This window comes from Shewanella sp. K8, from assembly GCF_028823715.1.
In the GTDB taxonomy this organism is placed as follows: Bacteria; Pseudomonadota; Gammaproteobacteria; order Enterobacterales; family Shewanellaceae; genus Shewanella; species Shewanella algae.
In genome coordinates, this window is record NZ_JAPEHY010000002.1 from 173015 (window position 1) to 230685 (window position 57671).

The 57671-nt window shown below is 54.4% G+C and carries 47 protein-coding genes and 1 pseudogene (2 of these 48 running past the window's edge); 8 read left to right on the forward strand and 40 right to left on the reverse strand.

Annotation, left to right across the window (positions count from 1 at the left end; genetic code table 11):
* A protein-coding gene (locus ON072_RS02195; protein ID WP_342453527.1) for a heavy metal translocating P-type ATPase crosses the window boundary here: on the reverse strand, positions 1-1683 show its 5' portion. The gene continues 525 nt to the left of window position 1, outside the view; the window shows 1683 of its 2208 coding nt (coding positions 1-1683); the start codon lies at positions 1681-1683; the stop codon falls past the left edge of the window.
* Positions 1684-1872: 189 nt separating this feature from the next.
* Positions 1873-2514: pseudogene (locus ON072_RS21090) on the reverse strand (heavy-metal-associated domain-containing protein); the annotation flags it as partial.
* A gap of 197 nt (positions 2515-2711) precedes the next feature.
* Between ON072_RS21090 and ON072_RS02205 the strand changes: the two are divergent.
* A complete protein-coding gene (locus tag ON072_RS02205) occupies positions 2712-3110 on the forward strand; it encodes a MerR family transcriptional regulator (protein WP_025009794.1) in 399 nt (132 codons plus the stop codon).
* A gap of 5 nt (positions 3111-3115) precedes the next feature.
* Here the strand turns inward: ON072_RS02205 and ON072_RS02210 are convergent, their stop codons facing one another.
* From ON072_RS02210 to ON072_RS02265, 12 genes are all read right to left on the reverse strand, one after another.
* The gene (locus ON072_RS02210; protein ID WP_375336956.1) at positions 3116-5182 is read right to left on the reverse strand and encodes a S9 family peptidase; all 2067 of its coding nucleotides are present in this window, start codon (positions 5180-5182) and stop codon (positions 3116-3118) included.
* Positions 5183-5260: 78 nt separating this feature from the next.
* The gene (locus ON072_RS02215) at positions 5261-5485 is read right to left on the reverse strand and encodes a hypothetical protein (protein WP_025009792.1); all 225 of its coding nucleotides are present in this window, start codon (positions 5483-5485) and stop codon (positions 5261-5263) included.
* Between the two features lie 151 nt (positions 5486-5636).
* The gene (locus tag ON072_RS02220; RefSeq protein WP_144226674.1) at positions 5637-6620 is read right to left on the reverse strand and encodes a hypothetical protein; all 984 of its coding nucleotides are present in this window, start codon (positions 6618-6620) and stop codon (positions 5637-5639) included.
* 72 nt (positions 6621-6692) lie between these two features.
* Complete coding sequence (locus tag ON072_RS02225; protein WP_025886571.1) at positions 6693-7448, reverse strand: SDR family oxidoreductase; 756 nt, start codon at positions 7446-7448, stop codon at positions 6693-6695.
* A gap of 10 nt (positions 7449-7458) precedes the next feature.
* Entirely contained in the window at positions 7459-8358 is a 900-nt protein-coding gene (gene mmsB / locus ON072_RS02230; protein WP_261752755.1) for a 3-hydroxyisobutyrate dehydrogenase, read from the reverse strand.
* A gap of 41 nt (positions 8359-8399) precedes the next feature.
* A complete protein-coding gene (locus tag ON072_RS02235) occupies positions 8400-9512 on the reverse strand; it encodes an enoyl-CoA hydratase/isomerase family protein (RefSeq protein ID WP_261752756.1) in 1113 nt (370 codons plus the stop codon).
* Positions 9513-9525: 13 nt separating this feature from the next.
* On the reverse strand, positions 9526-10299 hold the full coding sequence (locus ON072_RS02240; protein ID WP_096141350.1) for an enoyl-CoA hydratase: 774 nt from the start codon (positions 10297-10299) through the stop codon (positions 9526-9528).
* Between the two features lie 37 nt (positions 10300-10336).
* A complete protein-coding gene (locus tag ON072_RS02245) occupies positions 10337-11494 on the reverse strand; it encodes an acyl-CoA dehydrogenase family protein (RefSeq protein WP_025009787.1) in 1158 nt (385 codons plus the stop codon).
* Positions 11495-11617: 123 nt separating this feature from the next.
* Positions 11618-13111: a CoA-acylating methylmalonate-semialdehyde dehydrogenase gene (locus ON072_RS02250; RefSeq protein ID WP_025009786.1), complete on the reverse strand. Its 1494-nt coding sequence runs from the start codon at positions 13109-13111 to the stop codon at positions 11618-11620.
* A gap of 125 nt (positions 13112-13236) precedes the next feature.
* Positions 13237-14418 carry a thiolase family protein gene (locus ON072_RS02255; RefSeq protein ID WP_144218880.1) on the reverse strand — a complete coding sequence of 394 codons (1182 nt, stop codon included), beginning with the start codon at positions 14416-14418 and terminating at the stop codon, positions 13237-13239.
* A 376-nt stretch (positions 14419-14794) separates the two neighbouring features.
* Positions 14795-15739, reverse strand: coding sequence for a homoserine O-acetyltransferase MetA (metA, locus tag ON072_RS02260; RefSeq protein WP_025009783.1), 945 nt, complete (start codon positions 15737-15739; stop codon positions 14795-14797).
* 53 nt (positions 15740-15792) lie between these two features.
* A complete protein-coding gene (locus tag ON072_RS02265; RefSeq protein ID WP_025886564.1) occupies positions 15793-16206 on the reverse strand; it encodes a YbaY family lipoprotein in 414 nt (137 codons plus the stop codon).
* A 117-nt stretch (positions 16207-16323) separates the two neighbouring features.
* Here ON072_RS02265 and ON072_RS02270 point away from each other — a divergent pair, with 117 nt between their 5' ends.
* A complete protein-coding gene (locus tag ON072_RS02270) occupies positions 16324-17076 on the forward strand; it encodes an SDR family NAD(P)-dependent oxidoreductase (RefSeq protein WP_044734178.1) in 753 nt (250 codons plus the stop codon).
* Positions 17077-17080: 4 nt separating this feature from the next.
* On the opposite strand, the gene yidZ is transcribed toward ON072_RS02270, so the two are convergent.
* From yidZ to purL, 8 genes are all read right to left on the reverse strand, one after another.
* Positions 17081-18046 (reverse strand): HTH-type transcriptional regulator YidZ, encoded by a 966-nt coding sequence (yidZ, locus tag ON072_RS02275; RefSeq protein WP_071238879.1) that lies wholly within the window; start codon positions 18044-18046, stop codon positions 17081-17083.
* On the reverse strand, positions 18015-19211 hold the full coding sequence (locus ON072_RS02280) for an MdtL family multidrug efflux MFS transporter (protein ID WP_144218879.1): 1197 nt from the start codon (positions 19209-19211) through the stop codon (positions 18015-18017). The genes yidZ and ON072_RS02280 overlap by 32 nt, the downstream gene beginning before the upstream one ends.
* A gap of 189 nt (positions 19212-19400) precedes the next feature.
* A complete protein-coding gene (gene ompW / locus ON072_RS02285; protein WP_025009781.1) occupies positions 19401-20048 on the reverse strand; it encodes an outer membrane protein OmpW in 648 nt (215 codons plus the stop codon).
* Between the two features lie 417 nt (positions 20049-20465).
* The gene (locus ON072_RS02290) at positions 20466-21050 is read right to left on the reverse strand and encodes a nucleotidyltransferase family protein (RefSeq protein WP_107004550.1); all 585 of its coding nucleotides are present in this window, start codon (positions 21048-21050) and stop codon (positions 20466-20468) included.
* A 60-nt stretch (positions 21051-21110) separates the two neighbouring features.
* Entirely contained in the window at positions 21111-21224 is a 114-nt protein-coding gene (gene cydX / locus ON072_RS02295; RefSeq protein ID WP_025009779.1) for a cytochrome bd-I oxidase subunit CydX, read from the reverse strand.
* A gap of 12 nt (positions 21225-21236) precedes the next feature.
* Positions 21237-22376 carry a cytochrome d ubiquinol oxidase subunit II gene (gene cydB / locus ON072_RS02300; protein ID WP_028779211.1) on the reverse strand — a complete coding sequence of 380 codons (1140 nt, stop codon included), beginning with the start codon at positions 22374-22376 and terminating at the stop codon, positions 21237-21239.
* A 16-nt stretch (positions 22377-22392) separates the two neighbouring features.
* Positions 22393-23967 (reverse strand): cytochrome ubiquinol oxidase subunit I, encoded by a 1575-nt coding sequence (locus ON072_RS02305; RefSeq protein ID WP_025886552.1) that lies wholly within the window; start codon positions 23965-23967, stop codon positions 22393-22395.
* A 1177-nt stretch (positions 23968-25144) separates the two neighbouring features.
* Entirely contained in the window at positions 25145-29026 is a 3882-nt protein-coding gene (gene purL / locus ON072_RS02310; protein ID WP_274625938.1) for a phosphoribosylformylglycinamidine synthase, read from the reverse strand.
* A gap of 291 nt (positions 29027-29317) precedes the next feature.
* On the opposite strand from purL, the gene mltF reads away from it, so the two are divergent.
* On the forward strand, positions 29318-30769 hold the full coding sequence (gene mltF / locus ON072_RS02315; RefSeq protein WP_261752758.1) for a membrane-bound lytic murein transglycosylase MltF: 1452 nt from the start codon (positions 29318-29320) through the stop codon (positions 30767-30769).
* Positions 30770-31001: 232 nt separating this feature from the next.
* Here mltF and tadA read toward each other — a convergent pair whose 3' ends face one another.
* Both tadA and soxR read right to left on the reverse strand, forming a co-directional pair.
* Positions 31002-31514 carry a tRNA adenosine(34) deaminase TadA gene (tadA, locus tag ON072_RS02320; protein ID WP_315903428.1) on the reverse strand — a complete coding sequence of 171 codons (513 nt, stop codon included), beginning with the start codon at positions 31512-31514 and terminating at the stop codon, positions 31002-31004.
* Between the two features lie 108 nt (positions 31515-31622).
* A complete protein-coding gene (gene soxR, locus ON072_RS02325; protein ID WP_101058682.1) occupies positions 31623-32108 on the reverse strand; it encodes a redox-sensitive transcriptional activator SoxR in 486 nt (161 codons plus the stop codon).
* A 119-nt stretch (positions 32109-32227) separates the two neighbouring features.
* Here soxR and ON072_RS02330 point away from each other — a divergent pair, with 119 nt between their 5' ends.
* Both ON072_RS02330 and ON072_RS02335 read left to right on the forward strand, forming a co-directional pair.
* The gene (locus ON072_RS02330) at positions 32228-33421 is read left to right on the forward strand and encodes an efflux RND transporter periplasmic adaptor subunit (protein WP_261752760.1); all 1194 of its coding nucleotides are present in this window, start codon (positions 32228-32230) and stop codon (positions 33419-33421) included.
* Positions 33418-36492 (forward strand): MexW/MexI family multidrug efflux RND transporter permease subunit, encoded by a 3075-nt coding sequence (locus ON072_RS02335; protein ID WP_261752761.1) that lies wholly within the window; start codon positions 33418-33420, stop codon positions 36490-36492. The genes ON072_RS02330 and ON072_RS02335 overlap by 4 nt, the downstream gene beginning before the upstream one ends.
* An 86-nt stretch (positions 36493-36578) precedes the next feature.
* On the opposite strand, the gene ON072_RS02340 is transcribed toward ON072_RS02335, so the two are convergent.
* Complete coding sequence (locus ON072_RS02340) at positions 36579-36776, reverse strand: hypothetical protein (RefSeq protein WP_144132208.1); 198 nt, start codon at positions 36774-36776, stop codon at positions 36579-36581.
* Between the two features lie 172 nt (positions 36777-36948).
* On the reverse strand, positions 36949-38205 hold the full coding sequence (locus ON072_RS02345) for an adenylosuccinate synthetase (RefSeq protein WP_025886539.1): 1257 nt from the start codon (positions 38203-38205) through the stop codon (positions 36949-36951).
* Between the two features lie 234 nt (positions 38206-38439).
* Here ON072_RS02345 and ON072_RS02350 point away from each other — a divergent pair, with 234 nt between their 5' ends.
* Positions 38440-39327: a LysR family transcriptional regulator gene (locus ON072_RS02350; protein WP_025009774.1), complete on the forward strand. Its 888-nt coding sequence runs from the start codon at positions 38440-38442 to the stop codon at positions 39325-39327.
* A 99-nt stretch (positions 39328-39426) separates the two neighbouring features.
* On the opposite strand, the gene ON072_RS02355 is transcribed toward ON072_RS02350, so the two are convergent.
* The 6 genes from ON072_RS02355 to guaB form a co-directional block, all read right to left on the reverse strand.
* Entirely contained in the window at positions 39427-39849 is a 423-nt protein-coding gene (locus ON072_RS02355) for a VOC family protein (protein ID WP_208135595.1), read from the reverse strand.
* 98 nt (positions 39850-39947) lie between these two features.
* Positions 39948-41036, reverse strand: a complete 1089-nt coding sequence (locus ON072_RS02360) for an alkene reductase (RefSeq protein ID WP_261752762.1) — start codon at positions 41034-41036, stop codon at positions 39948-39950.
* Between the two features lie 8 nt (positions 41037-41044).
* On the reverse strand, positions 41045-42142 hold the full coding sequence (locus tag ON072_RS02365) for an alkene reductase (RefSeq protein ID WP_261752763.1): 1098 nt from the start codon (positions 42140-42142) through the stop codon (positions 41045-41047).
* A 236-nt stretch (positions 42143-42378) separates the two neighbouring features.
* Positions 42379-43260 (reverse strand): LysR family transcriptional regulator, encoded by an 882-nt coding sequence (locus ON072_RS02370; RefSeq protein ID WP_190535384.1) that lies wholly within the window; start codon positions 43258-43260, stop codon positions 42379-42381.
* Positions 43261-43450: 190 nt separating this feature from the next.
* Positions 43451-45028, reverse strand: coding sequence for a glutamine-hydrolyzing GMP synthase (guaA, locus tag ON072_RS02375; protein ID WP_028779200.1), 1578 nt, complete (start codon positions 45026-45028; stop codon positions 43451-43453).
* Between the two features lie 103 nt (positions 45029-45131).
* Positions 45132-46598, reverse strand: a complete 1467-nt coding sequence (gene guaB, locus ON072_RS02380) for an IMP dehydrogenase (protein WP_107352718.1) — start codon at positions 46596-46598, stop codon at positions 45132-45134.
* A gap of 118 nt (positions 46599-46716) precedes the next feature.
* On the opposite strand from guaB, the gene xseA reads away from it, so the two are divergent.
* Complete coding sequence (gene xseA, locus ON072_RS02385) at positions 46717-48060, forward strand: exodeoxyribonuclease VII large subunit (protein ID WP_261753240.1); 1344 nt, start codon at positions 46717-46719, stop codon at positions 48058-48060.
* 186 nt (positions 48061-48246) lie between these two features.
* Here the strand turns inward: xseA and der are convergent, their stop codons facing one another.
* The 8 genes from der to ON072_RS02425 form a co-directional block, all read right to left on the reverse strand.
* Positions 48247-49713, reverse strand: a complete 1467-nt coding sequence (gene der, locus ON072_RS02390) for a ribosome biogenesis GTPase Der (RefSeq protein WP_025887505.1) — start codon at positions 49711-49713, stop codon at positions 48247-48249.
* A gap of 79 nt (positions 49714-49792) precedes the next feature.
* Complete coding sequence (bamB, locus tag ON072_RS02395; protein WP_028779197.1) at positions 49793-50980, reverse strand: outer membrane protein assembly factor BamB; 1188 nt, start codon at positions 50978-50980, stop codon at positions 49793-49795.
* A 9-nt stretch (positions 50981-50989) separates the two neighbouring features.
* Positions 50990-51610, reverse strand: a complete 621-nt coding sequence (locus ON072_RS02400) for a YfgM family protein (protein ID WP_044734164.1) — start codon at positions 51608-51610, stop codon at positions 50990-50992.
* 18 nt (positions 51611-51628) lie between these two features.
* A complete protein-coding gene (hisS, locus tag ON072_RS02405; RefSeq protein WP_071237781.1) occupies positions 51629-52906 on the reverse strand; it encodes a histidine--tRNA ligase in 1278 nt (425 codons plus the stop codon).
* Positions 52907-53024: 118 nt separating this feature from the next.
* Positions 53025-54137: a flavodoxin-dependent (E)-4-hydroxy-3-methylbut-2-enyl-diphosphate synthase gene (ispG, locus tag ON072_RS02410; RefSeq protein WP_025009764.1), complete on the reverse strand. Its 1113-nt coding sequence runs from the start codon at positions 54135-54137 to the stop codon at positions 53025-53027.
* Positions 54138-54200: 63 nt separating this feature from the next.
* The gene (locus tag ON072_RS02415) at positions 54201-55163 is read right to left on the reverse strand and encodes a RodZ domain-containing protein (protein WP_144158477.1); all 963 of its coding nucleotides are present in this window, start codon (positions 55161-55163) and stop codon (positions 54201-54203) included.
* A complete protein-coding gene (gene pilW / locus ON072_RS02420) occupies positions 55163-55948 on the reverse strand; it encodes a type IV pilus biogenesis/stability protein PilW (protein WP_028779192.1) in 786 nt (261 codons plus the stop codon). Before pilW ends, ON072_RS02415 begins: the two co-directional genes overlap by 1 nt.
* Before the next feature lie 32 nt (positions 55949-55980).
* Positions 55981-57102 (reverse strand): bifunctional tRNA (adenosine(37)-C2)-methyltransferase TrmG/ribosomal RNA large subunit methyltransferase RlmN, encoded by a 1122-nt coding sequence (locus ON072_RS02425; protein ID WP_025009762.1) that lies wholly within the window; start codon positions 57100-57102, stop codon positions 55981-55983.
* Positions 57103-57304: 202 nt separating this feature from the next.
* Here ON072_RS02425 and ON072_RS02430 point away from each other — a divergent pair, with 202 nt between their 5' ends.
* Positions 57305-57671, forward strand: partial view of a CNNM domain-containing protein gene (locus ON072_RS02430; RefSeq protein ID WP_025887502.1) — the 5' portion only. 710 nt of this gene lie beyond the right edge of the window; only the first 367 of its 1077 coding nucleotides appear in the window; its start codon is at positions 57305-57307; its stop codon lies off the right edge, out of view.

A 57671-nucleotide genomic window follows, 5' to 3' on the forward strand; every position in this document is an offset into this window, starting at 1 on the left:
CATGGCTTCTTTGGCATCGGCTTTGATTGGGTCACTTATCCCCACCAACGCCAGCAGCTGATTATCTCGGGCCACCAGCACCTGGGTGTGTCCAAGCGCCGCCCCCTGCTCCAGTCTTGCCTGATGCGCCTCGGTCAGCCTAATGCCCAGTGCGTCCATTAGCTTGCTGTTGCCGACCGCCCACTGCCGGCCTTCAAACTGCCCCAGCAGACCTTGCCCCTGGCGATAGTCAAACCCCTGCGGCTCACTCAGCACAACCTCTTTGACTTTGGCGGCATCCAGCAGCGCCGCCGCCAAAGGGTGGCCCGAGTGTTGTTCAAGGCTGGCCACGGCGCGCAGCAGCTCGCGCTCATCAAAGGCATCATCAAAAATATCCACCTGGGTGACGGCGGGCTTACCTTCTGTGATGGTGCCGGTCTTATCCAGCACCACACAGCTGACTTTGCTGGCGGTTTGCAGCGCCTCACCGTTTTTCACCAATACCCCCATGGAAGCGGCACGGCCGACAGATACCATGATGGACATGGGCGTCGCCAGCCCCAAGGCGCAGGGACAGGCGATAATCAGTACACTGGTCAGCACCACCAACGCATGGGACAGCGCAGGCTCAGGGCCGGCAAAATACCAGATGATGGCCGCCAGCAACGCAATCACCACCACCACAGGCACAAACACGGCGGCTATCTTGTCTGTCAGTCGCCCTATGGGCATCTTGGAGGTCTGGGCCTCCTGAACCAGGGCGATAATCTTCGCCAGGCGGGTATCGGCAGGCCCGGCAGTAACTTGGTAAATAAGGCTGCCGTTTCCATTGACTGTGCCGGCGCTCAGACTGTCGCCCACGGATTTAGCCAGGGGAATGGGTTCGCCTGTGAGCATGGACTCATCGAGCAGCGAACAGCCTGAAAGCACTTCACCGTCGAGCGCCACTCTGTCACCCGGGCGCAGTCTCAGCTTGTCGCCCACCACCAGCGCCGCTATGGCCACGGTTTCATCGCCGTTTTCGGTGATCTTGATGGCCGTATTGCTCTGCAGGCCAATAAGCTTCTGCACCGCTTCACTGGTCTTGCCGCGGGCTCTCAGCTCCAATGCATGCCCAAGGTTAATCAAGCCGAGGATCATCACACTGGCCTCAAAGTACACATGACGGGTGCCGTCGGGGAAAAAGCCGGGAATAAGCACCACCAGCATGGAGTAAAGCCAAGCTGTGCCCGTACCCAGGGCAATCAGCGTATCCATGTTGGCACTCTTGGCCTTGAGTGAGCGCCACATACCACTGAAGAAGTGCCCCCCGGTGGTAACCAGCAGCAACAAGGTCAGCAGCCCCATGGCGCCCCAGATAAATTGGCTTTGGCTATCGTGGATCATCATGTCACCACCGGCCAGGCCCCAGATCATCAAGGGGATCCCCAGCCCGAGACCGGCGATGGCCTGTCTGATCCGGGTGCGATATTCCCTGGCATCATGCTCGGCCTTGTCGGCCATGGCACTGGCGGCGTCGGTTATCGGCTCCGCGCGATACCCGGCCGAGAGCAGCAGCGTAACGGCTTCAGCCACTGGCAACCCTGCGGCCACGCTCACCTGCTTGTCGGCCAAGTTGACTCTGGCCTCGACCTCTTTGGCGGCAAAGGCTTTTTCTATCTTGGCCACGCAGCTGGCGCAGCTCATATCCGGCACAAACAGCAGTGTGGGGTTGGCAAGGTGAGCCGTGGCGGCCTTCTGCTTGACAGCTTTATCGGCATGCTTGCCAGTTTCAGCTTCAGTTGTAGTTGCGGCCACCGCCGGTTTCAAAGTGTCAGCCTGAGCTTCTGTCTCAGTCTCGGTATCAGCCTCGGCATGCTCATCGCGCCAAGGCTCGGCGGTAAACCCGGCGGCCTTTAACAGCTCGGTCAACTCGGCGGCGGTTTTATGGCTTTTCAGTGCAAGCCGTTTCTGTTTCAGATTGACTGTCACCTCGGCTTCATCGCTGAGCGCCTTACGAATACTGGCCTCACAATGACCACAGGTCATATCGCCAACATAAAAGTGGAAGTTTTCCGGCTCACTTGTATTACCTGGCGCAAGCGTTGGCGGGGTAAAGCCTGCGCCGGTTATCAATTCGGCCAGTTCGGCCGCGCTCTTGTGACTTTTCAGCCGCAGCTGTTTGCCTTTAAGGTCGACTTCTACCTCAAGCTCATCAGCCAGCGCCCTGCGAAGCTTACTCTCACAGTGGCCGCAGTTCATATCGGCAACATGAAAGTTAAAGCTGGCAGGGGCTTCAGGGCAGGGCTCTTGCGCGCTGTCACCGGCGCCGGGAGCCGCAATCTCGGCCTGCTCAGCGTCATAACCTGCGTCTTTCAGTCTCACCAGCGCCGTGGCGGGGGTGAGCTCAGCGCCCGGGGCGAATGTCAGCGTCAACGACTTATCGGCCACCTCGGTAGCAGCTTCTACGCCGGTATCGTCGGCAAACAGGGCCCTTATCTTGCTGGCGCAGCCGCCGCACTTCATATTCGTTATGGTGAATTGTATCTGGTCCATTGGAAACTCCCTTCTGTGCCCCTCGCAAGCGAGGCTGGCTCAACACTGGGATAAAGGTTAAAGTCTCCAGTAACGGGAGAGTCAAGCTCGAAAAATCATCCGTGAGATAAAAGGTGCACTGACTCTCAACAATGCGCTTGCGGCGCGACAAAATTGCCCACAATAGTCCAAATACGGCAGAAAGCGGGAGTTTGACGATGAAAATAGGCGAAGTGGCCAAGGCAACAGGCCTGAGTATCAAGAGTATCCGCTATTACCATGACATAGGCTTGGTTGAGGCCCATAGAGGCGACAACGGGTATCGTGAGTATCGGGCAGCCGACATCGAGGCGCTCAAGTTTTTGCAGCACTGCCGCGAGCTGGGCTTTACCTTGGATGAATGCCGGGATCTGTTGCAACTGAAACACAATCCCAAACGCTGCGCCGAGGATGTCAAACGCCTGGCCAAGGGGCACCTGCAGGCGCTGGAAGAAAAGATGACCAGACTGGCCTCACTGCATGCCCAACTGAGCGAGCTGGTATCTCAATGCCGCGGTGGCAGCCAGTCTGAATGCGCCATCATAGATGGCCTGTCCAGCGAAGCCAAACAGGCCTGAAGTTGTCACTCAGGCAATTTGGCTTGCTGCCCGGGCCGCGCCAAGGCTGCGGCATTGTCCAGCTTCAGTGCCGGCAGCGTGCCCGCCGGGGTGAAATCAAACACCATGCCGTAGAACACCAGCTCTGACTCCAATGCCAGTATCTTGTTGTGGGGCTGGCGAAAGCCGTGCCCCTCCCCCTCAAAGCCGATAAACGCCGTGGGAACGCCCTTGTCTTTCAGCGCCTTGAAGATATGCTGCGACTGATTCGGTGGCACCACCTTATCTTCGAGCCCTTGCAACAGCAGCAAAGGCTCATTGAATCCCTGCAGATGATACAGGGGCGAGCGTTCACGATATACAGCCTTCATTTTGGGGTAAGGGCCTATCAGTTGATCCAGGTATCTTGACTCAAACTTATGGGTTTCCTTGCCCAGCACCTCGATATCACTGATCCCGAAATAGCTCACCCCGGCCTTGAACTTGTCATAGAAGGCCAAGGCCGAAAGCACGCTCAAGCCACCGGCACTGCCGCCGCGAATCGCCAGTTTGTCAGCACTGACCCAGCCTTGGTCAACTAAAAATCCTGCGGCCCAGACGGCATCCTCAACATCTGCCTTGCCCCAGTTGCCATAGAGGCTTTGGCGATATTGGCGACCAAAGCCGGTACTGCCGCGGTAATTGAGCTCAAACACGGCAAAGCCGCGACTGGTCCAGTACTGAATGGCGCTGCTGTAAGCCCGGTTGGCCTTGGCGGTCGGGCCACCATGCAACATCATCAGCAGCGGCGGTCGGGTGTCCGGCAGGGGTTGGTAGTCACCATTTACCGGCGGATAAAAATAGCCGTGAGCCTTGTCTCCCCCCTTGGTGGTGAACTCCACATTGATGGCGCGGGAGATATATTTGGGATCCAATCCGCTGATCTCCGGGGCGTACACAAGCTCTGTACCGCGGCCGGAAACCTTGTAGATGCCACGCTCGGGTGTTGGCCTATTGCCAACAAAATAAACCCCGTCGGCTCCTTGCACCACCTGCCTGATATCGGCAAAGTCGGCGGCCAAAGGTTCAATGACCCCAGTCTGCAGATCCAGTCGCAGCAATCCGGCATCGCCTTCCTTGTTGAAGCTGGCTATCAGGGTGTTTTCATTCTCAAAGGCGTAAGCATGCTGGCCCAGCTTCCAGGCAGGGCCGCCGATTTCAGCCTTGAGTTGAGTAACCTGCTCGATACTGCCGTTGGCATCCAGCCGATACAGGTTCCACCAGTTGTCATAGTCGGCAATAAAGTAGAGCACACCGCCAGGGCTGAACAGGGGTTGCATCAGTGCGCCCTTTCGCTCAGGGGCGATTTGGCGAATATTGGTCAACTGCCCCTTGCGGTTGAGATCCCCAAGCCACAACTGGGTATTATCCCAAGGCATATTGGGGTGTTCCCAGGTGATCCAGGCAAGCTGTGTATTGTCGGCATTAATTGCCGGAGAACTGATAAAGTCGTGACCATCGACGAAGATATCCCCTTCACCGGAGAAATTCAGGTTAATGGTCACCAAACTGGCCTTGGGCTCTCCCGGTTGGCGATGATCTTCCCGGACACAGATAATCCGTGAGCCCTTGGGATAAGAGATACAGTCGCCGTGACGGGTGCCATTGGGTGTCAGTGCCAGCGCCTCCTGATTGGGCGCTATCCGGTAAAACAGCTGATCCTGCCCCTTGGTGACAAACAGGCTCTGGCCTATGCCGAGAAAGTCGCCTCCGCCATATTCATGAACGCGGCTGCCAATACCAAAGGCCGGCGCCACCACACTGGTAATGCTGCCGTCTTTTTCGAGACGCTTGATCCCCACCTTGCCACCTTCGGCCGGGCTGGATTCCGAGAAATAAATCGCATCACCGACACTCTGCAGCTCACCTATTGCCGAGGCACTGCCGTAGACTTCGGCGGCTCCCAAAGGTGAGACCCAGCTGCCATAAGCGGCGCTAATCCTCTGTTCATTGTTGGCAGGGGCTTCTTGCTCCTGCGCAGGTTGACCGCAACCCTGCAACACTGAAGCCATCAGCGCTACGGCCAGAATTCGCTTTCCGGGATTGAAAATCATGGTTTCGTTTCCCCCAACACCTGCCCAGGGGCAGGCTGAAACTACTACAACTTAAGTCTTGTGTTTTCTTGGTTTTTCTTATTTTTTGTATCTGGCACAGAACCACTGCAAAACCCTGTACTGCTGCAAACTGGATAATCCAAAAAAGATGCAGATCCAAGGTGAAAGCAAATAGTACCAGGTGATGGGTTCTGTGGAGCGACCGCTGAGAAGCAGGTAGAAGAATCCGAAGTAGATTACCATGACCCCCACGACTCCCACCAGTAAAAGCAGGCGCTTGATTTGTTTCTCCAGCCAATGCATGGGTGAGTGTTTATACCTCTGGTGCTTTTACCTTTTAGTAGGGGAATTGTTCAATCCGGGACAAGAATTGTCAACGTCTGTGATACAAAGCGGACAAGTATCTGACACCCCGGATTGCAGAATGATAACTTTTGAGAGACTTGGGCGCGGCTCAACCGCCATTTTTGGACAAATAACGCCCGGCATCCCTGGACCAACGAAAGTCCACTTTGCTGCCATTGTCGACATTTTTCAGGCGCAGATCATAGTATCCCTGATGTTTACGCCCAAGAAGCTGTAGCAGATTTTTGCCTTCATCAATAACCCGGGCGCGGACGCCGGTTTCATCCCGCTCACCGGCCAGATCTTTATAGAAATACATGGGTTCAGAGAAGATATTCACCAGCTTATCGCCATCGATTACATAGAGCTGCAGCGCTTCATAGAAGGCACCGCCACCGGAAAAGCCTTCACTGAAACCAACTCGGATCCCTATGGCGGTTAACTGGTCACTGACCTTATAGGGTGCCAGATCCAGCTTTTTGACCGATTGAGGTACTGTATCAGAACCGCCATCCACTGTGCTCTCCAGATTGGAGTAGTTCCAGTTGACCGGGGTATTGAGTGGGCCATCGTGGGTAGCAACAGCTTGGAAGTTCCCCTGCTCCAGCTTAAATACGCCAAAGTAAAAATCATGGGTCTGACGCTCGGCAAAGTTCTCACTGCAAAGATCGCTGCCATCTGTATATTTAAGATCCGATCCTTCGGCAACCACACAGGCATAGCCCAGATACAGGCCCTGGTTGCCCCAAGGTTTGGCGCCTATGCTTGCCAACAAGTCCGGGGAACGTCCCGGTGCCAACCAATCGAGCAACGTCTTGGGCGCAACGCCCTCTGGCAAGCTCTGGCCGTCTTTGGCGAGCAGTTTTCCTTCCATCTGCTCGGCATAAATCTGCCGCCCTTCCTCGTGACGTATGGCAGCTTTGGCTTCACTGGGTTGAACTGTCTGAGTAGTGTGTAAGGTTTGGCTGGCATTGGTTTGGCTGGCATTGGCTTGTGAGCCGACAAGAGCACAGGAGAGCGAAGCAGTCAGCACTAGCGTGGTTGACAACAATAGAGGGTTAAAGGAAACCTGCCTGGTGGAAGAAAACATCATCCCTGTCCTTGTTTGAAACGCAGTAAAGAACAGGGATGATATCTATTTTCGCCTTGATATCAAAGCATTGAATTACAGGCGGATACCGCCGTCAATTTCAAATACCCGGCCATTGACATAGTCGTTTTCAATGATGAATTTAACTGTCGAGGCGATTTCAGCGGCGTCACCCAGACGGCCGACCGGCACCATTTTCTCCAGGCGCTCCAGCGCTTCCGGTTTCATGGCGGCGGTCATTTCGGTGGCAATAACCCCGGGGGCAACAGCGGCGGACCTGATCTTGTAGCGTGCCAACTCTTTGGCCCAGCCCACCGCCATGGCAGCGACACCGGCCTTGGAGGCAGCATAGTTGCTCTGCCCCACATTGCCGGCCCGAGCCAGGCTGGAGATATTGATGATCACCCCTTCCTGACCAGAGCTTATCATGGCGGCGGCGGCTTCACGGCCACAGAGGAAACTGCCGCTTAGGTTTACATTGATGACCGACTGGAACTGCTCCAGCGACATACGGTCTGTCACCTGGCCCTCTTTGGCTTTGATCAGCATGCCGTCACGCAAAATACCCGCGTTGTTTACCAGCACATTGAGCTGACCAAAATCTTCCAGAATGTACTGAAAGGTTGCCATCACATCTTCTTCATCCGTGATGTCCACCGCATAACCCTGAACTTCGGTCTCGCCCATCAGGGCACAGGCTTGCTCCAGACGGTCCTGATCCACATCGATCAGCGCCAGACGGGCACCGGCAGCGGCCAGCTCCTGCGCCATGGCCAGACCCAGTCCACCGGCTCCACCTGTGATGGCGACTACCTTACCTTTTACATCCATTGGGTTATCCTTATTTCTCTTGCTTGAATTGTTCAAAAATACTGGAAAAATCGCGACGACCATTGCCTTTGCGGGCATGATTGACATAGAGGCTGCGCGCCAGTGCGCCCATAGGGGTGCTCGACTGGCTGGACAGCGCTGCTTCCTGGGACAGGCCGAGATCCTTGACCATAAGATCCACCATAAACCCGCCCTGATAGTCATTGGACGATGGCACGCTTGGCATCACCCCGGGACAGGGGTTGTATTTCTCCAAGGTCCAGTTGCCGCCGCTCGAAACTTTCATGATATCTGACAGCACCTTGGGATCCAAACCATTATCTATCCCCAGACTCAGTGCCTCGCTGGTACCTACCATCAAGACAGACAACAGCATGTTGTTGCAGATTTTGGCAACCTGACCGGCGCCGGCACTGCCTGCATGGAAAATATTGGCGCCCATACACTCGAGAACGGGTTTGGCCTTGGCAAAACCTGCGTCGCTGCCGCCGCAGATAAAGGTCAGCGTACCGGCCGCGGCCCCGGCGGTGCCACCGGAAACCGGCGCATCAACAAACTCAAGCCCTTTGGCGGCCGCCGCAGCCGCCACAGTGCGGGCGCTGTCGGCATCTATGGTCGATGAATCGATAAGTAAGGTCCCCTCGACCACAACATCCAGCAGCCCTTGCTGCTGCTCGCTGCCGAGGTACAGGCTACGAACATGCTTGCCGGCCGGCAACATGGTTACCACCACATCGGCACCCGCCGCTGCGCCACAGGCGCTCTGGGCCGTTATAGCCCCCTGCTCTGCCAGGCTCTGCATCGCCGTCGGCACCAGATCGAATACCCGAACAGTCATCCCGGCCTTGATCAGGTTGACCGCCATCGGCCCACCCATGTTGCCCAAACCAATAAAAGCCACTGTTGTCATCTGTTTGCTCTCCCTGTTGGAATCTTGTTTGCCGGCATCTGTTACAGATCGGCCAATGGGTGTTCATGTTCAAATGGCGACTCGAGCAAGGCAGATACCGCTTCTTGCGGTGCTATCTTGCCCTTGCCGTAACGCCAGCTGGGATTACGGTCCTTGTCGATAAGCAGCGCCCTGACACCCTCACAAAAATCACCTATGGCGCAGCAGTTGAGGCTGAGACCCAGCTCGAAGCGGAAACAATCCGCCAGGCTCATGTCAGTCCCAAGCCTTGACTGCTCGTAGGCCAGCGCCCAGCTAAGCGGGCTGCCGCTCAGCATGGTGTCACGGGCGCGCTGCAACCAGCTCTCTTGGGTTTCCAGGGCCTGCATCTTGGCGAGAATGTCGGCCATATCTCCGGTCATCAGCTCATCAATCTGGGCCTGATGGCCCTTCAAGCGACTGCTGCCGGGACGCTCTTCACTCTGGGTTTCCAGTTCATTGAGCAGATCGTGCAGCTTCTGCTGGTTGAGACTGGTGTTATTGCCCCAGTTCACCGTCGCCATGGCATCGAGCATGCGCTCTTTATCCGTTGAGGCCAGAAAATGATTGCCAATGCCTGTATAACGGGCATCGGCCGCATTCATATTGTAGGCGGTCAGGCCGAGAAACAGCCCAGTCTTGCCCGGCATGCGGCCGAGAAAATAGCTGCCGCCGACATCCGGGTAAAGGCCTATGGTGACCTCAGGCATGGCAATGCGCGAGCGCTCGGTCAACACCCTGTGGCTGGCACCTATCATCAGCCCCAGACCACCCCCCATCACTATGCCGTCGCCCCAAACCAATACAGGCTTGCCGAAGGTGTGCAGCTGAAAGTCGAGCCGATACTCCTCTTCGAAAAACACCCGGGCTTCCTGGGTGTAACTGCCGGGATTGGCCTGCTGCGCCTGATACAGCGCCCGCACATCTCCACCGGCGCAGAAGGCTTTATCGCCGCTGCCGTCAAGGATCACGCAGGCAATCTGCTCATCCTGTTTCCAGGCAGCCAACTGCTTGGCCAGCAAACGCACCATGTTGAGATTCAGTGCATTGAGTGCTTTTTCCACATTGAGTGTCGCCACACCAATCAACTTGCCGCTGGCGGTTCCCAGGGTCTGAAATACCACTTCATGACTCATATCAGCGCCCTCCTTATGCGTTTTTCCAGTTGGCTGCGCGCTTCTCCAGGAAGGCATTGACCCCTTCTTTCTGATCTTGGGTGTCAAACAGAGCCACAAACAGCTCACGTTCCAGCGGCAGCGCCTGAGCTCTTGGCATATTACGTCCGGCCTGGATCAACTGCTTGCAAACGGTCACGCTCGATGGGCTCTGCTTGGCGGCCTTGGTCGCCAGCGCAATGGCGGCACTCAGGGCCTCACCCTTACCAACTACTTCTTCGACCAGGCCAATCTCACGGGCCTTGGCGGCATCGATTCGCTCACCGCAAAGGATCATCCGCTTGGCCCAGCCTTCACCGACCAGAGCGGTCAGATTCTGGGTGCCGCCGGCGCAAGGCAGCAGGCCGACTGTGGCCTCGGGTAATGCCAGCTGCGCCTGCTCTTCGGCGATACGGATATCACAGGCCAGTGCCACTTCCAAACCGCCGCCCATGGCATAGCCGTTGATGGCGGCAATAGACACACCGCGAAAGGCGCTCAAGGTTTCAAATGCTTCGCCAAAATAGCGTGCCATGGTGGCGGCATTGCCTTTATCACCATCGGCAAACAGCTTGAGATCGGCGCCGGCCGAGAAGAATTTCTCCCCTTCCCCTGTCAGTACCAAGGCATAGATATCGGGATCATTGTTGAGCTCTTCCACCTTGAGGCGCAGTTCATTGAGGCTCTCGGCCGTCCAGGTGTTGGCCGGTGGATTGTTGATGGTCAGAACAGCCGTGTGGCCTTCGATATGCTCAATCAAAAAAGACATGAATGACTCCTTGCAATTCGGTTAAATGGGTTTGGCCTTAGAGGATCTCGCCGGCATGCTCATCCAGCAGGCGGCGGGCGATGATAAGGCGCATAATCTCATTGGTTCCTTCCAGGATCTGGTGTACCCGTACATCACGGAAATGTCGCTCCAGTGGGTATTCGCGGATGTAGCCGTAACCACCGTGAATTTGCAGCGCGCTGTCACACACGGCAAACCCTATATCTGTGGCAAAACGCTTGGCCATGGCGCAATAAGCCGTGGCTTCGGGATCGCCGCTGTCCAGCTTAAATGCCGCCAGACGCACCATCTGCCGCGCGGCGACCAGTTCTGTGGCCATGTCGGCCAGCTTGAACTGCAGCGCCTGGAAGGCGGCCAGTGGTTTGCCGAACTGCTTGCGCTCATGCATATATTCAGTGGCGCGCTCAAGTGCAGCCTGAGCGGTACCTACAGAGCAGGTGGCGATATTGATGCGGCCGCCATCCAGGCCCTTCATGGCGAAGGTAAAGCCCTGGCCTTCCTCACCCAACAGATGATTGACCGGCACCCGCACGTTTTCAAAAGTAATGAGTCTGGTTGGCTGGGCGTTCCAGCCCATCTTGTCCTCGGCCTTGCCGTAGATAACGCCCTTGGCATCAGCCGGGATGGCAATGGCCGAAATGCCCTTGGGGCCGGCCTCACCGGTGCGGCACATCACCACCAAAAGCTCGGTGGCGCCGGCACCTGAGATAAACATCTTGGAGCCGTTAATCACATACTCATCGCCGTCGCGCTCGGCGCGAGTGGCAAGTGAAGCGGCGTCACTGCCTGAACCTGGCTCGGTCAGGCAGTAAGAAGCCAGCTTGCTGCCTGTGGTCAGCGCTTCAGACCACTCGGCCCGCAGACTTTGCTGGCCCCAGGTTGTCACCATCCAGGTAGCCATGTTGTGAATGGTCAGCATGGCTGTGGTGGCAGTACAGCCCTTGGCCAGCTCTTCAAAAATAATCGAGGCATCCAGACGCGACAGGCCCATGCCGCCTTCAGACTCGGGAGAATAGAGTGAACAGAATCCCAGCTCCCCGGCTCTTTGGATCACGTCTTTGGGAAAGTGATGCTCCTCATCCCATTTGGCGGCAAATGGGGCCAGTTCATCGGCGGCAAACTGGCGGGCCAGCTCGGCGAATTGGCGCTGATCTTCGTTGAGATTGAAATCCATGCTTGACTCCTGTGCGCAGATCTCTGCGTCTTGCGGTGATCCGGTGATGCCGGATCTCTTGTTATTTACTGTTGCGATTAAAAAGGGGCACCGGCCATTGCCGGTGCCCTTGGGCTCACACTGTTACTTGAGGGCGATAGTCATATTGGGACCAGAGGCGATATCAGACTCGAACCAACGGCTGGTGATGGTCTTGGTCTCTGTGTAGAAACGCACCGCCTGCTTGCCGTAGGCGTGCTGATCGCCGTAGAAGCTGCCCTTCCAACCCGTGAAAGAGAAAAATGGCAGCGGCACTGGAATGGGCACGTTGATCCCCACCTGACCCACTTCAATTTCATGCTGATACTTACGCGCCGCGGCGCCACTGGCGGTAAAGATAGAGGTGCCGTTGCCGTAAGGGCTGGCGTTAACCAACTCAATGGCATCTTCCAGCGACTCGGCTTCCATACAGCAGAGCACGGGGCCGAAGATCTCTTCCTTGTAGATGCTCATGTCCGTGGTTACCTTGTCGAACATGGTCGGGCCAACCCAGTTGCCTGACTCATAACCGGGTACGGTGCAGTCGGAACCATCGAGCAGACACTCGGCGCCTTCGGCCTTGCCCTCGGCGATCAGTTTGAGCACCCGCTCTTTGGCGGCCGGGCTAATGAGCGGGCCGTAACCGGCTTCCTTGTCATCCCAAAGACCGGGACGCACCTTGGACAGGGCTTCTTTCAGCTCAGGGATCCACTCTTTGGCGGCGCCGACAAACACAGCGACCGACAGCGCCATACAGCGTTGACCGGCAGCGCCAACCGAGGCGCCCACCAGGTTATTGATCACTTGTTGCTTGTTGGCATCAGGCATGATCACGCAGTGGTTCTTGGCCCCGGCAAAGGCCTGCACCCGCTTGAGGTTGTCAGTGCCTGTCTTGTAGATGTACTGACCCACACCCACAGAACCCACAAAGGAAATCGCCTTGATATCCGGATGAGACAGCAGTACATCAACCGCCGTTTTGTCACCGTGAACCAGCTGCAGCACGCCCTTGGGAGCACCGGCCTGTTCAAACAGCTCCACCAGACGCTGCGGCGTCATTGGGTCCTGCTCGGACGGCTTGAGAACGAAGGTGTTGCCGCAGGCGATAGCCAGCGGGAACATCCACAGCGGGATCATCGCCGGGAAGTTGAATGGCGTAATCCCGGCGCAGACACCCAGCGGCTGAGTGTAGGAGTAGGTATCTATGCTGCGGGCCACGTTCTCAACCGTTTCACCCATCAGCAAGGAGGCGATGTTGCAGGCATGCTCGGCCACTTCAATGCCGCGCCAGACATCACCCTTGGCATCTTCAAAGGTTTTACCCGTTTCCTGGGCCAAAATGGTGGCCAGCTCGTCATGGTGTTCTTTCAAAAGGTGTTGATAGCGCAGCATCACCCGAGCGCGTTCGGAAACGGCCACTTCCTTCCAGCTCTTGAAGGCTTCCTTGGCGCTGGCGATGGCGCGCTCAACTTCCGGCTGGGTCGCACAGTTGATAAAGGCGATGGTTTCATTGTTGGCCGGGTTGGTGACATTGATCTGCTTGCTGCCGGAACCGTTGACGAATTCGCCATCTATGTAGTGCTTGACTTGTGTGCTCATAAGAATTCCTTGTAAGTAGTGGAACGGCGCGGCAACAGCTCTTGTGGCTGCTTTTTGATGACGCCGTTTCCTATCTTGTTGATTGCTTCAATTTGTTGCCGGCCGCTGCCGCGGCCGACTGGATATCAGATCTCAATCGCCATGGCAGTGGCTTCACCGCCACCTATGCACAGCGATGCCATGCCACGTTTGAGGCCTCGGGCCTTGAGCGCATGAACAAGAGTCACCAGCAGACGGGCGCCGGAGCAACCTATCGGATGACCGAGCGCACAGGCACCGCCATTGACGTTGACCTTGGCGGCATCCAGCCCCAACTCACTGATGGCCAACATGGTCACCATGGCGAAGGCTTCGTTGATTTCGAAAAGGTCGACCTCATCCTTGCTCCAGCCGGTCTGTGCCAAGAGTTTTTGCATGGCGCCCACGGGCGCCGTGGTAAACATGGCCGGCTCTTGGGAATGGGTAGCGTGGCCCTTGATGGTGGCCATCACTGCCAGCCCCAGGTTTTCGGCCTGCTCACGGCTCATCAGCATCAAACTGGCGGCACCGTCGGAAATCGAACTGGAGTTGGCGGCGGTAATGGTGCCGTCTTTGGCAAAAGCGGGCCGTAGCGCCGGGATCTTGTCAGGACGGGCATTGCCGGGCTGCTCATCGGTATCAATCAGAGTATCGCCGCGGCGGCTGCTTACGGTTACCGGAACTATCTCCTCCTTGAAAGCACCTGAGGTGATGGCTGCATTGGCTTTTTCCAGTGAGCTCAGGGCGAAGGCGTCCATGGCTTCCCGGGTCAGGCCAAAATCGTCGGCAGTTTTCTGGGCGAAAGTTCCCATGGCGCCACCTGTGTAGGCATCTTCCAGCCCATCGAGGAACATATGATCCAGCACCTTACCATGGCCCATACGCATGCCGCCGCGAGCCTTATCCAGCAGATACGGCGCCTGACTCATGCTCTCCATACCACCGGCAATCACAATATTGGCACTGCCGGCCTTGATAAGATCGTGCGCCAGCATCACGGTTTTCATCCCCGAGCCGCACACCTTGTTGACTGTGGTTGCGCCAACAGACTGGGGCAAACCTGCCCCCAAAACCGCCTGTCTGGCAGGGGCCTGCCCCAGACCAGCCGGCAATACACATCCCATCAGCACTTCATCGACCTGTTCGCCCTTCACTCCTGTAGTTTCCATCAAGGCCTTGATGCTGAAAGCCGCCAGCTGAGGAGAAGGCACAGTGGAAAGACAGCCCTGAAAACCGCCCATGGCAGTTCGTTTGGCGGCGACGATAACAATGTCCTGAGGACGACTCATTGTTGACTCCCTTGTTGGGCACCCAAACACCGGCCCAACAGCAGGCCGGCGGTGTTAGGTGCAGCAAATTTGCACTCTATTGCTGCCACTTTGACGTTTACGCGAACGTAAGGCAAGTACTAATTAGTCTAATACAGGCTCTGTTTATAGGTATTTTTGTCAGGGAGGATTTACAGCAGGATGACAGCTTGTGCCCTGAAAGAAAGCCAAAACACTACGGCTTAGAAAAGGTTAGGGAAGGAAGTACCAGTTTGAGGAAGCATAAGCAGTAGAGGCCGACGCCATCTGGCTTGATATGAGCTAAGCCCTTTAGGACTTAGGCGACAGGAATCACAAGACTGCGACTCCCGCCAACAAAACATTTGGCGTTACGGGCTCAGCCACTCTGTTCCCAGGGCGTAATAGCACTGAGATCCGATAAGTCATAAGGGGTCAACTGGTAGACATAATAGTTGAGCCAGTTGCTCACCAACAGACTACCGTGACTATACCAACGGGCAATAGCTTCAGCCTCTGGGTCATCGTTGCGGAAGTAGTTTTGCGGGATCTTGGGCGCCAACCCGGCCGCCAGATCTCTTTGGTACTCATCTTTAAGGGTCGACTTGCGATACTCTGGATGCCCCATCACAAACAGGTTGCGATTGTCCTTACTGATCACCAGATAGGCACCGGCTTGGTCCGACTCGGCCAGCACTGTCAGTTCGGGATGCGCCTTAAGCTCGTCCACATCCATTTGGGCATAGCGGGAGTGCGGAGCATAAAACTCATCATCAAAGCCGCGCAGCAAGGGCACATGGGCGCGAATACGCCTGTGCTGATAAACCCCGGAGCATTTTTCAGCAAGGATCTTGCGCTCGAGTTGATACAGGTGATAAAAACCGGCGTGGGCCGCCCAGCAGAGAAACAGTACCGAGGTAACATGCTCCTGTGACCAATCGATAATCTCGCGGATATGATCCCAATAAGTGACCTCCTCGAAATCCAGCTGTCCCAGGGGGGCGCCAGTGATGATCAGGCCGTCATAGTTGCGATGGCGCACATCTTCAAAGTCACGGTAAAAGGTATTGAGATGATCGGTCGGTGTATGTTTCGACTCTTTGTCGTGGATCCTCAGCAGGTCGATATCCACCTGCAACGGAGTATTGCCCAACAGCCGCAGCAACTGGGTTTCTGTCTCAATCTTGTTGGGCATCAGATTGAGGATCAACACCTTCATCGGCCGTATATCCTGCATCGCCGCCCGGCTCTCGGACATAACGAAGATATTCTCCGACTCAAGAACGCCGGCGGCTGGCAGGTTATCGGGTATTCTTACGGGCATAAAAGCGCCTCTCCTGAACTATCCAGGGCAAGGCGCTTGGCTTGGTATACCTGTTAGCGCCCTACCTTTTGCACCATGACTGATACCGGCTCAGCCTTGTCGATATCGACAAGATAAGCCTGGGTATTGATAAAGAGTAAGTCATCCTTGAGAGTGATCCTGGCACTGACACTGTAGCTATGGCCACTCTGGAACTGATCCCGGGCAAGAATAAACTTAAAAGGCGTTGGGCTGGTCACGCTGTCGCGCTGAATAACCGCCAGCACTTCTGCCGGAGCATCCGCCTTGGAAACGTCCTGAACCTGAACCGTCAGCACGGCTTCCGGTGGCAGGGCAATACGTTCGCGGTACCAGACATCGCCATCAATTTCGACTGTGGCATTCGGGGTCGCACAACCTGTGAGTGCCATCATTCCTGCTACAGCCGCCATCATTGGCAGTCGTAGCCAGTTGCCTGTCATTTTCATTGCTAGCTCCTAATCATACACAAAGACTTCTGGATGTCTATACATCCAAGTTTAATCATTGAGAACCTGGGAGGATAATCCTATCATAGGACTCCATTTTTGAGTTCAAATATCCTTATGACACAAGCAACTGCGATTATTGTGGGCGCCAGCTCACTCCTCAGCCGTGAAATAGCCCGCCGCCTGGCCGATGAAGGCACTAAACTGGCATTGCTGGCACAGGATCCCGACTCATTGAAAGAGTTTGCCGCCACCCTGGCAACCGAGGCTCAGGTGTTTGGCCTGGACATAGATAAACCACAAACCCTGATAGCCGAGCTGGAACAGATTTGGCAACAGTTGGGGGGTGCACATCTGGTGTTGGTCAATACCGGACTCAACTCCTATCACCCGGATCTGCCTTGGCAGTTGGAAGATGAGATCATCAGTGTCAATGTCCGTGGCTTTGCCGCCGTTTGCAACACAGCTTTCAGGCTGTTTCGCGAGCAGGGTTATGGCCAGCTTGCGGCTATCAACTCCATTGCCGGTCTTCGCGGTGGTCCCAGCGTAGCCTTTCATGCCTCCAAAGCCTTTGGGATGAACTATCTCGAGGGGCTGTCCATGCATGCCCAAAGGCTCAAGCTACCGATCACCATCACGGATATTCAGTTGGGTTTGTTGGATAAGGCCGCGCTGCAGCAGAGCAGGCTATGGCTATCCCCCGTAGATGTGGTTGCCGGGCAAATCATCCGCGCCCTGCAAAAAGGCAAGCGCCGGGTCTATGTCACCAAACGCTGGGCGACGGTTGCCTGGCTCACCAAACTGCTGCCCGAGTTTATCTATAACACCCGCCATTGGAAGGTGAAGAAACGCAAGGGGCAAGCGGAATAATCTTTTAAAGCGACAGCCGCTGTTCCAATTGCCGGCGAATGGTTTCCTTAAGCCAGCGCAACTTGGGATTGTGGCTGTTGCGTTTGTGCCACATCAGGGTAAAGAGAATGGTGAGCTTTTCCCTATCTTCCGCAACCATTGGCAATGGCCGGGTCACCAGCTCAGGGCATGTCCTGGCCGCATAGGTCCGGCAATAGCCAGGAGCCGTGGTTAACAGCTGCGACCCGGGCTGTGATGCCAGCCATAAAGATTGCTCAAACAGGGAAACCGACAACGCGATATCCCGCTTCAGACCTTTTTCAGCCAGCAGGCTATCCAGAGCCCAGCCCTCACATTTTTCCCACTCGATATTGATTTGCCGATACTCAAGGAATGTCTCCAGGCTCCAGACTTGTTGCAGTGCGGGATGATCTTTCCGCAGATATACCAAGGGCTCGTCGCTGAACAAGACCTCATAATCCACGGCCGCAGGCAAGAGTGCCAGCGTCTCCCGCGAGCCGGGATGACTCTCACGCCCCGATAGCCCCAAGTCAGCCTTGCCGGAAATAATGGCGTCCAGGGAGTCATAGTCCCAATTGCGGATCCGCACCACGGAATCAGGGAAATGAGCATCAATCAACCCAGGAAGTTCAGGCAACAATTCGAGGTAGAATGGTGACTCCAACATCAGCTGAAACTCTACCCCTTTGGGAACTTCAACATTGCGTTTGGCCACTATACTGCTGGCCAACTGAAACAGCTCGGCCAACTCTTCGGCCAATGCCAACGCCAATGGCGTCGGCAACAGCCCTTGGGGAGAACGAACCAATAGAGGGTCATCGAACCAATGACGTAACTTGGTCAAAGATTTACTCACGGCAGAAGGTGTTACCGACAGGCGTTTGGCCGCTCTGGTAACACTACGCTCACTGAGGAGGATCTGCAGCGTGACCAAGAGGTTAAGATCGAGGCGATGTAAGGCTCTGTTCATCTTGCTTCCATTGGCTATTGGTCTTAATTGGAGCGCGCGAGGTAAAATACAGGAGTATGATGCTGCCCAAAGCGGCGATCAGCAAGCTCAGTATCAACATGGTGCTCGCCGTCAGTCCAAACCAGGCACTTATCGCAATGAAGGCTCCAGACCAACTTATCTGGCAGATCCCCAATATGGAACTTGCCAGAGCCGAGCACTGAGCAAAGGGGGCCAGAGCCTGGCTCATAGTGACCCCGAACCCCACAGAAAAGCCGGCGCAAACAAAGCCAATGCCCAGCAAATATAGCCAAAGCTCTGTGGCCAGAGACGCAGCCAACAGCAGTACAGTAGCCGCCAAGGCAAAAGCCAGTTGCGACAGTTGCAACATGCGTTGTTGGCCAATCGAATCTATTAGCCAGGGAGAAATAAAGGCCATAACCATGCTTACCAGTGCCAAACCACCCATGGCCGAGGCGTAGCCACCACTGTCGAGCCCTAACTGCTCCATCAACAGCATGGGCGAAGTATTGACGAAGGTGAGTATCGCTGTCACGGCCAGACAACTGATCAATAAGCGACTGACGAAAGTCACACAGAGCAAGGATTCACCGGCTATCAATTCTCCCGCCGTCTTGGCCGGAAGCGACTCTTGCAAACCCAAACACAAAAACAGCGCCGCCGCAGCCAACAAAGCCATCAATACAAACAGCGCCGGCCAGTGAAAATACAGCAAAACCAGATGCCCCAGCACAGGCGCTAAAACCGGCACTATGCAGGTAATTCCATTTATCATCGACAAGACTTTGGCTCGTCTTTGGTCATCAAGCACATCCCGCAGAATGGCAAAGGTCACCAGATAGGCCGCTCCGGCACCTATACCCTGTCCGGCCCTGGCAAACAAAAACGCCGTGATTGATAGAGTAGTGGCGGCCCAAATCGACGACAGCACAAAAATCAACGCTCCGCAAAGGGCTACCGGCTTGCGCCCAAGCCTATCGGCAAGATGCCCACCGAGCAACATGGCCAGAGCCATGCCCGCCAGATAACAGGAAAAGGCGTTGTGCAATTGAGCCTCATCGGCGTTCAGGGTGTGGGCTATCTCGGGCAAGCCAACCAAGTAAAGATCGATCCCCAATGGATAGAGTAAAACCAAGGCAAAGGCACAGATAAGGTAATAACGCATGGATCAGTTGATAGAGCAGGAATTTGCTTGTCAGCATAAATGCCCGGACTGATGCCAGCGAGTTGCCATCAAGACAAGAGTATTTTCCTCAGAGGAAAAACATACAGCTGACGCCAATGACAAAAAAGGCGCCAGAGGCGCCTTTTCAATAGTTGGGAGCTTTGGGTTGGGAGCTGGGTTTGGGGGAGATCAGAAGGTGTAACCGACACTGATCATATAGACCCAAGGATCTATGTCAGTATCGACAACCTGCTCGGCACCGCCCATAGTGAATTTCACGTCTGTGCTGATCTTGGCGTACCACACTGAAGCATTTACCAGCCAGTTATCGTTGATCTGATAATCCAGACCCACTTGTGCGGCCCAGCCCCAAGAGTTGCTCAAACTCAGGTTATCCAGACCCAGACCTTTAGCTTCATCGGTGAAGTCATTGTCGAAGAAGTTGGTGTAGTTAACCCCGACACCCACGTAAGGACGCAGCTTGGACTCGGCATTACCGAAGTAGTACTGGGCCACCAAGGTAGGCGGCAGGTGCTTGGTTTCGGCAATCTTGCCGAGAGCACCCAGAGATACGTCATGGCTGAACGGGGTCGCAGCCAGCAGTTCGATACCAAAGTTATCTGTCAGCATATAGCCGAAGTTCAGACCCAACTGGGTGTTATTGTCCACGCCAAAAGAGGCGATATCGGCCACAACCGGGCTGGACTCGTCCGGGGCTACCACAACGGCACCGGCACGAACAATAAAGTCACCGGCCTTGTGGGCCAGTGCAGGGGCAGCAACAGTAGAAAAAAGGGCGGCGGCAATCAATCCTGATACGATATTTTTTTTCATCATCTCACTCCGTAGCGACAACACAGCGCTTTGTTTTTTATTACATCCATAACAACTGAGGCCACACTGCCAGATTTAACTCTTCACATTTTTGATCTGCATCAAGCGTTTTAAGAGGTACCCAGATTTAGATACTGCAAGCGCGAAACAGATCACATAAAATAAAGATTTATTGATATTGCACCTTTAAAATAAGTGAGCCAGTTCAAAACTCCACTAACCCCAAAGTGAAAGAAAAGTACATTTTTCGAGCAATGACGCTCGAGGCGCTCACAACCAAAAATTAACAATCAGTCACAGTAAGATATGCTGACCAGCACTTACAGAATGGTGTTTTTAACTGGAGAGGAAAGGAAACAGAGGATGCCAGATAACTGCAATCGGCAAGATAAATGTGTCAGAGAATGCTTGAGAAAGTACTCAGTAAAGCCTCTTCAGCAACGGATAGTTTGCCAACCAGTTCTTAGCCTTGAGCCGACTCTCGAATACGCCGGGAGTGCTCTTGGGATTAGGACTGAGTTCCAACGCCAGTAATGGGCCAAGCGGGAACAGATTGAGCAGTTGCAGCTCCCCTGCCCTCAACCTGACAGCCAGGGCCGTTTGCTGCTCTGGCCAGTAACTCATGGCATCAATCACTGAAGTATAGGGTTTATGGTGGTTTTTAAGGTGCATTCTGGCCTGGTTCTTTACCGACCATGGTAAGTCGAGTGCTGTGGCCAACTTGGCCTCATAGGCCCTGTCGGTGACTTCCGAGCTGTCGTTTGGCTCAAAGTAGAGCACATCTATATCGCTGAGCCTGGATACACTGCCGTGCAACTTGTCCCACACCAGATTACGGACAAATCCCGCGGCTACCCAGGCATCAATAGGCCCAAGGTTTGCAACACACTCAAGTGCCTGCATTCGCATCCTGTCCTGCCTGAGCCAGTTTTCAATCAGCTCAGCCGCCTCACTTTCACTGACCTGCTGCGGCCCTCTCGGCTCTAACTCATCATTTGCCACCATAGCCCCCTTAAAAAGACAAAAGCCCCCGCAGGCGGAGGCTTTCGATTCTAACTCAAGCTATCACTTCTCTTCAGTGTCTCTATCCATGTTCTCTGTATTTTCCAACCAGAGAGCATTGATGATACCGAAGGAACAAGCCAATAAAATGCCGAGTATCCAAGTGAAATACCACATAATTCAGGCTCCTTAGTAAAGTGATGTGCTGTTGTTTTCAATGTGCTGACGGTTCAGACGGCCATACATCTTGTAGTAAGTCCAGCAGGTGTAACTCAACACTGTTGGTACAAAGATGATCGCAACCCAAGTCATCACAGTCAGAGTCATCTGGCTGGCGGTAGCGTCCCACATGGTCAGACTGACGTTAGGCTCCTGTGATGAAGGCATCACGAATGGGAACATAGCCGCGCCACAGGTCAGGATGATACCGGCAATGGCCAGTGAGCTGAACAGGAAGGCGAAACCGCTACGCCCCATACGGCTGGTCAGCAGCACCAAGGCCGGCGCCAACAGGCCCAAAGCAGGGAACAGCATGGTCACTGGGTACTTGTCGTAGTTGGCCATCCAAGCACCGGAAACAACTTCAACTGTCTTCATGGTTGGGTCAGATACGGCGTTAGTATCCAGAGCCGAAGTCACCACATAGCCATCAATACCGGTAGCCAGCCACACACCGGCTGCACCGAACAGTACAATCAGCAGCAGTGCGGTCAACTGTGAAGCTGCAGCGGCGCGATTGCGCAGCTCACCTTCGGTCTTCATCTGCAACCAGCAAGCACCCTGCATCATGAACATACAGGCACTGACCAGACCGGCCAACAGGCCAAAGCCATTGAGCAGACCGAACAGGCCACCATCATAGTGGGCACGCAGGTACTCGTCGAAGCTGAAAGGCACGCCTTGCAGCAGGTTACCGAAGGCAACACCTATAATCAGCGGAGGAACAAAACCTGCGACAAACAATGCCCAGTCCCAGCTCTTGCGCCAGCGTGGATCTTCTATCTTGGAGCGATAGTCGAAACCTACAGGACGCAGGTACAGCGCCAGCAACACTATGATCATGGCCACGTAAAAGCCGGAAAAAGAAACGGCATATACAGTAGGCCAAGCGGCGAACAGGGCACCGGCACCGGTGATCAACCACACCTGGTTACCATCCCAGTGAGGAGCAACCGTGTTAATCATCACCCGGCGCTCGGTATCGTCCTTACCCAAGATTGGCAGTAAGGCACCTACCCCCATGTCAAAGCCATCAGTAATAGCGAAGCCTATGAGCAAGACGCCAACTAACAACCACCAGATAAATCTTAATATTTCATAATCAAACATAATGAAATCCCTCTGCTCAGGCTTCTAGTTTTTCAAAGTGATAACGGCCGGTCTTGAGACTGCTTGGACCCAGGCGCGCAAACTTGAACATCAGGAAGAGCTCGATAACCAACAGCACAGTGTAGAACAGAGTAATGCTGATGATACTGAACCAGAGATCGGCCGCCGTCAGGCTGGAAGCAGACACAAAGGTCGGGAGAATCTCGGAGATAGTCCATGGCTGACGACCATACTCGGCCACAAACCAACCACACTCGATGGCGATCCAAGGCAGAGGCAAGCTGTAGAGCGCAGCTTTGAGTACCCACTTCTTCTCTTCAATCTGATGACGGGTGCTCTGCCAGAAGGCAGCTGCAAACACTACCAGCATGACGAAACCAAGGCCCACCATGATACGGAAGCTCCAGAACAGCGGTGCTACGCTTGGAATAGAATCCCTTGCGGCCGCCTTAATCTGCTCTTCGGTGGCATCGACCACTTTATCTGTGTAGCGCTTCAGCAACAGACCGTAACCCAGGTCAACTTTCTGCTCTTCGAAAGCCGCGCGAACCGCAGGATCTTCCTCAATAGCAGGGTCAGCCTTGGCGGCACGCAACTGCTCAAGCAGGGCATAAGCCTTCATACCGTTGCGGATGCGAACTTCGTGCTCGGCGATCAGATCCTTGATACCTGTCACTTCTTCATCGATAGAACGAGTAGCTATGATACCCATGGCATATGGGATCTTGATGGCATAGTCGGTATGCATGGTTTCCTGGTTAGGGAAACCTATCGCAGTAAAGGCTGCCGGAGCAGGCTCTGTGTGCCATTCAGCTTCAATCGCTGCCAGTTTCACCCGCTGAGCTTCACCAACTTTATAACCGGATTCGTCACCCAGTACGATAACAGACAGGATAGAGGCCATACCAAAACTCGCCGCAATGGCGAAAGAGCGGCGGGCAAATGGCAGGTCACGCTTCTTGAGGATGTAGTAAGAACTGATAGCCAGAACAAACATGGCACCGGCTACATAACCGGAAGCGACAGTGTGAACAAATTTAACCTGAGCAACTGGGTTAAATACCACTTCAGCGAAGCTGGTCATTTCCATGCGCATGGTTTCATAGTTGAACACGCTACCCACAGGGTTTTGCATCCAGCCGTTGGCGACCAGGATCCACAGCGCAGACAAATTACTTCCCAATGCAACCAACCAGGTCACAGCCAAGTGTTGACGCTTGGAGAATCTGTCCCAACCGAAGAAGAACATACCCACGAAAGTGGATTCCAGGAAGAAGGCCATCAAGCCCTCAATCGCAAGAGGAGCACCGAAAATGTCACCCACATAGTGTGAGTAGTAGGACCAGTTGGTACCGAACTGGAACTCCATTGCCAGACCTGTGGTAACCCCCAGGGCAAAGTTAATACCGAAAAGTTTGCCCCAGAATTTAGTCATGTCCTTGTAGATCTGCTTATCTGTCATCACATAGAGTGATTCCATGATTGCCAGCAGGAAGGCCAAACCCAAAGTCAAAGGAACAAACAAGAAGTGATACATGGCTGTCAGCGCGAATTGTATGCGCGATAGCTCAACGACTTCTTCAACTATCATTTGTGACTCCTTACATGGTGCTCCGCCCGTTGTCTTCAGATCCCCATCAAAGACAACAGGTGGTGAGTTGGATAGCTTAGTTCATTAATTTCTTATCTACCCGGAAACCCGGATAAACCACCCAAATGATTCGCGTTGCTGCGCTTTAACTCACCAAAAGCTTAAAAATCGGTTTTTGGCGGCCTTAACGAGAGACGAATCACGCTTTTGCAGATTTATGCGATCAGCATCAGCATTTGCCAGTGTTCCAATATTTGCAAATTATTTAATATCAGGCACTTGCGTTATTAGTTCAGCTAAGATTTGCCCTGATTTTATACCACTTGAATTTGACGCAAATCAATCAAACTCCGGGCTTTAGCTGGGTTTTGCGGAGGGGCACACAGCCACCAAGGATGAGTATTGACTTTGTGACAAAATCCTGTTAGAGCATTTGCACCAACTATAAATAATTCATCATTTTGGATGCTTTATGAAAAAACATGTATAAACTAGCCAAAATAAACTTTTTAACAATTTTCAAGGTTAAATATGCTAACTCAAATCGTGTGACTTCGATCTCATTATTTTTTAACCTTTTGATTATGGTAAAATAAATAAAAGCCAATTAACCAAACATAAAAACCACCAAAAATTCAGATTAATTTTTCTAATCTCATATCATATTATTTCTCGTTTGATAAAGCCGCCAGGGTTGACTAATATGTAGCCTGTGTTAAGGAGACGCTCGGGTCGGCCGACATCAATATCTGCAGACCTTCCTCCGCGCACATTGACTGAACTTTGTGTGGAGATATCGTTATGAAAAAGTTTTTTGAACGTCTGGTTAACTGCTACAAGCCTGTTTTTGTTGAACTTTACAAGTCTCAACTGGTTTACTAATCACAGCTGAGCAACTGCTTGTCTTGAAGTTTTGTTAGCGCAAAACGGCCCCATAGGTATTCCTATGGGGCTTTTTCGTCTCTGCAGCCATTAAAGAGTGATTCCAGCCTTAGTCCGGCTTTAGCCTGTTAAGCGCTGTAAAGCCTGCATTTTGACACTTCAATACATAAGAATATATTGAACAAAGTGCAACCTATTGATGATTTAAAGTTTTTACTGTAGGGCAAAAGTTAAATAAAAAAGGCGGGTTATAAATACCCGCCTTTTTTTACCCTTTATGGGATGATTTTTAACCTTATCCCAACTTCACTCTGGCGTTACGGAACATTCTCATCCAAGGGCTGTCTTCACCCCAGTTTTCCGGATGCCAGGAGTTGGCGACTGTGCGGAACACCCGCTCAGGGTGAGGCATCATGATGGTGACTTTGCCATCCAGGCTACAGATCCCGGACAAGCCGTTGGGCGAGCCGTTGGGGTTCTGTGGATACAAGCTGGCCACCTCACCTTTACCATTGACATAACGCAGCGCCACAGTGCCGCTCTGCTCGGCAGCCGCCATGGCGGCAGCTGAAGCAAACTCGGCACGCCCTTCCCCGTGGGAAACGGCAATCGGCATTCTGGAGCCGGCCATACCGCTGAAGAACAGCGATGGGCTTTGCTGCACTTCCACCAGGCTAAAACGCGCTTCAAAGCGTTCAGAGCGGTTACGGACAAAGTGCGGCCAATGCTCGGTACCCGGAATGATCTCCTTGAGGTTGGAGAGCATCTGGCAACCGTTACAAACACCCAGAGCAAAGCTGTCGGCACGCTCGAAGAAGCGGCTGAAGTCCTCACGGGCACGGCTGTTGAACAGGATGGACTTGGCCCAACCTTCACCGGCGCCCAGTACATCACCGTAAGAGAAGCCACCACAGGCCACCAGTCCCTGGAACTCTTCCAGGCTGATACGGCCACTGAGGATATCCGACATATGCACATCGCGGCTTTCAAAACCGGCACGCTCGAACGCAGCTGCCATCTCAATATGCGAGTTGACCCCTTGCTCACGCAAAATCGCCATCTTGGGCGCAACGCCCTTGAGGATATAAGGCGCGGCAACATCTTCTGCCGGATCAAAGCTTAAGTTAACCGTCAGGCCTGGATCGGTTTCATCCAGCTTGAGGTCAAACTCTTCACGGGCACACTCAGGGTTGTCCCTGAGCGCCTGCATTCTGTAGGTGGTTTCAGACCAGAGCTTACGCAGCTCGGTGCGTGAAGCACTATAAATTTCAGCACCTTGATCCTGGATACGGATGCGGCCATCGTCGCTCAGCTCTGCTATCGGATGACAATCCACACCGGCATCAGTGTAAGCCTTGATAATCTCGGCGGCTTGGTCTTTGCTCACCTGCAGCACGGCGCCCAACTCTTCGTTGAACAGGCGCGCCAGGGCGCTGCCGGCCAGCGCAGAAATATCCACATTCAGGCCAGTGTGACCGGCGAAGGCCATCTCCACCAAGGTGGTGAACAGACCGCCGTCACTCTTGTCGTGGTAAGCCAGCAAACTCCGCTCGGCCACCAACTGTTGAGTCACCTCGAAGAAACCTTTCAATACGGCTGCCTGATCCAGATCCGGCGCGATATCGCCCAGCTCACCGAACACCTGCGCCAGACAGGAACCACCCAGACGAGTCTTGCCCTTGGCCAGATCGGCCAGCAGCAGTAGGGTTTCGCCCTTGTCGGTACGCAGCTCAGGGGTCACGGTATTGCGAATGTCGCGCACCGCACCGAAGGCGGAGATGATCAGCGACATAGGGGCAGTAACCGCCTTCTGCTCGCCCCTGTCTTCCCAGGCGGTCTTCATCGACATTGAGTCTTTGCCCACGGGAATGGTCAGTTCAAGCTCGGGACACAGCTCTTCGCCCACCGCCTTGACCGCCTCATAGAGGCCGGCATCTTCACCTGGGTGACCGGCTGCAGACATCCAGTTGGCCGACAGCTTAATGCGCTTCAGTGAGCCGATATCGGCACCGGCCATGTTCAGCAAGGATTCGGCCACGGCCATCCGCGCCGAGGCGCCAAAATCCAGCAAGGCCAGCGGAGTGCGCTCACCCATGGACATGGCTTCGCCCACATAGCTGTCGAACGAGGCGGCGGTAACGGCGCAATCCGCCACAGGTACCTGCCAGGGGCCGACCATCTGATCGCGGTTCACCAAGCCGGTTACCGTGCGATCGCCTATGGTGATCAAGAAGCTCTTGTCGGCAACGGTTGGCAGAGTCAGCACCCGCTTAACGGCTTGTGCGAGATCGATGGAAGCTTCATCCAGCGCCGCAGACTGCGCCTTTTGACTCACTACATCACGGCTCATCTTGGGTGGTTTGCCCAACAAGACTTCCAGCGGCAAGTCGATAGGCTTGTTGTCAAAGTGCTCATCGCTCAGGCTCAGGTGCTGCTCGGCAACCGCCTCGCCCACCACGGCAAATGGCGCACGCTCGCGCTCACAAATGGCGGCGAAGGTATCCAGGTTTTCGGCTGCCACAGACAGCACATAACGCTCCTGGGATTCGTTACACCAGATCTCCAGCGGACTCATGCCTGGCTCATCGGAAGGCACGTTACGCAGCTCAAACTTACCGCCGCGACCGGCATCGCTGACCAGCTCAGGGAAGGCGTTGGACAAACCACCGGCGCCCACATCGTGAATAAACTGGATGGGGTTGGCATCGCCCATCTGCCAGCAGCGGTCGATAACCTCCTGACAGCGGCGTTCCATTTCCGGGTTTTCCCGCTGCACCGAGGCAAAGTCCAGATCTTCACTGGACTGGCCGGACGCCATGGAGGAAGCCGCGCCGCCGCCAAGGCCAATGTTCATCGCCGGGCCACCCAGTACAATCAGCTTGGCGCCTAAGGAGATCTCCCCTTTCTGTACGTGCTCTTCGCGAATGTTGCCAAGGCCGCCGGCCAGCATAATAGGCTTGTGATAACCGCGCACCTCGACACCATTGTGGCTGCAAACCTGCTGCTCATAGGTGCGGAAGTAACCCAGCAGAGCCGGACGACCGAATTCGTTGTTGAAAGCGGCGCCGCCCAGAGGGCCGTCGATCATGATGTCAAAGGCAGTCACAATCCGGTCCGGCTTGCCGTAGTCGCCTTCCCAAGGCTGCACAAAGCCAGGGATCTTGAGGTTGGATACGCTGAAGCCGGTTAAACCCGCCTTGGGCTTGGAGCCGCGGCCGGTAGCGCCTTCGTCACGGATTTCACCGCCCGAGCCTGTGGCAGCACCAGGATAAGGACTGATGGCGGTCGGGTGGTTGTGGGTCTCCACCTTCATCAGAATATGCATCGGCTCTGTGTGATAGCGATAAACGCCGTCACTGTCGGGGAAGAAACGCCCGGCTTCAAAACCTGTCATTACCGCGGCGTTGTCTTTATAGGCCGACAACACATAGTCCGGGGTCTTCTCATAGGTATTCTTGATCATCTTGAACAGCGACTTGGGCTGCACTTCGCCGTCAATGGTCCAATCGGCGTTGAAGATCTTGTGACGACAGTGCTCTGAGTTCGCCTGGGCGAACATCATAAGTTCAATGTCGTTGGGGTTGCGCTCAAGGCGCAGGAAATTGGTGACCAGGTAGTCGATTTCATCATCGGCCAACGCCAGGCCCATTTCGCGGTTGGCGATTTCCAGCGCCCGGCGGCCTTCGCCGAGAATGTTGACGCTGACAAAAGGCTTGGGCTCAGTGCGGGCAAACAGCACATCGGCCGCTTCAAAGCTGTCCAGTACCACTTCCATCATGCGGTCGTGCAGCAGCGCCTTGAGGCTCTTGAGCTGTTCGCTGCTCAGAGCGTCGGATTCCACATAATAAGCCAGACCGCGTTCCAAACGTTTTACCTGCTTGAGGCCGCAGTTTTGGGCGATGTCGGTGGCTTTGGAAGACCAGGGAGAAATAGTACCGGGACGGGGAGTAACAAACAGGAGAGTGCCTTGGGGCTCGTGGGATTCGATGGCCGGACCGTAGGTTAGAATCTTACTCAACTGCGCTTGGTCATCGGGGTTGAGCGCTTCGCTCAGATAAGCCAAATGAACATATTCGGCATAGATTTGCTTTACCGGAAGCTGGGCGGCTTCACAGGCCTGCATCAGCTTTTGCACTCTGAATGCCGAGAGTGCGGGGGCTCCGCGGATGATCTCCATCACGTCTTATCACCTTATTATTTATAATTACAGGGTCAGAGGTGGCGCTATTATAGGTAAATGCGCCCTACAAATCACCTCAGACTTTGCTTAAAACAGTGTTTCCTGTGATATAAAGTAATCCTATGGGGTAATATACCCTCCGGTGCCTGACCCCATGGTTCAATCACGGGGATACCAGGCCTGCAACCAAGACGCAATTCATTGAATTTATTTACAAATTAATCAAACAAAAGGAATAACCCCTATCTCAGCGGCAAACCACAGGCTAAGGGCTTTTACCGATAGATAATGAAACGATTCACCGCGACTCTCACCCTGATAATCTTGCTGGCAGGCTGCCGGCAACCTGTCGTGGATGAAGCTCAGGTAACCCCGGCGGTGAATGAGGCCAAGGAACTCAGGGTTGGCACCCTCTATGGCCCACAAATCTATGTTTCTTCCACCCAGGGCAGCGCCGGGTTTGATTATGAGATGGCGGCGCGTTTCGCCGACTTTCTCAGCAAGCCGCTGGAGATGAAACCCTATGGCAATATCAATGAGCTCTACCAGGCGCTGAAACAAAACGAGATAGATTTGATTGCCGCCGGGCTGTCGGATACCCGGAGCCGCAGACAACAGTTTCGTCTCGGGCCGCCGCTTTATCGGGTCAATCAGGTGATGGTCTACCGCGCCGGCACCCCTGTTCCCAAAGATCTCAACGCCCTGGATGCGCCTGTTACTGTGATAGCCGACTCGTCGTTTGTGGAAACCCTGAACCGACTCAAGGCAGATAATCCCAACCTTGAGTGGCAACAGGTCGCAGATAAAGATAATGAAGAGCTACTGAGCATGATAGCCAGCGGCGAACTCAGCTACACCATTTCAGATTCCACCAGCATCAATATCAATCGCCGTTTTATGCCTGAGCTGAGATCCGGCCAGGTGCTGGAGCAGCAACAGGCTGTGGTTTGGCTGTTGCCTCCCAGGGGCAGCGATCAACTGATGAGCCAACTGCTGCGTTTCTGGCACCAGGAACAAAGAGACGGCACGCTAGAACACTTGGTGGAAAAGTACTTCGGCCATGTCAAACGTTTCGACTATGTTGACACCCGCGCCTTTATCCGCGCGGTCGACAGCAAGCTGCCCAAGTACCGCCATCTGTTTGAAACCTATGCCGGTGAACTCGACTGGCGCAAGCTGGCCGCCACCAGTTATCAGGAGTCGCACTGGAACCCCAGGGCCCGCTCACCGACCGGCGTGCGCGGCATGATGATGCTGACCCTGGCAACCGCCAAACAGTTGGGAGTGGAGAATCGCCTCGATCCCGAGCAGAGCATCCGTGGCGGTGCCCGTTATCTGAGCGACATTTTGGTACGCCTGCCTGAGTCTATTCCGGAGGAGGAGCGGATGTGGTTTGCCCTCGCCTCTTACAACATAGGCTATGGCCATGTGGAGGATGCCCGTAAGTTGGCACAGGCCAGAGGCCTTAACCCCAGTGCCTGGAAAGATCTCAAGCAGGTATTGCCCTTGCTGCAAAAGCGCAAATACTACCAGCACACCCGCTATGGCTATGCCAGAGGCAACGAGGCGGTGCATTATGTCGACAGCATTCGCCGTTACTATGACACTCTGGTGTGGATAGACAATCAGGCCAAACTGGAAGCCCTGGCCAGGGAGCAGGCTCAGGAAGAGGCGGCACAAAGAGAAGCGGAATCCCAGGCCGGGGAAGAAACCGAACTCAGCGGTGCCCAGCCCAACTGAAAACCCCGCACACGACTCATTTTCGCGCCAACCAGTCTGGCTTTGATGCGCAGCCCGCCATTTGGGGCTGGCGCAAGCTTAAATAAGCTGTTAGCTTGGAAGCATTACAAAAACTTCAGAATATACTAAGGTAAGCTTATGAAAAGAAAGACCATTAACAATGCAATGGCCCGTCGCCGCAGCCTGGTTAAAACCCGTCACAAACGCATTCTCAACCGTCACAAACTCTTCTTCAGTTTTCTGCAGCAGGCAGATTAAGTTTCCTTGCCTGCTTCAATGCCTTCTGCTCCTGTCTGCGTCGCCTGAAAAAGGCGCTCAACTGTTCGCTGCACTCCTGTTCCATCACCCCGGCGCTGACCGCCAACTTGTGATTGAACAGGGGATGACGCACCAGATCCAGCACTGAACCGGCCGCGCCTGTCTTGGGATCTGCAGCCCCGTACACCAGTCTCCCCACCCTGGCATGCACCATGGCCCCGGCGCACATGGCGCAAGGCTCCAGCGTCACATAGAGGGTAGTATCCAGCAGACGGTAGTTTTCCAGTTGACTGCCCGCCTGCCTGAGGCAGAGAATTTCCGCGTGGGCACAGGGGTCGTTGGCGGCAATAGGCTGGTTCCAGCCGCAGGCAATAAGCTTGTCATCTTTGACCAGCACTGCCCCTACCGGCACTTCCCCGAGGACTTCAGCCTTTTGCGCCATCTCCATGGCCAACTGCATCCAATGTAAGTCACGATTCTCTGTCATTCTATCCATCCGTTCTCAATGCGGCGCCAGTATAACTGGCATGAATACCAGTACCAAATCCGATACCCGCGGATATCGACTCTTTCGGCGCCTGCATGCGGAATAGACTCAAGGCCGCTCCAGGATCCTCGGGCCCGCGCCTTCCTGACCCAGCACATCATCGGGATTTCTGAGTGGACATTCGGCCAGCGATAAACAACCACAGCCTATGCAGCTGTCCAGCTCGTCCCGCAGCCGGGTCAGCTTCTTGATCCTCTCATCCAGCGAGGCCCTTAACTCGGCGGAAATGGTCCGCCACTGCGCCGCCGTCAACTTGGCGTTGGTGCCGTATTTGGCCAGTGCCTGCTTTATCTCCTCCAGCGGCACTCCGGTGCGCTGCGCCACCTTGATGATGGCAATCAACCTAAGCACAGTCGAGGGAAAGCGCCGCTGGTTGCCACTGCTGCGCTGGCTGCTGATAAGCCCTTTGGACTCATAAAAGTGAATGGTGGAAACCGGTACCCCACTGCGTTTGGCGACCTGGCCTATGGTCAGAGCACCGCGGGATGACCCTTCGTCACCATTTTCAGGTTCGGCAGTAAATTTTGTGTTCATTGACTATTGACCTCAAGTTAACTTGAGGTTTTATAGTGCCGCCGAAGGAATAAATCAACCCCCGCCAAGGATGGCCCCCTTACATAAACGACAAAAAACACAGGAAACTTGTCGCTATCATGATCAACAAATCCCTATCTCTGATGCTTGGCCTTTCGCTGCTTCTCGGCCTGGGTCTTACCTACGGCCTGAAAGCCGATGATGAGGCAGACAGTGGCGGCCATGGCTATGGCCCTGTGGCTGTGTCATTGGCCAGCGTGCAACAAATCAGCCTGCCACAGCAACTCGACGCCGTCGGCGAACTGGAAGCCGCGGCCCAAATCGCCGTCGCTGCCGAGACATCCGGCCGGGTAACGGCGCTGCACTTCGACTCGGGGCAACAGGTTAAAGCCGGTGAACTCTTGGTGCAGCTCAATGATGCGGTGGAGCAAGCCGAACTGTTGCAGCAAGAGGCGCAGTTACTGGCAGCCGAGAGTGCCTATCGGCGTCTTGTTAGCCTGGCCGCCGATAATCTGGCCTCCAGGGAAGCACTGGACAATGCCCTGGCCGAGCGCGATATGGCCCGCGCCGCTGTCGCCCGAACCCAGGCTCAGATAGCCCAAAAGGCCATCAAGGCCCCCTTCTCCGGCACCTTGGGGATCCGCAAGATTCACTTGGGCCAATACCTTGGCGCCGGTGAAACCATCGCCCAATTGGTGGATGACAGCCAGCTCAAAATCAACTTTGCCATCAGCGAAGCCCAGGCCGATAAACTTGAGCTTGGGCAGACATTGCAACTCAGGACAGACTTACGCCCCGATGAAAGCTGGCCCGCCAAACTGAGCGCCATAGAGCCGATTGTCGGCAGCTCACGAATGCTGCAACTGCAGGCGATATTGCTGCCAAAACCTATTGACGGCGAGTCCGATGATAAAGAGCGAGTTGACGACAAGCCTGCCGAAAAGGCGGCCAGCTATCCAAGCCAGGAGAATGGCGCTGCCAAGCTGAGAGCCGGCATGTTTGCCCGGGTGGCGTTGGAAAAGTCAAGACGCCAGGCGCTGATGATCCCCGAAAGCGCCATCACTTATAACACCTGGGGCGAAACCGTGTTTCGGGTCGATGCCGGAGAACAAAGCCTCACGGCCCACAAAGTGGCAGTTAAAACCGGCCAACGTCAGAATGGCTGGGTCGAGGTCATCTCCGGCCTGTCGCTTGATCAACTGGTGGTCACCTCCGGTCAACTCAGGCTGAGTGATGGCGTCCAGGTCAGCAGCACGGGCCAGGACAGCCTCACCGCAGCGCTGCTTTATCAGAGCAAGGGGCAATCACAATGAGATTTACCGACCGTTTTGTCGAGCGTCCGGTGCTGGCACTGGTGGTCAGCAGTCTTATCCTATTGCTGGGGCTGTTCTCCATTGGCAAGTTGCCGGTGCGCCAATATCCGCAGCTGGAAAACGCCACTATCAGTGTGACAACCCAATATCCCGGCGCCTCGGCCGAGCTGATGCAGGGCTTTGTGACCCAGGTGCTGACTCAGGCGCTGTCATCAGTGGAGGGCGTCGATTTTATCTCCTCATCCTCCACTCAGGGCCGCAGTCAAATTCAACTCAGGATGACACTCAACAGTGACTCCACCCAGGCTCTGACCGAAGTGATGGCCAAGGTCAGTGCCGTGCGCTACAAATTGCCCAAGGATGCCTTCGATCCTGTTATCGAGCGCTCCTCGGGTGAATCCACCGCCGTGGCTTATGTCGGTTTTGCCAGTGACAGCCTGAGCATTCCGGCCCTGACCGACTATCTGTCGCGGGTGGTCGAGCCCAGATTTGCCAGCATTACCGGTGTGGCCAAGGTCCAGCAGTTTGGCGGTCAACAACTGGCGGTGCGCCTTTGGCTCGACAGCGACAAGCTTGCCGGACGAGGCCTGACGGCCGCCGATGTGGCCGATGCGCTGCGACGTAACAACTTTCAGGCCGCTCCCGGTGTGGTCAAGGGCCAGTTTGTTGTCGCCAATATCAAGGTGAATACCGATATCACTGATGTCGCAGCCTTTCGCGATCTGGTATTGAAAAACGATGGGCGGGACTTGGTGCGCCTCGGTGATGTCGGCACTGTGGAGCTGGGCGCCGCTTCCAAAGAAAGCAGCGCCTCCATGGATGGTCAGGCAGCTGTGCATCTGGGGCTATTTGCCACCCCCAAGGGCAACCCTCTGATCATAGTGGATGGCATTCGCAAGCAGTTGCCGGAGATCCGCAAAACCTTGCCGCCGGGTGTTCGGGTGGAACTTGCCTATGAAAACGCCCGCTTTATTCAGGCATCCATAGATGAAGTGCTGCGCACCTTGCTCGAAGCACTGTTGATAGTTGTGCTGGTGATCCTCTTGTGTCTCGGGTCGCTGCGCTCTGTGCTGATCCCCATAGCCACCATTCCCCTATCCATGCTCGGCGCCGCTGCACTGATGCTGGCCTTTGGTTTCAGCATTAACCTGCTCACTCTCTTGGCCATGGTGCTGGCCATAGGCCTGGTGGTGGATGACGCCATTGTGGTGGTAGAAAACGTCCACCGCCATATCGAAGAGGGGAAACACCCTGTGGCAGCTGCCCTGATAGGCGCCCGCGAAGTGGCCGGCCCTGTGATAGCCATGACCATTACCCTGGCGGCAGTTTATGCCCCCATAGGCTTGATGGGCGGCCTTACCGGCAGCCTGTTTCGTGAGTTTGCCATGACCCTAGCCGGTGCTGTACTTGTCTCCGGCATAGTCGCCCTGACCTTATCGCCGGTAATGAGCTCAATGTTGCTGCAACCAAAGCAGAGCGAAGGCCGACTGGCCCGCGCCGCCGAGCATTTTTTCGAGCGCTTGGGCGATAGCTATGGCCGTCTGCTGAAATGGTCGCTCGCCCATAGAACCCTTAGCTTGGGCTTCGCCCTGCTGGTGATGCTTGCTCTTCCATGGCTCTATTTGCAGCCGCAGCGGGAATTGGCCCCCACGGAAGATCAGGCCGGCGTATTAACCGCCATCAAGGCGCCGCAACATGCCAATCTAGAGTATGCCGAGCACTTCAACCGGCAGTTGGATCAAATATTTACCCGGATCCCGGAAACCCAGGGTACCTGGATAATCAATGGCACCGACGGCCCGGCGGCCAGTTTCGGCGGTATCAATCTCAGTGACTGGAGTGAGCGCAGCCGAGACGCCAGTGCTATTCAGACCGAGCTGCAGCAACTGGCGGGCACTATCCCGGGCAGCAGTATCTTTGCCTTCCAGTTGGCGCCCCTGCCAGGTTCCACCGGCGGGCTGCCGGTGCAGATGGTATTGCGCTCCCCCGGCGCTTACCCCGAGCTTTATCAAACCATGGAGCAAATCAAGCAGGCGGCGCGCCAGAGCGGTTTGTTTGTCGTGGTGGACAGCGATCTGGATTACAACAACCCAGTGGTGCAACTCAGTGTCGACAGGGCCAAGGCCAACAGCTTAGGGGTGAGGATGCAGGATATCGCCGAGTCATTGGCGTTGCTGGTAGGTGAGAACTATGTCAATCGCTTCGCCATGGATGGCCGCGCCTATGATGTAATCCCCCAAAGCCTGAGGGAACAACGCCTCTCGGCCGAAGAGCTTGGCAAACAGTATGTACGCAGCACTGATGGCACTCTGGTGCCCCTCTCCGGCCTGGTCACACTCGAGCGCGGAGTCGAGCCAAACCGTCTGAGTCAGTTCGGCCAGCAAAATGCCGCCACCTTACAGGCGATTCCGGCGCCGGGAGTAAGCATGGGGCAAGCTGTGGCCTTCCTCGAGCAGCAGCTTGCAGCACTGCCCGCCGACTACAGCCATGACTGGCAGTCTGACTCGCGCCAGTATGTGCACGAAGGCAATAGTTTGGCCTTTGCCTTTATCGCTGCGCTGCTGATCATCTATCTGGTGCTGGCGGCGCAGTATGAAAGCCTGATTGACCCGCTTATCATTCTGATCACTGTGCCTTTGTCCATCTGCGGCGCCCTGTTGCCACTGGCGTTGGGGTTGACCACTCTCAATATCTACACCCAGATAGGGTTGGTCACTCTGATAGGCCTTATCAGCAAACACGGCATTTTAATGGTGGAGTTTGCCAACGAGCTGCAACAGCAAAAACAGTTGAGCCGTCAACAGGCGATACTGGAAGCCGCCAGGATCCGCCTGCGGCCGGTGCTGATGACCACAGCCGCCATGGTATTTGGGCTTATCCCCATGCTGTTTGCCAGCGGCGCCGGTGCCGCCAGTCGTTTCGGTCTGGGCCTGGTGATCGTTTCCGGCATGTTGATAGGCACGCTGTTTACCCTGTTTATATTGCCGACCATCTACACCCTGCTGGCACGGGACCATACCCGCATAGACGAAAGACAGCAGCAGTTGGCGCCTGTATTGCAGAGCCAGTAACTCGGGCTCGCTATAGAAAGACCAAACTGCCCGCGATTGCGGGCAGTTTATTATTCGCAGCGCTCCTTAAGCGACATGACGATTCCTTAGTCTTGTGCTTCCTGAGCCTTGTCCGCTTTATCTTTGGCTTCCCTGCGCCGTTTCAATTCGGCGCGCATCCAGGCAGCCGATTCGGCCATATCCCGCCTGAGCTCGGCTATCTCCTCATCCGTGAGCCGCCGAACCAGCGGCTCATCTCGCTGAGATATTGAGTTTGGTTTTGCCGTTTCCTGCTGTTTGTTCATGGTCATTATTCCTTTTTCTGGAGCAGGTCCATGTCTCCAAGAGTTTATCTTGCAAGCCGATACAACCAAAGGGCCCCATTCACCCGGTAAAAGTGAATGGGGCCCTCAATCAGTTCTCTTTATTCCGCTCTCTTTAACAAGCTAAGGTTGCGGCATGGCACACAAGAGGCTGTTAGCGGAGGATCATCTGCGCCCGCTCCGGGCCGACAGAGATCATTTTTACCGGTACGCCCATCAGCTCTTCAACCCGCTGCACATACTTTTGCGCCGCCAGAGGCAGGCTCTCAAAGGTGCGACAAGCCGTGATGTCTTCGCTCCAGCCTTCCATCTGCTCATAAACCGGCGCCAAGGCTGAGGTTTGTGGCCAAATCGGGTTTTCGCTGTGATCGCCCTGATAATCGATGCAGATTTTCAGATCCTGCATCCCACTCAAACAATCCAGCTTGGTCAGCGCCACTTCGGTAGCTGCCTGCAGCTCGACACCATTACGGGTGGCCACGGCATCGAAATAGCCCATATCACGGGGACGCCCGGTTACCGCGCCGTACTCATTGGCGGCTTCGCGGAAGCTGTCCTGTTCTTCCATGGCAGTAATCAAGGTACCGGTTCCCACTGATGAGCTGAAGGACTTGGCTACGGCAATCACCCGCTCGGGGCGCAGTGCCGGTAAACCACTGCCGAGACCGGCATAAGCGGCGGTCACGTTGGAAGAAGTGGTCCAAGGGTATTCACCGTAAACCAGGTCACGACCCGCGCCCAACTGGGCTTCAAACAGCAGGTTTTCATCTTTTGCCTGCAGCGCTTTCAGTGGCTCGCTCACGTTGCAGATGGCATCACGCCAAGGGGCAGACACTTCCAGCAACCAAGCTGTCATCTCTTCTGCGGTTTGCGAAAATTCAAAGGAGGGATACAGCGCCTTGAGCTGCGGCAGTTTCCAGTCCAGCATAAACTGGATACGTTCACGCAGTACTTCAGGCTGCTTCAACCAACCCACCAGAATGCCTTTTTTCATTACCCGGTCACCGTAAGCCGGGGCAATGCCCTGGCGGGTAGAACCGTAAGCGCCGTCACCGAGACGCTCCTCTTCCAGAGTATCTTCAATGGCGTGGATTGGCAGGCACAGAGTCGCCCGGTCGGAAATGCACAGATTGACATTGACACCGGCGGCTTTTACCTCGGCAATCTCTTCGGAAAGTGGCGCCGGGCTTATCACCATGCCGGGACCCAATACCGCCAAACAACCAGGATTGAATACGCCGCTAGGCAGTTGATGCAGTTTGAATGTACCAAAGTCATTCACAACTGTGTGGCCGGCATTGTTGCCGCCCTGAAAACGTATACTCGCCGCTGCGCTATCTGCCAGATAGTCCACGATACGGCCTTTACCTTCATCACCCCAGTTTGCACCAACTACAACGATAGACGACATTTCCAGTTCTCCTAAACAAAAACCTGTCTATCCTATGACCACGGCATAAATAAGAAAAATTAATAATCATTATTGGCTTGATAAGAAATCCATATCGGGATACTTTGCATCGAAGATAGCGGGCAATTGTCGTGACCAAGGCCATGACTAAGGCCATGGCCAAAAGCAGCCAACCATAAAGCGCCTGCCCTAACGCTGCAAAAGTACCGCTAAAAAGCTCTTAAAGAGGCTGTTATGCTCGAACTCCACTGGCTTAAAACCTTTGTCACCCTGGCCCGCCTCGAACACTTCGGCAAGGCAGCCAATGAGCTGCATATGACGCAACCCAATGTCAGCTTGCATATCAAGCAGTTGGAGCAAACCACCCGAGTAAAGCTGATTGAGCGTAATCCATTTCGGCTGACCCAAGCCGGTGAGCGCTTGCTAAGGAGTGCGCACAATACCCTGATGGAGCTGCAAAGTTGCCAGGCCGATCTCAACGCCATCAATGATCTGTGCCAGGGCACGATGACCATAGCCGCCAGCGATATTATTTCCAGATGGCTGTTGATAGGCCCGTTTCAGTCGTTCAAAACCGAATTCCCCGGCATCGACCTGACACTGCTGAACACCACCTCCTCTCAGGCGGCAGACCTGGTAAAAAGTGCCAAGGCCGATCTCGGCTTTGTGATGGCGCAAAAAGAGAGTCAGCCGCTGCATTTTACCGAGCTGAAACAAGTGAAATGGTACGCCTTGGGCAATGATCTCAAGGCCTGGCAGAGAGGAAAAGTCCCCAGCCCGCAGGAAGCTCCGACCTTGATACTACTGGGGCACGACACCCGCACCCGGGATCTGATTGACCCGGCTCTGCCTGAGCTCAAACTGCCGGAATACCGCATCATGGAGGTGGGCAGCGTGGATGCCCAAATCGACTGGGCCGAAGCCGGCTTCGGCATCGCCATAGTGCCGGACTTCGCCCTGCACCCGAAACTCAATTTGCAGTCCAGCATTACCCCACTGCCCAGCTTCCCTTCCGCCAGCCTGGGTTACATAGTGCGTCAGAACCAGGTGCTCTCCAAAGCCATCAAGAAACTGCTCCATTGGGTGGATGAAGAGATATTGCAATCGCCGAGTGTGGGTTAACTGTGTGAAGGTAACAGGCATTCAACGACTTCCGGCTACAGGAAAACTTAACAAGCCGGCGTCAGATGGAAAAATAACCATTGACGCCATAGCCATTTGTTATGCTTGCCTTTTCGCCATTGGATGCTCAGGATTCAACTGAAGTAAATCCCAAAGGTTGCCATATAAATCTTTAAATACCGCTACCGTACCGTAATCCTGCTCTTGGGGGGCACGTACAAACTCGATACCTACTGACTGCATACGCTCGTAGTCTCGCCAAAAGTCATCGGTATTCAAGAAAAGGAATACACGACCTCCCGCTTGGTTACCAATGAAGTCTAATTGCTCAGGTTTTGAAGCCCTTGCCAACAACAAAGCCACTCCGTGAGAATTGGGCGGCGCAACCACAACCCAGCGCTTATCTTGCTCAGGTTGGTAAGTGTCTTCAATAAGCTCAAATTGAAGCTTATTGGTATAAAAATCGATTGCTTCATCGTAGTCTTTTACTACCAGTGCAATATGGACAATGTTCTGCTTCATCTTCTTACCTTATACGCTGAACTGACTTGGACATGATGTAACCCCAGATTTTATCCCTTCAGTATTCCTGCAGCAGGGGAACCAATGAACCCTGTCGGCTATACCTCATAAGCTGGGTAATCGATATAACCTTGTTCACCACCACCATATAAAGTTAGCCTTGCATCTGCATCGAACTCAGCCAATGGCCAGTCATGGGTAAAACGGGCAACCAAGTCCGGATTGGTCACAAAAGGCGTACCAAAGGCAACAAAGTCGGCATACTTTTTGTCGAGTAAGCTTTGCGCTGTTTGCCTGGTCAGCTTGCCCGCCACCATAATAGGATTGCTATATACACTGCGAACCTGGCGACGAAATGCCTCGGGTACTACCGAGTAACGGGAGATATTCTCCGAAAAGTGCACATATGCAAGATTCATCGGCTGCAACTTTTCCAGCAAGGCCAACGTCAAAGGCACGATTTCCGGGTCCTCGCCGGCAAAGCCTTCGTTAACATAAGGGGACAAACGTACAGAGACCTTGCCTGCGCCAATCGCCTCACAAAGTGCCTGTAGCGTTTCCAGCAAGAAACGCATCCGATTCTCTTGATTGCCACCATATTGATCTTGTCGTTGATTACTTTCCAGCCTTAAGAAAGTGTCGAACAGATAACCATGTGCGGCGTGCACTTCAACGCCATCAAACCCCGCGTCTATTGCATTTTGGGCTGCTTGCACAAAATCTGCGGTAGTGGCTTTAATCTCTGCTTCCGTCATCGCTTTTGGCTGTTGTGTCGCCACCATACCGAAACCGCCTTCAGCCAACGGGCCAAACACCTGATCTGGAATGCTAATCGCCGATGGTGCCATAGGTTGCGAGCCGGCGATATTGGCATGGCTGCGACGCCCCACATGCCAAAGCTGAACAAAGATTTTTCCCCCTTGCTGATGGACAGCTTGAGTGACTTTTTTCCAGCCTTGGATCTGTTCAGGGGTATAAATCCCGGGGGTCATCGAATAGCCTCTCGCGATGGCTGAAACCGGTGCTCCCTCTGTAATAATGAGCCCGGCACTGGCGCGTTGCCGATAATACTCAGCCATCATCTCATTGGGAATGTCTCCCGGTTGAGAAGTACGTGAACGTGTCATGGGAGCCATGACGATGCGATTGTTGGTCTTCAATGCTTGACCATGGAATGCTGTTAACATGCTACCCCCTATGCCTGATAACTTGGATAATCAATGAGCCCTGCTTCACCGCCCCCGAATAGGGTGTTGGGATCATGTTCAGCCAAGGGATAGCCCTGTCGCAAACGCTCCGGCAGATCTGGATTGGCAACAAAAGGCCGACCAAAACCTATCATATCGGCAAGGCCAGCGTTAATGGCTTGCTCTGCCTTCTCCAAGTTATAGCGACCGGCATAAATCAACACTCCTTGATAGGCTTCACGGAGCGCTTGCTTGAACGAAAGCGGTGTATCGGGCGCATCGTCCCAGTCCACTTCGGCAATATGCAAATAAACAATGCGATGTCGATTGAGTAGCGCTGCAGCAGCGGTATAGGTTTCAATAGGGTTTGCATCCACTGTGCCGTTGAGTGTGGTCAGCGGTGCCAGACGCACCCCGACGCGATCTGCCCCAATGGCGTCAACCAATGCCGTAACCACTTCATCAAGAAAACGAAGACGGTTTTCAAGGCTGCCACCGTACTCATCACCACGATTGTTTGCTTCGGAATCAATAAACTGGTTAATCAAGTAACCATTGGCGGCATGTAATTCAATACCATCAAAACCGGCTTCAATAGCATTGAGCGCTGCTTGACGATAATCAGCGATAACTTGCTCTATATCGGCCTTTATCATTGCCCTGGGCTGAACCACATCGACAAAACCGGGTTTGTCGCTGCCATTATCGACGAACACTTTCACGTTCTCAGCCTTAATGTCTGATGACGAGATAGGCTGCAAACCACCAATATTGTCCGGATGAGTCACTCTCCCCACATGCCACAACTGCGCAAAAATCGCACCGCCTTTGGCATGCACAGCCTCAGTCACTCTGCGCCAACCGGCGATCTGCTCGGGAGTGTAGATCCCCGGCGTCCACGCATAACCTTTGGCCATGGTGGAAATCTGTGTCCCCTCTGAGACAATCAAGCCCGCACCGGCACGCTGCGCATAATAGGTTGCCATCATCTCGTTGGCCACATCGCCTGGTTGACTGGCTCTTGAGCGCGTCATAGGTGGCATGACAACTCGGTTGTTGAGCAGTAGCTCACCCAGTTTGATCGATTGAAAAAGTGATTGCGTCATAGAAAAGCCCTCTCATGTGATGGCAGGCATAGTAACAAACCCAAATAGAGGCATTGAGAGCAATAAAGACAAATCATTTTTGTCATATACGCAAAAATTGCCAAGTAACATGAAAGCCCAATGCCAGATAAGGAAAAGCATTCGACTCCCTTGAACCATGGAAGGTACAAATAACGTTAGAGAAGGACTGGATTACCGCCGACGCAAACCGCAAAGAGAGCTTGCCCAAAGCCGAGTCATAGCGTCAATTTAGGCTGAATAAAGTCAATAAAAGCGGAGATACGCTTGGCAACATTGGAGGATTTATAATAAACGGCATTAATCTGCTCTCGTCCTATATTGGTGATTTTTTCTCTTTCCAATAAAGGGATTAAACGTCCCTCACTGATATCTTTCTTCACCATAAATCCCGATAAGCAAGCGATACCATTGCCCTGTAATGCCAGCTGTCTCACCGTTTCACCGTTACTCGATGTTATTGTTGGGGTGATACGACCAATCCCTTTGAGCGGCCAATCGTTAAGGGTTTTAGGGCTGGAAAAACCCAATAAATCGTGATGAATAAGCTCACTGCTTTTATTGATAAATCCCCGTCTTGCCAGGTACTCAGGCGAAGCGACAACATAGAGCAAACTCTTTCCGAGCGGCCGTGCGTGCAGAGTCGAATCGCTTAAAGAACCTATCCGAATCGCTAGATCTGTTTTCTTTTCCAACAGATCAACAAACCCCTCGTTGGATGTCAGTTCCAGTTCAATATCCGGAAAGGCTTGCATAAAGGGCTGGATAAGCGGCACCAGTTGGTGAAACACAAACGGACTTGCAGCATCGACGCGTAGACGCCCCTTGGGTAATGTCCCTCTGGTGATAATCTCTTCTTCTGCTTGCTGAATTTGCGACAAACCAAGACGAACTGTATCAACAAACTGCCGTCCCTCTTCGGTTAAATCTATGCGGCGCGTAGTACGATTGAGTATTGAAACCCCAAGCTGACTCTCAACCTTACTCACCGCCCTTGAAACCCGCGAGACCTGGATATCCAAAAGCTCAGCTGCCGGAGAAAAGCCACCATTGTCTACAACCGCCAGCAGTATTGCCAAGTCATCGGACCGTGTTTTCATCACTCTTACCTAAATACATCACCAGCATTTTTTGCATTTATAGCAAATATTACCTACTGAAACACTTATTTTTGACAAACTGATTTCTACGCATAATGCTCGAAAACGCCGGAGTCCTCCTTGGGTATTGTGCCCATAGGCAGCAAAAAAGGCGCCGAAGCGCCTTTTTAAATCACTATCCCGAGAGGACTTATTCCCACTCAATCGTTGCCGGTGGCTTGCCTGAGATGTCGTACACCACGCGGGAGATACCGTCGATTTCATTGATGATGCGGTTGGATACCCGGCCGAGGAAGTCGTACGGCAGGTGAGCCCAATGGGCTGTCATAAAGTCGATGGTTTCCACGGCGCGCAGAGACACAACCCAGTCGTACTTACGGCCATCGCCCATTACGCCTACGCTGCGAACCGGCAGGAACACAGTGAAGGCCTGGCTGACACGGTCGTACAGTTCGGCTTTGCGCAGCTCTTCGATGAAGATGGCATCGGCGCGGCGCAGCAGATCGCAGTACTCTTTCTTGACTTCACCGAGTACCCGTACACCCAGGCCTGGGCCAGGGAATGGGTGACGATAGAGCATGTCGTAAGGCAGGCCCAGCTCCAGGCCTATCTTGCGTACTTCGTCTTTGAACAGTTCACGCAGCGGCTCAACCAGACCCAGCTCCATATCTTCCGGCAGGCCGCCGACGTTATGGTGCGACTTGATCACATGGGCCTTGCCTGTGGCGCTGCCGGCAGACTCGATAACATCAGGGTAGATGGTGCCCTGGGCCAGCCACTTGGCGTTAACGCACTTACCGGCTTCTTCGTCGAAGATTTCCACAAATACCCGGCCGATGATCTTGCGCTTGGCTTCAGGGTCGTTTTCGCCTTTAAGGGCATTGAGGAATCTGTCTTCGGCTTCCACCTTGATGATGTTGAGACCGAAGTGGTCGCCGAACATCTCCATCACTTGCTCGCCTTCGTTCAGACGCAGCAGGCCGTTGTCGACAAACACACAGGTGAGTCTGTCGCCGATGGCGCGGTGCAGCAACATGGCGGTAACAGAGGAGTCAACCCCACCGGAAAGCGCCAGGATCACTTCGTCGTCACCTATCTGCTTTTTCAGGCGCTCAACGGCATCTTCGATGATGGAAGCGGGTTTCCACTTGGCTTCACAGCCACAGATTTCCAGTGCGAAATGCTCCAGCATGCGCTTGCCCTGACGAGTATGGGTCACTTCAGGGTGGAACTGCACGCCGTAGAAACCTTTGGCTTCATTGGCCATGGCGGCGAAAGGGCAGGTTTCGGTCTTGGCAACCGCGACAAAGCCTTCAGGGATGGCCGAGACTTTGTCACCGTGGCTCATCCATACATCCAGCAATGGACGACCGGCTTCGTTAACGGCATCTTCGATGTTTTTGAACAGTGCAGATTCGGCCAGTAGTTCGATTTGCGCGTAACCGAACTCGCCCTCGCCTATGCCCTGGATAACCTTGCCGCCCAGCTGTTCGCTCATGGTCTGCATGCCGTAGCAGATACCCAGTACAGGCACGCCTGCGTTAAACACATACTCAGGGGCACGGGGAGAATTGTCGGCGGTGACACTCTCGGGACCACCTGCCAGAATAATGCCCTGAGGGGCAAACTCGCGGATCTGCTCTTCACTGACATCCCAGGCCCAGAGTTCACAGTAGACGCCAATTTCGCGGATACGACGGGCAATCAGCTGGGTATACTGGGATCCGAAATCAAGGATCAGTATCTTGTGCTCATGAATATTGCTCATTGATAACCTTTATCTCTTTAGTTTGATTGCAGTGCCTGCCGTAACAGGCACAGTTTTTATCTGCTTATAAACCAAGGGCGACACTCATGCCGCCCCGAATTTGTTAAACGCCTGAACGGTAGTTCGGCGCTTCTTTGGAGATAGTCACATCGTGAACGTGAGATTCGCCCATACCGGCAGAAGTCACCTTGACGAACTGGGCCTTTTCACCCAATTCCTGAATGGTGGCGCAGCCTGTCAGGCCCATACAGGAGCGCAGACCGCCCATGTACTGATGGATAATCTCTTTGATTTTGCCTTTGTAGGGAACACGGCCTTCGATACCTTCAGGTACCAGTTTGTCGGCAGCGTTGTCGCTCTGGAAGTAGCGATCGGAAGAGCCCTGAGACATGGCACCCAGTGAGCCCATACCGCGGTAAGACTTATAGGCACGGCCCTTGTAGAGTTCAGTTTCACCTGGAGACTCGTCGGTACCGGCAAACATGGACCCTGCCATGATGCAAGATGCACCGGCGGCCAGCGCCTTGGCCAGATCGCCCGAGAAGCGGATACCGCCATCGGCAATCACAGGGATACCCAGATGTTTAACGGCAGCAGCGGCATCGGAAACTGCAGTGATTTGCGGTACACCCACACCGGTAACGATACGGGTAGTACAGATGGAACCAGGGCCGATACCGACTTTAACCGCATTCACACCGGCTTCTACCAGCGCCAGGGCGCCTTCGGCGGTCGCCACATTGCCACCAACGATTTGCAGATCAGGATACTTGGCACGGGTATCGCGAATACGCTGCAGTACCCCTTCAGAATGGCCGTGGGAAGAGTCAATCAAGAGTACATCGACACCGGCTTTTACCAGCGCATCAACACGCTCTTCGTTACCTGGACCGGCACCAACAGCGGCACCAACACGCAGACGACCCAGCTCATCTTTACAGGCATTGGGCTTACGCTCGGCTTTCTCGAAGTCTTTAACTGTGATCAGGCCCTTGAGCTGGAATTCATCATTCACAACCAGCACTTTTTCAATGCGGTTGGAGTGCATCAGCTTTTGTACTTCATCCAGCTTGGTGCCTTCAGGTACTGTCACCAAACGCTCTTTCGGGGTCATGATTTCAGAAACCAGGCGGTTGGTATCGGTCACGAAGCGCACGTCACGGCCGGTGATAATACCCACCAGTTCGTTGGCGTCATTGATTACCGGATAGCCGGCAAATCCGTTCTTTGCAGTTAATACCTTAAGCTCGGCCAGTGTCGTGGAAGGCTTCACTGTCACAGGCTGTTGAACCACACCTGCTTCATAGATCTTCACTTTACGAACTTCTTCGGCCTGCTGTTCAATACTCATATTCTTATGAATAAAGCCCATGCCGCCTTCCTGCGCCATGGCAATTGCCAGACGGGCTTCGGTCACTGTGTCCATTGCAGCGGACACCAGGGGGATATTCAGTTCGATTTTGTCGGTCAGACGGGTCTTGAGATTGGCGGTATTAGGGAGAACGGTCGAGTGGGCTGGAACCAGCAGCACATCGTCAAAGGTAAGCGCTTCTTTAATTAATCGTAGCATTGCAACATCTCCCCGGGGGTCAGATTTGAAGGTGAAATATTGCGGCGGCATTATACCTTGCAACCCCGGGGTGGTAAATGGGAAAATAGAGAAAAATTCCAATTTGAACGCAAATTCCATGCCAGAGCCCAAAAAACAGGTATATACCGTCTCCCGCCTCAATGCCGAAGTTCGCGCCTTGTTGGAGGGAAACCTCGGCAGAATTTGGCTCAATGGTGAAATTTCCAACTTTGCCAGCCCAAGCTCGGGCCATTGGTATCTGACGCTCAAGGACAACCACTCACAAATTCGCTGCGCCATGTTCCGTGGCCGCAACCAGAATGTGACCTTTCGCCCGACCAACGGCCAGCAAGTGCTGGTGCGGGCAGCCCTGAGTGTGTATGAGCCAAGGGGCGATTATCAACTGCTTATCGAAACCATGCTGCCTGCCGGTGATGGCCTGCTGGCGCAGCAGTATGAAGCGTTGAAGCTGAAGCTCGCGGCCGAAGGCCTGTTTGCCGCCGACACCAAGCGGCCACTGCCTGCCAATATCCAGCGCATTGGGGTGATCACCTCTCCCACTGGCGCCGCCATTCGCGATGTACTGCATGTGCTGAAACGCCGCGATCCTTCCATCGAAGTGGTGATCTATCCTTCCCAGGTTCAGGGCGATACTGCCGCCAACCAGCTTATTGAGGCGCTCACGCTGGCCAACCAGCGGCTGGAAGTGGATCTGTTACTGCTGACCCGCGGCGGTGGCAGCCTGGAAGATATGTGGTGTTTCAACGATGAAAATCTGGCTCACGCCATCTACAACAGTGCCCTGCCGGTGATTTCGGCGGTGGGCCATGAAGTGGACACCTGTATCAGTGACTATGTCGCCGATCTGCGTGCCCCGACCCCATCGGCCGCCGCCGAGCTGGTATCCCAGGATGTCGACAACAAGCGGCAAAAGCTGACCACGGCCATGGCCAGGCTGCGCCAGGGCTGGCAACACTGGCACTTGGCCAAGCGCCAACAGCTGTCGCTGCTGGATCACAAGTTGCAGCGCCAGGATCCCAAGCGGCGGCTGGAGCAGCTGGTACAACAGTTTGATGAGCAGCAACTGAGAATGACGGCCGCCATCAACAGTCGCCTCCACCGGCTGGAGCACAGGCAGCTGCAGCTCAAGAGCCGCCTCGAAGCCCAGAGCCCGGCCCACAAGCTGAGCCTGGAAGGCAGCAGATTGAATTATCTCGGTCAACAGTTGCAGGACGCCATGGCCGATAAACTGAAAGAGGCCAAGGCGCGCCTGGGTGCCAGCGCCCATTCGCTGGAAAGTGTCAGCCCGCTGTCGACCCTGTCCAGAGGCTACAGCATCAGCAAGAACGAAGCCGGTAAAGTCCTGGAAAACAGCCAGGACGCCGTGGTCGGCGAGCAGATGCGCACCCAATTGAAACAGGGTGCGCTGCTCTCAAGAATTGAAGCCATTATTGAGGAATAGCATCAATCAGATAAATGCTCTTCGCTGGAGAAGGGAACCGAATTGAAAATACCTATGAGTCGTTGACAGATGTTATTCCAGTTCACAGGCCCTTTATTAAACACAACTCACTGAATTAAAGTGCAATATTGGTCATCAGAAACAACAAAGCCGGGTTAAACCCGGCTTTGTTTTGCGAAAACCCTATCAGGCTTTCTTGTTCTTGATGTGCGCCATCATCCGCTTGCGGCGTCTTTCCTGGCTCAGGGTCAGTTTCTCCCCTTTACCTTCAAAGGGGTTGGCCCCTTCCTGGAAGCGCAGCTGGATGGGCGTACCCACAACCTTCAGCGAGCGGCGGTAGTAGTTCATCATATAGCGCTTGTAGGAATCCGGCAGCTTGGATACCTGGTTGCCGTGTACCACCACGATAGGCGGGTTGTAACCACCGGCGTGGGCATACTTGAGCTTGACCCGGCGACCATTGACCAGAGGCGGCTGATGGTCGTCCTGCGCCATCTGCATGATCTTGGTCAGCAGCGAAGTGGATACCCGTCTGGTAGCACTGTCGTAAGCTTCTTCGATGGACTCATACAGATGACCCACGCCTGTGCCATGCAGCGCCGAGATAAAGTGGATGCGCGCAAAGTCGATAAAGCCCAGACGACGATCCAGCTCACTCTTGACCCTTTCCTTGACGTCATTGTCTATGCCGTCCCACTTGTTGACCGCAATCACCAGCGCGCGGCCGGCGTTGAGGGCAAAGCCCAGCAAACCAAGGTCCTGCTCGGCGATACCTTCACGGGCATCGATAACCAAGAGCACCACGTTGGCGTCTTCAACCGCTTTCAGGGTTTTAATCACCGAGAACTTTTCCACGACTTCATGCACCTTGGCGCGGCGACGCACCCCGGCAGTGTCTATGATGACGTACTCGCGGCCTTCACGCTGCATTGGAATATAGATGGAGTCGCGGGTGGTGCCCGGCTCATCATAAACCACTACCCGCTCTTCACCGAGGATACGGTTGGTCAGGGTCGACTTGCCCACGTTGGGCTTGCCGATAATCGCCAGCTTGATAGGCAAGTCCTGCAATCTGGCCTGTTCGGCTTCGGCTTCCTCTTCTGTGTATTGACGCTCGTCGACCTTCTCTTCCTCGGGCGCATCCGGGTTAATCCCCATCGCCTCGGCAAAAGGAGCCAGCGCATACTCAATCATATTAGTAACGCCGCGGCCGTGAGCCGCCGCCATCTGATACACCTCACCCAGGCCCAGGGCCCAGAATTCGGCGCAGGCGGAGTCGGCATCGATACCGTCAATCTTGTTGGCCACCACGAAGGTGGTCTTTTGCCGGCTGCGAAGATGTTGGGCTATGGCCTGATCGGCCGCGGTCAAACCGGCGCGGGCATCTGTCAAAAACAGCACTACATCCGCTTCTTCGATAGCCGCCAGCGATTGCTCGGCCATCTTGGTTTCTATGCCTTCTTCGGTGCCGTCAATACCGCCGGTATCCACCAGGATGAATTCGTAACCTGACAGATAGGCACGACCGTATTTACGATCCCGCGTCAAGCCTGGGTAATCCGCCACCAGTGCATCACGGGTGCGGGTCAGACGATTGAACAGGGTCGACTTACCGACATTGGGTCGCCCTACCAGGGCCACTACAGGAATCATCTTTTTGCCTCTTTAAAACTTCTCAATAAAAAGCCCCCGGAACGCACTCCCAGGGGCTTGGCAGTATCAAAGCCTGGGTTCAGGGCAGAGTTACTGTGGCAATTTTGCCATCCCGGGTCTGCAGATAGATTTTGTCGTCAACCACCAGAGGTTGACTGAACAGGCCCGAGCTGTCGACCTGCACCCGACCCACAATTTGGCCGTTACTGCGATCGATAAAGTGCAGATAACCTTCAAAGTCACCTACCACTACATAGTCCTGGAACACGGCCGGAGCAGTCAGATCCCTATTGGTCAAATCCGAGTTGCTCCACAGCTCCAGACCGTTACGTCTGTCCACTGAGTATACACGGCTGTGATCGTCCACCAGGAACAGGCTCAGGCCCGCAGTGTCCAGCTCGTGGAAACTGGAATACTTACGCGACCAGACAATACGGCCGCTGCGCATTTCCATGCTGACCAGATTACCGTTGTAGCTCACCGCGTACAGGTTGTCACCCAGCAACAGCGGCGTCATATCGACATCGGCCATACGGCTGAACTCGTTGCCACCTTTAGGGGTGTAAATCGGCTGTTCCCAAGCGGGTTGACCATTGTTCTTGATAACAACAGTGACCTTGCCATCGGCCGTACCGACAAAGAAACCGCCCTGGGCATAAGCCGGAGAGCTGGTACCGCGCAGAGTCAGGTTCGGCAGGGACGCTTCATAGCTCCAAAGCTTTTCACCTGTGTCGACATTGAAGGCATCCAGCGAGCCTGAGCTGCTGTTAACCACCACCATGTCTTCGGCCACTGTGGGCAAGGACAACAGCTCGCCGTCGGCTACCGCATGCCAGAGCACTTCACCGGTTTCGGCATCAAGCGCCGCCAGCAGGCCACTTTCACCGCCGACAAATACCTTGTTACGGGCCGCCGTTACGCCGGATGCCAAGCGGGCACCCTTGTTCTTTTTCAGGGCGCCATCACGAAACGCCTCGCTGAAGTCTGTGCTCCAGACCTTCTCGCCGCTGGTCTCGTCAAAGGCGGTTACTTCACCGTAACGGTCGGCAACAAAGATTTTGCCGTAACGCACAGCAGGACGCAGACGGGAGTAATAATCGCCAACACCACTGCCAACCGAAGCGCTCCAGCTAACCTGTGGGAATACGCTGGCATTGATCTCCAGCAGCGGGCTCACAGGTTCTTCTTCCACATCGCTGGAAGCACAACCTGTCAGTGCGCCTATGGCCATGCCACAAGCCAAAAGGGTTTTACACCACGACTTCATTGGCCTTCCTTATGCCTGATTCAGGTTATCGAGTTTCATCTGCAGCGCCGGACTGGTTGTCACGCCACCATTTTTAACGGCTTCCTGATAGGCCAGTCTGGCCTTGTCGGTTTCGCCCTGACGCAGCAGCAGATCGCCTTTAAATTCATCTCTTTGGGTAGAAAATGCGCTGTTCTTGACCTGTTCGAGCGTGGTCAAAGCGGTAGCAACCTGGCCCTGCTCAGCCTGAATACGTGCCAAACGCAAGGTGGCAACCGCAGTCAGGGCATCGCCCGGCTTGGCGGCAATCACGGTTTTGAGTGCGGCTTCGGCCTTGGGCAGATCGCCTGACTCAACTGCGCTTTTGGCAACAATCAGTTGCATCAGCGCCGAGTAACCGGCTTGGGCGTGCTGTTTGTCAAATTCGGCAGCGGCAGCCATCACCGCGGCTTCATCACCGCTTTGCATCAAGGCCTGATTAAAAGCCTGAGAGGCGGCTTCGGCACGTTCCACTTTGACATCGGAGTAGTAGTTCCAGCCATAGAGGCCACCCAGACCTATTACGACACCTGCGACTATCGAAGTGCCATAGTCTTTCCAGAACTGCTTGATCGCTTCGACTTGTTGTTCTTCTGTGCTGTAGATTTCCACCCGCACTTCCCCTCTAAATTATTTAATCAGTTCTGCCAAATAGTCGGCCAGGGCCTGGCGTTCAACATCCTGCTGAGCCCCATCACCCCGCAGCGGTTTCACCGCCACCTTGTTATTGGCCAGTTCGGTCTCACCGATAATCAGCGCAAAACCCGCGCCGCTCTTATCGGCTCTTTTCATCTGTTTCTTGAAGTTGCCACCACCGCAGTGACTCATCACCTTGAGCTTGGGCAGCTTCTCGCGCAGTTCCTGGGCAATTTTCATCGCCTCGATTACGCAGTCATCGCCCATGGCAGTCACGTAGACATCCACTTCGGCAGCAACATCGGCGTTCAGCTCCAGGGTTTCCAGCAGCAGAACAATCCGCTCCAGTCCCATGGCAAAGCCCACTGCCGGCGTTTCTTTACCGCCAAGCTGGCTCACCAGGCCATCGTAACGACCACCGGCCAGTACTGTGCCCTGAGCGCCCAGGCTGTCGGTGACCCACTCAAATACGGTGCGGTTGTAGTAATCCAATCCGCGTACCAGGCGTGGGTTAACCCTGTATTGGATGCCAACGGCCTCCAGGAGTTCACACAAGCGGGCAAAATGTGCCTTTGAGTCTTCACCCAGGTAGTCCATCAGCGCCGGAGCATCGGCCAGCAAGGCCTGAACCTGCTGATCTTTCGAGTCCAGCACTCGCAGTGGGTTGCTGTACATGCGCCGCTGGCTGTCTTCGTCCAGCTTGTCTTTATGCTGTTCGAGGAAAGCCACCAGCGCCTCGCGATAAGCAGCGCGCTCTTCGCTGTCACCCAGAGTGTTCAGCTCGAGGGAAACGTGTTCGGTCAATCCAAGCTTCTGCCACAAAGAGGCGGACAACATCAACACTTCGGCGTCAATATCGGCGCTCTTGATACCATAAACTTCAACCCCAAACTGATGGAACTGACGATAGCGCCCTTTCTGTGGCCGCTCGTGGCGGAACATGGGGCCCATATACCATAGACGTTGTTCCTGGTTGTACAGCAGGCCATGTTCGTTACCGGCACGAACTGTCGAGGCGGTACCTTCCGGGCGCAGGGTGAGACTGTCACCGTTGCGATCGGCGAAGGTGTACATCTCCTTCTCAACAATATCTGTCACTTCCCCTATCGAACGCTTGAACAGGTCTGTGTTCTCAACGATAGGTGTGCGGATTTCACTGTAACCGAAAGAGGCAACAGAGGCGCGCAATACCGCCTCAACTTTTTGCCATACGGGGCTTTGGGTTGGCAGAATGTCATTCATTCCGCGAATCGCTTGGATCTGTTTTGCCACTATCTCGACTCGTTTTGCTCTGGGGCTAAAAATTCAAAAATGCCAGCCATTATAGGCGCTTCACCGGCAAACGTAAAACTGGCCAGCGCTGGCCAGTTCACATTCACATCATCGGGGATTATTCGGCTTCTTTGACTGAAATACGGTTTTCCATCATTTGCGCCTTGGCGCGAATTTTGGCTTCGAGGGCATCGACCAGATTGTCGTTGTCGAAGCGTTCTTTCTGACGCTCACCTTCGTCGTAGTAACCGCTCTTGCGGTTACCGCCGGTGAGGCCAATATGGGACACCAGGGCTTCGCCGGGGCCGTTGACCACACAGCCTATGATGGAGACATCCATGGCAGTGGTCACATCTTCCAGGCGCTGCTCCAGGGCGTTGACCGTGCCTATCACATCAAACTCCTGTCTTGAGCAGGATGGGCAGGCGATAAAGTTAATCCCGCGGGAGCGAATGCGCAGCGACTTGAGGATATCGAAACCGACTTTGATCTCCTCAACAGGATCGGCTGCCAGCGATATTCTCAAGGTATCGCCTATGCCTTCTGCAAGCAGCATACCCAGGCCCACTGCCGATTTAACGGCGCCGGCACGGGCGCCACCGGCTTCGGTGATCCCAAGGTGCAGCGGCTGCTTAATCTGTTTCGCCAGCAAACGGTAGGACTCCACCGCCAGGAACACGTCCGATGCCTTCACCGAGACCTTGAACTGGTCGAAGTTGAGCCTGTCGAGAATGTCCACATGGCGCATTGCCGATTCCAACAAGGCTTCCGGGGTGGGCTCTTTGTATTTGTCCATCAAGTCTTTTTCGAGACTGCCGCCGTTTACCCCGATACGGATGGGGATATTTTTGTCACGGGCAGACTCAACCACGGCGCGAATGCGTTCTTCATTGCCTATGTTGCCTGGATTAATACGCAGACAGTCGGCGCCATATTCCGCCACTTTAAGGGCGATGCGGTAGTCGAAATGGATATCGGCCACCAGCGGCACCTTGACCTGCTGTTTGATTAGCTTGAACGCTTCGGCGGCATCCATGGTAGGCACAGACACCCGCACGATATCGGCGCCTACGGTTTCCAGCGCCCGAATTTGCGCCACTGTGGCTTCTATATCTGTAGTGCGGGTATTGGTCATCGACTGCACTGCGATGGGAGCGCCATCACCAATGGGCACATTGCCGACATAGATGCGGGTGGAAGGACGGCGTTTTATGGGATTTTCACTGTACATCGTATTCTGCTCTGTTGACTCGGCGCCCTGTGGGCGCCACTTCAATTATCCTGCTTGATGCTATTATGCCTGTGGCAGGGTCAGTCTGGCTACCCGACCGTTGGGGAAATCGGCAAGGCTCACGGCCTGGCCGTTAAATGTCAGGCTAACTGTCTGCGGCGCGCCCAAGACCAGTTTAAAAGGCGCTTTACCCTGTACATTGATGCTTTGTCCTGGCGATCTCAGACCATCTATTAGAGTCTTGCCGTTGGCATCTGTGAGTTTGATCCAGCAGTCACCGTTAAGCTCAATACCGACCGAAGCTTGCGCCGGGTCAGTTACCGGCTCCAGCTCTGCCGCCTCAACGCCGGCGATGGCACCGCTGGTGTTGTTCCCGGCACTGTCTGTGTCTATTTCAGCGCTCTCAGTACCACTCTCGGTTTCCAAGGCTGGGTTTGCTGCCGCAGAGGCGCCCGGCTCATTATCCGGCAGTACATCAACTGGTTGCTGCGATGCATCCTGTTGTTCCATTTGTGCCTGACGCGATTCAAACTCTCTGGCCTGCTGCACCTCTTCTGCCGTCGGTTTGGAGAAGTCGACATCGGAAACCACAGAGGGCTTTTGCAGCCACCACACCACCAGCAGAGCCAGCAGCAGAAAACCGATAAGGTAAGTCACCAACATCAAACGGCTGTCTGTAGCCTGACGGCTGGTCTTGCGCGAAAAGCTCTGCATCGCAGGTTCAGTCACCTTGGGGACCTGCCGCGCCAAACAAGCGTTAATGGCTTCTTTGTCTACATCCAATATGCGGGCGTAGTTCTTCACGTAACCGCGGACATAGGTGGAGGAATCGATATTGCTGAAACAATCGGCTTCAATATCGGCCACAATACAGGGACGCAAATGCAGCCTGGTAGCCGCATCTTCTATAGTGATACCTTTTTGTTCGCGTGCGCTTTTCAGTAATGACCCGAGCGTATCCTCTTGCCCGGGAACCTTTTGGCTCTCGTCTTCATCCTTGTTGACTTGGTTATTCAACTCTGTCATCAGTGCATACTTGCCCGGTATTGTTTGGCCTGGGGAGACGCTGGAAATTTGGCCTGCAGCAGTATTCCATAACGCTTGGCGGCCGCGTCATCATTTAACCCTTGCTCAATGCTAATGCCCAACGCCAAACTCTCCGCTGTTTCGGGAATCACCCTGTGAAGGCGTTCCAACTGCACTCTGGCCGCGGCGTAGTTGTGGGCGTCAAGCTCCAATTCTGTCAGTTCCAGTAATGAGACCTGTCTTCTGGGCTCATACTTTAGCGCCATCTCAAAATAGTGTCGCGCTTTTTCTATTTCCCCGGCATCCCGGCTGCAAATACCCAGGTTTTCATAGCTGGAGGCAGTGCGGGTATATCTGGGGTTGTCGATTGCCTTCAGGAACATCTTCTCTGCCTTGGCATATTTCTTCTGCTGGCAGAGAAATACCCCAAAGTTGTTCATCGAGTCGCCGCTGGCATTGCGGGTGTCTATGGCGGCTTCATAGGCTTGCTCAGCCTTCACCGCTTCACCCACGGTTTGATAGTAATAGGCCATGGCAATATGCACTTCCTCAAGATGAGGGGCGTATTCCATGGCCTTGTCGAGATTAAATTTGGCTTGTTGGGAGTTACCCTTTTGCAGATAGGTCAGGCCTAACTGCGTCCGTTCCTTGGCGGCAGCAATTTTATCAAACTGGCGTTCCGAGACCGGAATGTCCGTGCCGGCATAAGTTCGCTCGGTCACACATCCGGGCAACGTGGCCCCGAGCAGTAACGCGAGCGCTAAACCTGGCAATCCGTGCTTCATTGGCAAACCTATAAATCTGGACAAACAAAGAGTTAATCCATTGTGACCGAAATTTGATTGGCTTGCATGCGTTTTTTCGCCAGACGCTTGGTTCTGTCACGTATATCCCCGGCCAACTGGCCACAGGCGGCATCGATATCATCGCCGCGGGTCTTACGCACTATCACGGTAAGGCCGTATTCCATAAGCACTTTGGCAAACCTGTCGATACGGGAATTGGAAGAACGCCCGTAAGGAGAGCCAGGATAAGGATTGAACGGGATAAGGTTGACCTTGCAAGGGGTATCCTTCATCAACTTGGCCAGCTCATGGGCTTGCTCTGTGCTGTCGTTGATATGATCCAGCATCACATATTCCAGCGTGACCCGGCCGCGGTTGGCGTTGGACTTGGCGATATAACGACGAATAGCGGCCAGGAATTCGTTGAGCGGATACTTCTTGTTGATAGGCACCAGCTCGTTACGCAGCTCGTCATTGGGGGCATGGATACTAACCGCCAGCGCCACATCGAGGGCGTCGCCCAGTTTATCCAGCGCCGGTACTACGCCGGATGTGGAAACCGTTACCCGCCGTTTGGACAGGGCAAAACCAAAGTCATCCAGCATGATATCCATCGCCGGGATCACGTTGGCCAGGTTCAGCAAGGGTTCACCCATGCCCATCATCACCACATTGGTGACCGGGCGCTCACCGGTTTCCTTCTGGAAGCCGAGGAAATGGGATACCCGCCAGATCTGGCCGATAATTTCAGATACTGTCAGGTTACGGTTAAAGCCCTGCTGCGCAGTGGAGCAGAAAGTACATTCCAGCGCACACCCCACCTGAGATGAAATACACAGAGTCGCCCTATCATCTTCAGGAATATAGACGGTTTCCACTTCCTGACCTTCGCCGACATTGATGGCAAACTTGATGGTGCCATCGGCCGATTTCTGATAGCTGGAGATCTCCGGTGCCACCACTTCACAGCGCTCTTTCAGCTTGGCCCGCAGGTGCTTGTTGATGTTGGTCATCTGGTCAAAGTCACTGATCCCGAAGTGATACAACCACTTCATCAGCTGTTCGGCACGAAACGGCTTATCGCCCAACTCGACGAAAAGCTCACGCATTGCCTTACGATCAAGATCCAAAAGATTGATCTTTTTTTCACTCATTTGACTTACCTCAACACCAAAACCTGCAGCAGGGCGGCGAATTATACAGATAGGCCGCCACTATAGCCAGTAATTCAGCGGATCCCCTTATACCCGACTTTCTCTCTACCGAGCAGAAAATTAAGCTTCAGCTCACAAGCTCTATGATAGAATAGCGCTGGGCTAATGTTGGCCTTTGCATCGGAGTGATAATTCCCCCCTTATGCTAACGCTTATCGTTATTGTATTGGTCGCCATCGGCGTCTCTTTTCTCTGTAGTGTGTTTGAAGCCGTGCTGCTTTCGGTGACTCCCAGCTATATTGCGTCGCTGCGCCAGTCCAACCCGGATGCTGCCGAACGTCTTCAAAAACAGAAAGACAATGTCGAATCTCCCCTGGTCGCTATTTTGACACTCAACACCATAGCCCATACCGTAGGTGCGGCCGTGGCCGGTGCTCAGGCTGCCAAAGTGTTTGGCGATGAGATGTTGGGGGTATTCTCCGGGGTACTGACCTTCCTCATTCTGTTCTTTTCCGAAATCATCCCCAAAACCATAGGTGCCAACTACTGGCGAGCCATGGCCCCCAGTG

What these genes read in the sequence shown, in the direction of transcription:
- ON072_RS02365 (WP_261752763.1), bottom strand. Translation starts at nt 42,142, where the DNA reads ATGACGCAATCACTTTTTCAATCGATCAAACTGGGTGAGCTACTGCTC.
- ispG (WP_025009764.1), bottom strand. Translation starts at nt 54,137, where the DNA reads ATGTACAGTGAAAATCCCATAAAACGCCGTCCTTCCACCCGCATCTAT.
- ON072_RS02205 (WP_025009794.1), top strand. Translation starts at nt 2,712, where the DNA reads ATGAAAATAGGCGAAGTGGCCAAGGCAACAGGCCTGAGTATCAAGAGT.
- ON072_RS02265 (WP_025886564.1), bottom strand. Translation starts at nt 16,206, where the DNA reads ATGAAAATGACAGGCAACTGGCTACGACTGCCAATGATGGCGGCTGTA.
- ON072_RS02240 (WP_096141350.1), bottom strand. Translation starts at nt 10,299, where the DNA reads ATGTCTTTTTTGATTGAGCATATCGAAGGCCACACGGCTGTTCTGACC.
- ON072_RS02355 (WP_208135595.1), bottom strand. Translation starts at nt 39,849, where the DNA reads ATGAAGCAGAACATTGTCCATATTGCACTGGTAGTAAAAGACTACGAT.
- tadA (WP_315903428.1), bottom strand. Translation starts at nt 31,514, where the DNA reads ATGACAGAGAATCGTGACTTACATTGGATGCAGTTGGCCATGGAGATG.
- ON072_RS02290 (WP_107004550.1), bottom strand. Translation starts at nt 21,050, where the DNA reads ATGGTGGCAAATGATGAGTTAGAGCCGAGAGGGCCGCAGCAGGTCAGT.
- ON072_RS02305 (WP_025886552.1), bottom strand. Translation starts at nt 23,967, where the DNA reads ATGATAGTTGAAGAAGTCGTTGAGCTATCGCGCATACAATTCGCGCTG.
- ON072_RS02210 (WP_375336956.1), bottom strand. Translation starts at nt 5,182, where the DNA reads ATGATTTTCAATCCCGGAAAGCGAATTCTGGCCGTAGCGCTGATGGCT.
- ON072_RS02250 (WP_025009786.1), bottom strand. Translation starts at nt 13,111, where the DNA reads ATGAGCACACAAGTCAAGCACTACATAGATGGCGAATTCGTCAACGGT.
- ON072_RS02255 (WP_144218880.1), bottom strand. Translation starts at nt 14,418, where the DNA reads ATGAGTCGTCCTCAGGACATTGTTATCGTCGCCGCCAAACGAACTGCC.
- mmsB (WP_261752755.1), bottom strand. Translation starts at nt 8,358, where the DNA reads ATGACAACAGTGGCTTTTATTGGTTTGGGCAACATGGGTGGGCCGATG.
- cydB (WP_028779211.1), bottom strand. Translation starts at nt 22,376, where the DNA reads ATGTTTGATTATGAAATATTAAGATTTATCTGGTGGTTGTTAGTTGGC.
- ON072_RS02270 (WP_044734178.1), top strand. Translation starts at nt 16,324, where the DNA reads ATGACACAAGCAACTGCGATTATTGTGGGCGCCAGCTCACTCCTCAGC.
- ON072_RS02215 (WP_025009792.1), bottom strand. Translation starts at nt 5,485, where the DNA reads ATGCATTGGCTGGAGAAACAAATCAAGCGCCTGCTTTTACTGGTGGGA.
- mltF (WP_261752758.1), top strand. Translation starts at nt 29,318, where the DNA reads ATGAAACGATTCACCGCGACTCTCACCCTGATAATCTTGCTGGCAGGC.
- ON072_RS02425 (WP_025009762.1), bottom strand. Translation starts at nt 57,102, where the DNA reads ATGAGTGAAAAAAAGATCAATCTTTTGGATCTTGATCGTAAGGCAATG.
- cydX (WP_025009779.1), bottom strand. Translation starts at nt 21,224, where the DNA reads ATGTGGTATTTCACTTGGATACTCGGCATTTTATTGGCTTGTTCCTTC.
- metA (WP_025009783.1), bottom strand. Translation starts at nt 15,739, where the DNA reads ATGCCCGTAAGAATACCCGATAACCTGCCAGCCGCCGGCGTTCTTGAG.
- ON072_RS02245 (WP_025009787.1), bottom strand. Translation starts at nt 11,494, where the DNA reads ATGGATTTCAATCTCAACGAAGATCAGCGCCAATTCGCCGAGCTGGCC.
- ON072_RS02280 (WP_144218879.1), bottom strand. Translation starts at nt 19,211, where the DNA reads ATGCGTTATTACCTTATCTGTGCCTTTGCCTTGGTTTTACTCTATCCA.
- bamB (WP_028779197.1), bottom strand. Translation starts at nt 50,980, where the DNA reads ATGAAGTCGTGGTGTAAAACCCTTTTGGCTTGTGGCATGGCCATAGGC.
- guaA (WP_028779200.1), bottom strand. Translation starts at nt 45,028, where the DNA reads ATGAGCAATATTCATGAGCACAAGATACTGATCCTTGATTTCGGATCC.
- ON072_RS02350 (WP_025009774.1), top strand. Translation starts at nt 38,440, where the DNA reads ATGCTCGAACTCCACTGGCTTAAAACCTTTGTCACCCTGGCCCGCCTC.
- guaB (WP_107352718.1), bottom strand. Translation starts at nt 46,598, where the DNA reads ATGCTACGATTAATTAAAGAAGCGCTTACCTTTGACGATGTGCTGCTG.
- soxR (WP_101058682.1), bottom strand. Translation starts at nt 32,108, where the DNA reads ATGAACACAAAATTTACTGCCGAACCTGAAAATGGTGACGAAGGGTCA.
- ON072_RS02335 (WP_261752761.1), top strand. Translation starts at nt 33,418, where the DNA reads ATGAGATTTACCGACCGTTTTGTCGAGCGTCCGGTGCTGGCACTGGTG.
- ON072_RS02370 (WP_190535384.1), bottom strand. Translation starts at nt 43,260, where the DNA reads ATGAAAACACGGTCCGATGACTTGGCAATACTGCTGGCGGTTGTAGAC.
- purL (WP_274625938.1), bottom strand. Translation starts at nt 29,026, where the DNA reads ATGGAGATCATCCGCGGAGCCCCCGCACTCTCGGCATTCAGAGTGCAA.
- ON072_RS02345 (WP_025886539.1), bottom strand. Translation starts at nt 38,205, where the DNA reads ATGTCGTCTATCGTTGTAGTTGGTGCAAACTGGGGTGATGAAGGTAAA.
- ON072_RS02225 (WP_025886571.1), bottom strand. Translation starts at nt 7,448, where the DNA reads ATGGATGTAAAAGGTAAGGTAGTCGCCATCACAGGTGGAGCCGGTGGA.
- ON072_RS02330 (WP_261752760.1), top strand. Translation starts at nt 32,228, where the DNA reads ATGATCAACAAATCCCTATCTCTGATGCTTGGCCTTTCGCTGCTTCTC.
- ON072_RS02235 (WP_261752756.1), bottom strand. Translation starts at nt 9,512, where the DNA reads ATGAGTCATGAAGTGGTATTTCAGACCCTGGGAACCGCCAGCGGCAAG.
- ompW (WP_025009781.1), bottom strand. Translation starts at nt 20,048, where the DNA reads ATGATGAAAAAAAATATCGTATCAGGATTGATTGCCGCCGCCCTTTTT.
- yidZ (WP_071238879.1), bottom strand. Translation starts at nt 18,046, where the DNA reads ATGAACAGAGCCTTACATCGCCTCGATCTTAACCTCTTGGTCACGCTG.
- ON072_RS02220 (WP_144226674.1), bottom strand. Translation starts at nt 6,620, where the DNA reads ATGATGTTTTCTTCCACCAGGCAGGTTTCCTTTAACCCTCTATTGTTG.
- ON072_RS02415 (WP_144158477.1), bottom strand. Translation starts at nt 55,163, where the DNA reads ATGACAGAGTTGAATAACCAAGTCAACAAGGATGAAGACGAGAGCCAA.
- xseA (WP_261753240.1), top strand. Translation starts at nt 46,717, where the DNA reads ATGCCAGAGCCCAAAAAACAGGTATATACCGTCTCCCGCCTCAATGCC.
- ON072_RS02340 (WP_144132208.1), bottom strand. Translation starts at nt 36,776, where the DNA reads ATGAACAAACAGCAGGAAACGGCAAAACCAAACTCAATATCTCAGCGA.
- pilW (WP_028779192.1), bottom strand. Translation starts at nt 55,948, where the DNA reads ATGAAGCACGGATTGCCAGGTTTAGCGCTCGCGTTACTGCTCGGGGCC.
- ON072_RS02360 (WP_261752762.1), bottom strand. Translation starts at nt 41,036, where the DNA reads ATGTTAACAGCATTCCATGGTCAAGCATTGAAGACCAACAATCGCATC.
- der (WP_025887505.1), bottom strand. Translation starts at nt 49,713, where the DNA reads ATGATTCCTGTAGTGGCCCTGGTAGGGCGACCCAATGTCGGTAAGTCG.